Genomic DNA, 57,246 nt, shown 5'->3' on the forward strand with positions numbered 1-57,246 from the left:
TAAGAGCCACCAAAACCGGTGGCTTTTTCTATGGGAGTGAGAACTACGGTCCTTCTCCTTCATTTGTACAAATACTCCAATTTATGCTCGATCTATGTTATAATGAAGAGAATTTTTGTCTGAGGAGGATTTATGAAAAAAACACATTCTATGCTATTCGTCCCGGGCATCATTATGCTTGGGATTGTTTTACGAACACCATTTACTACGCTTCCGACAGTCTTGTCTGACATCGCTGCTGGTTTGGGGGTAGATGTGAGCTCTCTGGGACTATTGACTAGCTTACCACTTCTCACGTTTGCCATTTTCTCACCTTTTGCGATTCAATTTGCTAAAAAGTTGGGGATTGAGCGCCTCTTTTTCCTAGTTTTGATCGCGATTACGATCGGATCTGCCATTCGGATTATCAACCTCCCCTTCCTCTATCTGGGAACCATCTTGATTGGAGCTGGCATCGCCTTCCTCAATGTGCTGCTTCCAAGCCTGATTCAGGCGAACAGACCCCGCCAACTAGGCATTCTGACCACTTTGTACATCACTTCTATGGGGATGTCCACAGCGATCGCCTCTTCTGTGGCCGTTCCGATCACCAAAGCCACTTCTTGGCAAGGTTTGGTCAATATCTTGACAACCTTGTGTGCTCTTGCTTTGGTCATCTGGATTCCTAACCTTCGCTACAACCACCATCTAAAAAAGACGGCTACTACGGAATCTAGTAGCAAGTGGTATACCAATAAATATGTTTGGGCTATCATGATTTTTGGAGGCTTGCAGTCACTGCTTTTCTACACAAGTATGACTTGGCTTCCGACCATGGCTGTTCAAGCTGGCCTTTCAAAGGTTGAATCTGGACTACTGGCCTCCGTGTTTACCCTGATCAGTCTTCCATTCTCCTTGACGATCCCAAGTTTAACGACACGGTTATCCGATCGCAATCGACGCTTGATGCTGACGATTGTTGTCGGAGCAGGGATTCTGGGGGTAGCCATGCTCTTAATCCCGACTAGCAACTTCTTCTACTGGTTGGTATTAAATGCCCTGATTGGAAGTTCCGTTAGTTCGCTCTTCCCTTACCTCATGGTAGCTTTCTCTATGAAATCCAGCACACCTGAAAAAACAGCTCAACTTTCCGGTCTTGCCCAAACAGGAGGCTACGTCTTTGCAGCCTTTGGTCCCATCCTCTTCGGCTACAGCAAATCTCTCTTCCACTCTTGGACACCTGCCATTCTTATGTTACTGGTCTTAACCATTATCATGGCGATCGCCCTTTATCAAGTGGAAAAGGTCGATCATATTTTATAATCAATATCTGGCTGGAAGATTCGTCTTCCGGCTTTTTTTGTGCACACAAAAAAGAACTAGGCTCTAGGCCTAGTTCAATGTTTTATTATCCGTTAAATGAGATATGTACGTGGTCGTTGTGGTTTGCTGTATCTCCACCACGGTCCGGCATTTGGTTCCATGTATTAGCTGGTCCGTAAATGTTATTTACTGGCATGTAGAATTGTTGTTTCCAGATAATATATGAGATACCTGCACGGTCCATGTTATCAATCGCATACTGTGCAACTTGATCTCCAAGCTCTGAATTTGTTGGAACCATCACGTCCACTGCAAGTCCTTTACCATGGTCTTCTGGATCCCCTTCACGGTAACCACCGATGTTTGTGATACCGAATTTCGCTGCAATTTCTTGACGGAAAGCTTCCGCTTGCGGTTGAAGATTTGGATCAGTTGGAATAGCATTACCAGTTGTTGGAGTTGATGCTACTGGTTGCACTTCAGGTGCTGCAGCAGTTTCTACTGCTGCTGGTTGTGCTGGTGCTTCTTCTGCTACTGGAGCAGATTGAGGAGCAGCTGGAGCTTCAGGAGTTGCTGGAGCTTCAGGAGCAGCAGCTGGGGCTGCTTCTTGATTTTGTACTTCAACATTAACAGCTGGAGCACCGTAGTTTGGTGTTTCTGGAACAGCTGGTTGTGCTGGTGTTTCTGCTGCTGGTACTTCAACTACAGGAGCTTCCGCTGGGGCTTCTTGAGTTTCCGCTGCTGGAGCTACTGGAACAGCTTTGTTATCTTCGTTTACTGGTTTAGACAAATCGTTGACAGCGACTGTTTGGTCATCAACTGTCACTTGGTTTGTTGTCAAGTCAGCACTTGCAACAGTTGCATCTGTTGCACCTGCTTGAGGAGTTTGGATTTCAACTGAAGTTACTTCTTTTTGATCATTTACTGTTGTTTTCAAAACAGTACCTGGGTAGATCAAATCCATGTTGCTGATGTTGTTCAAGTTTGCCAACACATGAACATCGATTCCAAGCGCTTCTGCGATCGAACTCAATGTATCACCATATTTGATAGTATAAGTTTGTTGGTTTTCACCACTTTGTTGGATATCATGTTTAATTTCATCTACTGAGCGAGCTACCCAATCTTCAAGTGTTTCTGCAGTGGCTTTTGTAAATGGAATCACTGCAAGAGCTACTGTTGAAGCGATCAAGGCTTTCGTATTAACTTTTAATTTCATCTTTTATCCTCTTTTTTCTTTGTTTTTTTGCTCAAGATTTTCTTGAACAAATGAACTACTATACTATCTTATCACAATTTATAAATAATAAAAGGCCTTTTTGGCTATTTAACAAAACTGTATTTTTCTTGTAACATTTCGTCTTTCTTGTCACATTGTTACAAACTAGTAACATAAAATTAGGGTCCTGGAAGAAGAGTTCGAGGGCGCAAAAAAAGCCTCATCAAGGAGCGGTTCCTCGATGAGGTTCTTGTATTTTTTAAGTAATTGAACATAGCTTTTTACGGCTTTGTATCTTATAACTGAACACGCCCTAAATGCTGGGTGAAAAACGCAAACTGTAATAGTACTAACTTCAAAGGCACAGTAGCTGATTGGATTTTTCTCTCGCTTTAAGAGCTCGGAAAAATCCTAATCAGCCTTGTGGGGGCAGGACAACGAAGCATTCTATACAACAGTGCTTCTGTCCTGCTCCCTATTTTCACTTTGCATTTTACGGGCTTTGTATCTTATTTTACCTTCATGATTCTGACGAGGTTGGCGCGTTCGGCTTCTTCGAGTTTCATTTCGATATAATAGATAGTCTCTTTGAGGTCTGGGATGGTCGCATACTCGAGTCCGTTCACTCGACGGCGGGTTTTCTCGATTTCATCTGCCATGAGTTGGCAGCTTTTTTCGATTTCCGCTAACTTGAGCAAATCTGGGAGTAGATCCCCCATTTCTTGGATGGTGCTGTCCATTTGACTGTTGGAGGCGAGGTAGCTATAAACCACGTCCCCTTCATCATCTCCGTATGGATTATCGATACGGGCATGGAGCTTGGGCACGCGCACACTCATGACATTTTCTTCCTCGATATGGAGCATCACTTCTCGAGTCGGTACAGCGAAGATTTCTTCTACCATAAGGTCACTCTCTAAGGACTTGGCCATCACGAAATCTTGCATATTGCCCACCAGCGCTGCCTCCACCTTTTGGCGCAGACGATTATTCTCTCGCACAGCTTCAATAAAACGGCGCATAAGTTCATCCCGCTTATCCTTGAGCAACTTGTGCCCCCGGGTTGCTGTCTTGAGGCGCTCTTTGAGAATATTAAGCTCCATCCGAGTTGGTTTTACATTTAATCGTGCCATAGGCTAATCCTCTTTGTTTGGCAGATACTTGTCAATCATCTCATCCTTGATCCGTTTAAGCTCTGTTCTTGGAAGGATGGATAAGAGTTCCCAACCGAGATCCAAACTTTCCTCAATCGTCCGATTGGTAGTGAAACCTTGGTTGATGTATTCCTGCTCAAAGCGGTCCGTAAATTTAACATAAAGCTTGTCGGTATCTGACAAGGCAGATTCCCCAAGCACTACAGCCAGTTCTTTGGCTTGTTTTCCTTGGGCGTAAGCCGCAAAGAGCTGGTTCATGGTCGCCGCATGGTCTTCCCGAGTCTTGCCTTCACCAGAACCCTTGTCCTTCAAACGAGAAAGGGATGGAAGAACATTGATCGGTGGGCGGTAACCACTGTTGTAGAGATCACGGGACAGGATAATCTGACCTTCTGTGATGTAACCTGTCAAGTCAGGGATGGGGTGGGTGATGTCATCTTCTGGCATGGAGAGGATCGGAATTTGGGTCACAGATCCTTTCTTTCCAACCAAGCGTCCTGCACGTTCGTAGAGGGTTGAGAGGTTAGTATAGAGGTAACCTGGATAGCCCCGACGACCTGGAACTTCCCGGCGGGCAGCAGATACTTCCCGAAGGGCTTCACAGTAGTTGGTCATATCCGTCATGATGACCAAGACGTGCATATCTTTTTCATAAGCCAAATATTCGGCAGCAGTCAAGGCGATCCGAGGAGTGGCAATCCGTTCGATAGCTGGGTCATTGGCTAGGTTGATGAAGAGGACAGAGCGATCAATCGCCCCTGTTTCCCGCAGGTCGTTCATAAAGAACTCGGCTTCTTCAAAGGTAATTCCCATAGCCGCAAAGACCACGGCGAAGTTTTCTTCCGAATTAAGAACCGTCGCTTGACGAGCAATCTGGGCCGCCAACTCCTTGTGAGGAAGACCAGAACCTGAGAATACTGGGAGTTTTTGGCCCCGAACCAAGGTATTCAAATGGTCAATGGCTGAGATCCCTGTCTGGATAAATTCATCCGGATAGTCCCGCGAAACAGGATTGATGGCTTGTCCATCAATGTCCAAGTACTTCTCTGGTATAATCTCTGGACCACCGTCGATCGGTTTGCCCATCCCGTTAAAGATGCGGCCCACCATGTCTTCAGACACAGGGAGTTCTAGGGGACGTCCGGTAAAGCGAACCTTGGCTTTTTCCAAGTTGATCCCGCTAGACCCTTCAAAGAGCTGGACCATGGCCTTGTCTTCTTGGACTTCGAGGACTTGTCCCTGACGGGTTGTTCCGTCATGGAGCTTGATTTCTACGAGTTCATTGTAGTGAACCCCCTCGACCTGATCGACAATCATCAAGGGGCCAACAACTTCGCTGACAGTACGGTATTCTTTAATCACGCTCATTGTCTACTCCTCCTTTTGCGACGATTTGGTGTAGGGTTTCTACGATTTCTTCTTTCAAGGCTTGAAGGGTTGCCAACTGATCCTCATGGATGAACTTGCTCCGGGCAATGCGGTCTCGAAGGGCCACGGTTCCTTCCATGATTTCTGTGAAGTAGGCCCCTAATTCCAACGCTTTTTGACTTTCTTGGTCAAAGGTCAAAATGTTGGTCAACAAGGCCACCTGCTTGCTGAAAGAGGTATAGGTATCGACCTCATCAAAGGCATTTTGTTGCAGGTAGTCTTCGCGGATCATCTTGGCCGCATTCATGGTCAAGCGGTCCTTTTCAGACAAGGAATCCAGACCAACCAGGCGAACGATTTCTTGCAATTCACTTTCCTTTTGAAGCAAGTTCATGGCACGGGTCACTTTTTCAGACCAGCTGATTTGTTCATGTAGATCGATATAGCGACCAACTTCATCTTGGTAAAGAGAATAAGAACTCAACCAGTTGATGGCTGGGAAGTGGCGGCGTTGGGCCAATTGAGCATCTAAGCCCCAGAAGACCTTAACAATTCGCAAGGTATTTTGCGTTACCGGCTCTGAAATATCTCCACCTGGAGGAGAAACGGCACCGATGGCGGTAATCGAACCTTCACGCGCAGTGGTTCCAAGTGTCTTGACCCGACCTGCACGCTCGTAGTATTCAGCGATCCGGCTACCAAGGTAGGCTGGGTAGCCTTCATCCCCTGGCATTTCTTCTAGACGACCAGACATTTCACGGAGAGCTTCTGCCCAACGAGAAGTAGAATCCGCCATGATGGCAACGGAATAGCCCATATCACGGAAGTATTCGGCAATAGTAATCCCTGTGTAGATGGAAGCTTCACGCGCCGCTACTGGCATGTTCGAAGTGTTGGCGATCAGAACAGTCCGTTGCATGATGGATTGACCAGTCGTTGGATCGATCAATTCTGGAAATTCATTCAGAACGTCCGTCATTTCATTTCCTCGTTCCCCACAACCAACGTAAATTACGATGTCTACATTGGCAAACTTAGCCACCTGGTGTTGCACAACTGTTTTCCCAGCTCCGAAAGGACCAGGAACAGCTGCAGCTCCACCTTTAGTCACAGGGAAGAAGGTATCGATGACCCGTTGACCGGTGACCAAAGGCTCTACTGGAATCAGTTTTTGTGCAAAAGGACGGCCTCGACGAACCGGCCATTTTTGCATCAAAGTACCAGTAAAGAGGCTGCCATCTGCCTGCTCGATCTCATAGACCGGCTCTTCCACTGTGTAAGAACCTGCTGCGATCTTGGTCACACGTCCACTGACACCAAAGGGTACCATGATGCGGTGTTCCACCATATTGGTCTCTTGAACGGTACCGACGATGTCTCCAGCGACCACTTCTGTCCCTTCAGTCACACTTGGTTCGAAGGCCCATTTGGTGTCCCGATCTAGATTTGGAACTTGCACCCCACGAACCAAAAAGTCACTGGCAGTCACTTCTTGGAAGCGTTCCAAGGGGCGTTGGATCCCGTCAAACATCTGAGAGATCAAGCCTGGTCCCAATTCAACAGAAAGGGGAGCTCCGGTTGTGACCACTGGTTCTCCTGGACCGACTCCAGATGTTTCTTCATATACTTGGATAGAGGCTTCATCCCGCCGCATCTCAATAATTTCGCCAATCAAACCAAGATCGCCGACCCGGCAAATGTCTTGAATATTGGCCTCCTGCATCCCTGATGCAACCACCAAGGGACCGGAAACTTTGATAATTTTTCCTTGAGTCATGTATTCCTCCTGGGAATCCTTTGTTTCTTTGTTTTACTTTTGTGCCATCTCTCTTAGAGATTGCTTTTGTTGGCCATTGGCATCGAAATTGCTTGGATCCAACCAAGCTTCTAGCCGCTGTTTGATAGCTGGCCATTCTTGGTCAATGATGGACAACCAGTCTGTATCACGGGTCCGACCTTTATAAACAACAGCCTGACGGAAACAGCCTTCATAGGTAAACCCTAAGCGCTCAGCTGCTTTGCGAGATGCTTGGTTTAAGGCATCGCATTTCCACTCATAGCGGCGGTAGCCTAAATCTTCAAACACGTAGCGCGCTAACAAATACTGGGCTTCCGTAGCCATGCGTGTTTTTTGGAGCGCTGGTGAGTAGGTCACTGCTCCGACTTCGATCACCCGGTTGGCTTGATCGATCCGCATGAGAGAGAAAGTTCCCAAAGCCTTGCCTGAATCTTTGTCTACAATCGCATAGTAAAAGCGACCTTGGGCTGTCATGAGATCATCTAATAGATGGTCCCACTCCTCTTCATTGCGGGCAGGGCCTTTGAACAGAAAGGTCCACATCGCTGCTGGAGAGTCCGGCCCGTAGACCTGATAAAGATCTGCTCCATGTTTTTCTTTTGAGAGGCGCTCGATCACGGTATAGCGACCTTCGATCCGCTCAATAGCTGGCAGACGCCCCGGAGTAAAATCCGGCAGTGCATCGCCAATCGTTTGGCCAAATTCATTTGTTCTCATAAAATATCTTGTCCTACTGCTTTTTCGACATTATCACGAATCCGCTGTTGGCCCAGTCCTGTAGTCCCTCTATGGGTCGGGATAAGGATCAGAGCCGGTGTCAGCTGCTGGTCGTAAAACGCCACTGTATCTGGAATGGCCTGAGCAATATCCTCTGTCAAGTAGATAATCCCGAAGTTTTCCCGACTGAGTTTTCGCAAGGTATTGATCGCTTCTTGCGGCTCTGTGACCGGATAGGTTTGAAAGCCAATCAGGCGAAAAGGAAGGATGGCGTCCCGATTTCCCACAACGGCGATCTTATAGGTCTGTTTGTCCATAAATCGGTCTCATCCTTTCTTTGATGTCTGCTAGCGGAAAACCATTGTCCAAACCAGAGAGGACCAAACGAAGGTTGGTTACCTCTAACTCTTTTCCGTAAAGATAACGAACAAGGGGTAGGGGTCCATCGACTTCAAAACGGCCAGCGTCTAGAAGACTGAATTTCACCAAACTTTCTAAATACTCCAACTCTACGGTCTTTAATTGACCGGTGCGCATCTTTTCTTCATAAGTCTCTAAAGCGAGATCGTACTCTAGCGGATTGACTTGATAAAACCAGGTCAACCACTGACCCGATTCCAGCAGGTCGATCACCTGATGGGCACTGAGGCTCCCTTCATCTGAGAGTAATTGGTGCATAAAGCTATGCGGTTTTTGCTGATCCAAGGCCCGCTTAACTGTAATCGCATTGTAAAAGTCAATGGTCACGTCCACCAACTGCTTCAGAATCGGATGATCTAGGCTGTCCCCTAAGTATCTCAGGTGTTTAAAATAAGCTAAGTCCATCCCGATTTCGAGGACCCGCAAGTCCTGATAGTCTTGGAATTCTTGCCAGGTTGCAGCTACTTCTTCCGCCATAAAAGCCGGACAATGCTCCGCAGAAAAGGTCGCCACCAAATGCTCGAGCACATCGAGAGAATAAGGACCGATAGGGATCAATAAGTGCCCTAACTTGCGCTCTGTCGCCTTGTGTTTTAGATAAACCTTGAGATTATGATAGGTGTATTTCAAGGTAAACAGGCTAACCAGATCTGACTGAGGGCTTACCTCAAAAGCCCATTGGTATTCTGCCAACAAGGCTGTCATCAGGCGGGCTTCAAGGGCTGATAAATCCTTGATCTCGTGGCTGTCTAAAGCATAAGGCGTCCCTTGTAGCAAGCCTTCTCGACTCTCGCTTGAGGGACTTGCAAGCAACTGCTCGAACTGACTGGGACTGACAAAACTAGCCTCACGTACGCTGATTCCTGTATTGACTTGAGAATAGGTCCGTTCGCTCATTACAACCTCCTAGTTCTCTTCATCTGTGAAAATGCTGGCTGCCATCTGGTAGCTTTCTTGCTCCCAAATGGAATCCACCAAATCACGGTAGAGATAGTTGTCATCAATCTTCCCAACCGACAAGACAAATCCTGCTTGAGCTGGGATCGTTGCATCTGCAACTGTCACATTCTGATGCGTCTGCTTCAATCTCTCGAGAGCTGCTGAATCAAATTTGCTAGCACTCACCGCACCGAAGGTCAGGGTCACAACTTGTCCCTGATAGCGATCTAAGACCGCATCTACAAACTGCATTTCCTTTTCAAGGGGCCAAGCCACCATCGCTTCATAAGCATCTGCAAAGAGATCCTTTAAGACGCGTTGCTTGGTGACAAGGGTTGATTGGCGTTTTTTATTTTCGATTTGTTGGGTTTCACGTTGCAATTGACGTTGAATCCGCTTGAGCTGCTCGGAGCGTTGATTGAGTTTATCTTGAATCAAACGCTCTTCTTGCGCAGTCTCTTCTTTTAGGATGGTTTCCTTGGCCTCTTCTAAGAGTTTACGCCCTTTTTCATGGGCTTGGGCCAAGATCGAATCCTTTAATTGGGTTTGTTCATCCATATCGTTTTTCTCCTATTGCATGCGTCTTGTGTTTTTCGCCTCGCGAGGCGAATCCATCAAAGCTAGCTCTTAGCCGACGCGTAGGGTCAATAGGAAGGACACAACGAAGGCCAAGATGGCGTAGGTTTCAACCATGGCCGCAAGGATAACCCCTTTCATCATGTCTTCAGGGCGTTTGGCCAAGATTTGCATCCCTGCTGTCGCAACATTTCCTTGGTGTTTTGCTGAGAAATAACCAACGATCGCAACTGGAAGAGCTGTAAAGAAGTAAGCAACCCCTGTTTCAAGTGGCATATCTGGCTTAATTTGCAACCAGATCAAGATCCCGATAACGAAACCGTACAAACCTTGTGTACCTGGCAACAATTGTAAAATCAGAGCTTGGGCAAATTTTTCGGGTTGTTCTTTCAAGAGCGCTGCTGCTGCTTGACCCGTTTTACCAACCCCAAGGGCAGATCCCATCCCACTAAGTGCGACTGCGATCGCCACACCAAATGCTGCAAAGAAGGCGCCCCCATGGGCTGAAAAATATGATGCTAAAGATTCCATGAATATACTCCTATTTATTAAAGATAATACTTATTTTTTTGTTTTAATATAGCGTTCTGAAGGTTTAAGAGGACGAAATGGCTTGCCTCCTCCTTCGTAGAACTTACCGAAGAACTCCACAAAGATCAAACGGGCTCCATGCACATATCCTGACAAGAAGGACAGGAACATATTAATGGCATGTAGGACGATAAAGAGCACAAGCCCTACCGTAAACCGTCCAAGCGGTGGGAAGAGATTGACAATCAAGTTAAAGGCTGAACCGATACTAGCTCCAGACAAGCCCAGGGCCATCAAACGGGTGAAGCTGACCAAGTCTCCGACATAGCCACTGACATTGTAGAGGTTAAAGAGACCAGACGCTAAACCGGACAGCTTCTTGGCACTGACAATGGAAACAATCAAGATTCCAATGGCATTCAAAATAGCTAGCCACTTGCCAATCGGAACCAGAACACTCATCCCTGGCAAGATATTGCCCACTGCTAGCAGCATTAAGCCAAGCAGGATCAAAACCCAAGCAAAGCCTGAATTGTATGCTTCGGTGTAGTCTTTGAGGCGGACATTTTTCATTCCCCCTAGGAAGAGGCCCACTAAGACGGTGATAAAACCAAAGACCACTGAGAGGATCAGGATGGTCATGGCATTGCTGGTCGTACTGATCAGGGCAAAAGGCATCTCAAACCCAAAGAAAGAGCCATAGACCACACCCCAAAGGGCCACTGAAATTCCGAGGAGACTGAAGAAACGAAGGTTCTTCGCTGTCCCGGGCTTGAGCTTAAAGGCTTTAAGGGCAAACCCTGTTGCTACCGTTAGCAAGAGTCCATAACCGATATCTGCGACCATCATGCCAAAGAAAACAAAGTAGAAGAGAGAAACGATCGGTGTCGGATCTTTCTCGTAATACTTAGGCAGGGCGTACATCTCTGTGACTAATTCAAAGGGCTCTACCAAGGCATTATTTCGCAACTGGATCGGAACGTCATCCCAATCTTTTTCCGTCACATCGCGCGTCTCTAGTAAGACCCGAGAACCAAAACCTTCTTGCAAGAAGTCTCGCAATGAGGCCACTTGGGAGGTTTCAATCCAACCCTCTAGGGCTACCAAGCTTTGCGTGCTGGCAAGAAGCGACTTGGCTTCCTCACGAGCTCCCGAACTCAGCAAGTAATCCATCTGGTACTTAAGCTGGTCCAACTCCTTCTGGGAGTTTTGTAACTCGGCTAGGGTTGCTGCAACTACAGCTTCTTGCTCCTTAATTTCTCCTTCTAGGCGATCCAAGTAGGCGGCCGGGACCTGCTCTTCTTCATAGTCCAATTCTTTGAACCCATGGTCTTCCAGAAGCTCCTGAACAGCTACACGATCTCCCGAACGATACAAGATGACATAGCCGTGTTCAGTTTCAGACGTAAAGACTTCTTCTAACTTCAGCTCAGGATGAGCTTTTAAGGAAGAACGAACGGCGTCTGTATCGCTATTGGGAATGGTCCCGATCAAGCCATGCACATAGTGAAAAGTAGCGAGAGCAGCTGGCGTCACCTCTAACGGTCGCCATTTTTCTAAGCGCTCTATCTCTCCCTTTGCATCCGCAATCTTCTGACGAGCCTTATCTAACACGTGCAATTGGCGTTTCAACTTGGTCAATAGGAGATCCTCGTCTCGAATCATCCCATGGGCCTGCAAGTCATCAAAAGACAAGCTTAAGGGTTCTTCCTTTAGAGCTTGCAGGGCCTTCTTCTCAGGCATGTAAGGCTCCAGAGTCTGAATCATTTTTTCAACTTGTTCTTGACGTTTTTGCAGCTCTACCAAGGCTTGACGATTGTCCTCTGTCAAGGGTTGAGACAAGGTATTTGCCTCAAAGGCAGCCTGCCATTCTTCCTGTTCACTGAGGTCATAAATATGGATTTTTGCCTCAGACTGTAGCGCTAGTAGGAGACTGTCCAAGTCATCTTTGGGCAAGATGAGGGATAGTTTTTGCATCTGACTAACGGCCATAGCTTGCTACCACCTTTTCTACAATGGCTTCAACTAACCCAGCTCGCTTATCGGTCATCGCCTCTTGTACCCTGGCATCATTGCACGCAACCGTTTCTTCCAGATCTTTCGTTAAACGGACGAGTTTTTCCTGGGCGTTTTTTTCTGCCTCTGTGACCAATTGCTTGGTTTCCTCATCGTAATGCTGTGCCACTGTTGCAAGGCGATCGCGCGAATCCGTTCGGATTTGTTCGACTTGAGCTTCATAGCCTACGATCACGCCCTGAGCAGCTTGCTCGATCTCTTGCATCATCTCGAGTGTTGCATTCGACATCGTCACACCTCCTTATTCAACTATTGTTCTTCCAACAACAGTACAATTATCTTAAATTATACCACAATTCATATCGTTTGTTCAGGCCCAACCGGGAATTTTCAGAAAATTTTGGACAGCCAGCAAGCCCCTACTGCCAAGATTGGTAGCGTTCTCTTCTTTTCGCATATCCTGTTCCTAGTTTCAGTATTTCTTGATTTCTTTTACTTGAATAAAGCGGTTACCCATGTTATAATGTGTAATATATTATAGGAGTATCCTGTTATTTCATCTCGTGAGAAAGGAGGATTGCTGTGAAACAAGATCAAGATTTACGCGCCATTATCGCCAGCCATGAAGCTGAGTTAACGGATATGGAACGCGACATTGCCCAATATTTTTTATCATCCGAAGCACGACAGCACTCCCTGTCCTCTTCTCGTGTAACTGAGTTACTCCATGTCTCAAAGGCAGCTTTGACGCGTTTCTCTCAAAAATGTGGTTTTTCCGGCTATCGGGAATTTGTCTATCACTTTAACGAAGAAACCAAAAATCAAAAACAGGTGCAAGAGCATGACGAGCTGACGCTGAGCGTCTTGCAACGCTACCACCATATCAGTAACGTCACTGAAAGTCTGGTAAAAGATTCTCAATTAGATCGGGTAGCTGAACTAATCGATCAAGTAGACCGAGTCTATTTCTTCGGGATCGGTAGTTCCGGTTTAGTTGCTCGAGAAATGAAATTGCGCTTTATGCGACTGGGCGTCGTTTGTGAAGCCTTGACTGATCAAGATGGCTTTGCTTGGACGACCAGTATTCTCGATTCCTCTTGTTTAGTCATCGGTTTCTCATTGTCAGGAGGCACCAACTCCATTACAGACAGTCTCCTGGACGCCAAAGAAAAAGGGGCTAAAACGGTTCTTGTGACGGCTAACCCGGCCGCCATCCACCAAGGATTCACAGAAGTGTTACCGGCCGCACCTCTTCCTAGTAGTACCTATATCGATCGAATTTCCGCAATTTTACCACTCCTCATTGTGGTCGATTTGATCTATGCTCATTTCCTTAATAAAAGCCGAGAACAAAAGGAAATTGTCTTTAATAGCTACTGGGAAAACAAAAAGCTTTCTAGTCAACGTTCTCGAAAATCCTAATATGGTCTCCCTATTTAAAAAGCATGAAAGATCAGGCTTTCTTCATCTTTCATGCTTTTTTTGATGAATCAAAAACAAGTCGCCAACGCGACTTGTTTTATGTTTCATGTTTTTGTCTAAAGTGATAGTAAGCCCCCAACATACCTGCGGCGTTTTGATGGTGGGCAAATTCCAAACGGATCTTATCTGCTAGGCTAGGAACCAATTCGGCACACAGGGCTTGATAGATTTTTGGCTTGAGGATGGCTTCCTGAGCCATAATCCCCCCTCCAAGAACGATGACCTCTGGATTGACCACATAGGCGATATTGGCCAGTCCTTTTCCGAGATAGGCCACCATCCGATCAATTCCAGCCATACAGATCTTATCTCCTTCAGTTGCCTGCTTGAAGATCCGGCGACCATTCCACTGTTCCACAGGATCACCATGATGTTCTGCCACGTACTCGACCAAAGCCGTCGTTGAAGCTAGATCCTGAAAGGCACCGTCTGGCAAATGAAGATAGCCAACTTCACAGGCTGAATTGCTAAAACCATGAAAGACCTGACCATCAAGCAAGAGGCAACCACCGATCCCTGTCCCAATCGTCAGGCAAACAGCATTGTTCGATCCTTTTGCATGGCCTGTAGTGACCTCTGCGAGACCGGCACAGTTGACATCATTTTCGATCTCGCAAGGGATCTGAAAGGTCTCTTCGATTTCCTTTTTGAATTGGGTGCCTGCATAGTTGGGAATTTGTGGGCCTGCATAAAAGATTTCTCCCTTATCAGGATCTACCATTCCGGCCGAAGAAATCGCAACCCCTGCCAAGGGATGCTTCTTCAAATAACGGGCTACGATTTCCTTTGTTGTGTTAAGAATGTGAGGTCCTCCTTTTTGGGCCTCCGTTGGCATTTCATGGGTCTCTAGGAGTTGCCCTTTTGCATCGGCTAGACCATACTTGATACTGGTCCCTCCGATATCAATTACAACATATGGATTCATCTAGACCTCCTTTGATTAAAGGAATCTGGCTTTTGTGTCCTGAATGAGTTGAGCAGCACGTTGAATCACTTCTTGATCCGCTTCTACTACTGGCGTCAAAGGGGAGCGAACAGATCCCATGTCCAAACCTTCATTAATGCGCAAAACCGCTTTGATGACCGCATACATATTGCCATGAGCAGATGTCAAGACTCCAATAATGTCATTGATGGCAAACTGCAAGGCACGCGCAGTCTCCAAGTCTTTCTCAGCAATCAGCTGATTGAGCTTCAAGAAAAGTTCTGGCATCGCACCATAGGTGCCACCGATTCCAGCATGCGCTCCCATGAGACGGCCACCTAAGAATTGTTCATCTGGACCATTAAAGACGATATGGTCATCGCCTCCTAAAGAAGCAAAGGTTTGAATGTCCTGAACAGGCATCGAAGAATTCTTGACCCCAATCACCCGTGGGTTTTTCAACATTTCCTTGTAAAGGCTCGGTGTCAAAGCGACCCCTGCCAATTGCGGGATATTATAGATGACAAAGTCTGTATTGGGTGCGGCTGCACTGATTTCATTCCAGTAGTGGGCAACACTGTATTCTGGCAAGCGGAAATAGATCGGCGGAATGGCCGCAATGGCATCCACTCCTAGTTCTTCTGCATGTCGTGCCAATTCCACGCTATCCTTGGTGTTGTTGCAGGCTACGTGAGCAATGATGGTCAATTTTCCTTTAGCTACTGCCATGACTTCTTCCAAGATCAGCTTGCGATCGGCCACGCTCTGGTAGATACATTCGCCGGAAGATCCGTTGACATACAAGCCCTGCACACCTTTCGCGATAAAATATTCTACCAGCGCACGTACCCGCTCCGGGCTAATTTCTCCTTGGTCATCATAGCAGGCGTAAAAAGCGGGGATGACTCCTTCATATTTTTTTAAATCTGACATTTTTTCTCCTTTTGTCACTAATGAATTCATTTTATTCTTGGTACTGGGCGAAAATCTTTTCCATTAATCCAACTTGTGCAAAAGCCAAGCTTGAAAAGCCGAACAAGAAAAAGATCATAAGCCCCAATAGGAAAGCTAAAACCGAGCTTGCAAGAGCCATACATAGAAGCAAGAGAGCACTTCCCATGACAAAGAACCAAGGAAAATGCAAGCCTGTCACAATCATGGCTTTTTGCAAACACTCTTTCCAATCCAATTGGTAGCGGGCCGCAATAGGATAAGCAGCCAATAAGATCAACACAAGAAAGAGAAAGAGGCCTAAACAAATGGTTTTCAAAGCTTGGAAAGCTAGGGAAGTTTGCCCCCAAAATAAGAATAAATCAAAGAGACAAATACCTGCAACAATCAGTTCTAAACTTCCTAGTTGTAAGCCTATTTTCCAATTGTCCCGAAAAGCCTTCGCATAACTACGAATCACCGGAACACGACGCTGGTGCTTAATGGCAAATAAGGTCTGATACAAACTAATTTTCGCAATTCCAATCGTGAGAACTGGTAAACAACTTAGCACAAATAAAAGATTAACAGTTACCAAGTCGAGGACCTTCTCACTGATACGCATCACTACATTGTCCGTGTTAAAAACGGTTTTGATCAATCCTGCACCCTTAGATGACATAGGCACTCCTTTCTAACGTGATCAATCGATCGCAATTTTAAATAGATATTTTTTCACGATATCTTCTTGCCCTGCATAGCCATTGGGCTGGTGAGGCTCCCCTGGAAAGAAAATCGCAAAATTATGATAGCCTAGATGAAGCGGATAAGACTCCTGGCAATGGACAAAACCGATGTCCGATACTTCATCAAATGCGATAGCCTCACCTGTCACACGAGATCCATAACTCGAAAATTCATGCCCTTCTACCAATAAATGCAAATCGGCATATCTTTTGTGGTGTTCAAAGCGATCATTTTCTGTTTTGTTGAGGGTATTTTCTTGAACGACGAGAAAGACCTTATCCCCATCAATATCGTATCTCCCCAATTCAAAAGAATCCTTCCGATGCTCATAGAGAAAGTCAATGGCCTGATCTAGATTGGGGTGGATTCCTTTGTAAAAGGTGATGTTTTTTAAATCATCAAATATCATATTCTCATCCTTTCGATACTTCTCAGCCTAGAAAACCGATCTGTACACAACTATCGTTTGTCCAAGCAAACGACTTATCCTTTGACCGCTCCCATGGTAATCCCTTGTGTAAAGGATTTTTGGAAGACGAGGAAGACCGTAACGATTGGCACTGCAGCTAGGGCTGCCCCAGCCATGATCAAGCCATAGTTGGTGGCCATTTCGGCCTGCATGGTTGCTACCCCTAGTGAAATAGTCAAGTTTTGACGAGAGGTCAGCATTACCAATTGCATAAAGTAGTCGTTCCAGGTGTTGATAAAGGTAAAGATGGCAAGGGCTGCAAATCCCGGCTTGACAATTGGGAAGGCAACGCTCCAGAAAGTCCGCAACTCTCCACAACCATCGATCTTAGCAGATTCTAAGAGTTCTGTTGGGATGTTTTCACTAAATTGCTTCATCAAGAAGACCCCGAATGGCCATCCAACCAATGGTAGAATAACCGCTGCAAGAGTATCGTGGATTCCCATAAAGTTGATAATGCGTACCAATGGAACCAAGACAACTTGTTTCGGAAGGGCCATGGCTGCGATAAAGGTAGCAAAGAGAATTCGTTGCCCATAGAAGCGTTTCTTCGCCAAGACATAACCTGCCAAGGAAGAGGTCATACACACCAAAAGCATGGTTGCAAGGGAGATGAAGACACTATTCCATAACCATTGTAGGGCTGGGTTTTGTACCATCAACTGTTGGAAGTTTTCCATGGTTGGTGTCTTTGGCCACCATTGAGGTGGGATCATAATGGTATCTGGTTGAGACTTAAAGGCCCCTGTCAAAATCCAATAAAATGGGAAAATGAACAAGACTGTCAAAAGGAGCAAAATGATCGTTGAAATCACTGTAAAGGCAGTGATGGGTTTCTTTTGTGTGGGTTTCATCTGAGGCTCCTTTCTTTAGTATTCTACGTCGTTTCCGAGGATCTTGAATTGCGCAAAACTGATAATGGCAATCATCACCGCAAGGAAGACACCCATGGTGTTGGCATAACCGTATTCAGAGAGTTTAAAGGCTTTTTCATAGAGGTAGTACATAAGGGTACTCGTTGAGTAGTTAGGACCACCGGATGTCAACAATTGGATCAAGGCGAAACATTGGAAAGAGTTAATGGTCGTAATGATGGCAATGTACAAGGTTGTTGGCAACAAGCTTGGCCATTTGATTTTCCAGAAAACTTGAAATTCTGTCGCACCATCCACACGCGCTGCTTCTACGAGAGAATTATCAATATTTCCCATAGCTGCGATGTAGAGGATGATCGGTTGACCAACAGAGGTGGTCAACAAGATGATAATGATGGCCATCAAAGCCCAGTGCTTGTCCCCCAACCAAGAAATGTTTTGGTTGATGACATGTCCAGATTTCAATACAAAGTTCAAAATCCCTGATAGTGGATCATAGATCCATTTCCATACAACCGTTACCGCTACACTCCCTGTAACAACTGGAAGGAAGAAGACGAAACGATAGAAGGAACGCGCAATCGCATTTTGATGGTAGGTCTGAGAAGCCACAAACAAGGAGAACAATACGACGATCGGAACTGATCCGATAACGATGATGACGGTATTGATCAAGGACTTCACAAAGACCTTATCCGCAAACATGCGGGAATAATTTTCTAAACCGACAAACTTAAAGGATGTCATAGAATAGTTGAAGAAACTTGTCACAAAGCCCATGATCATGGGGGCTAGGACAAAGACCGTAAAGAAGATTAAAATGGGTGCTAGGAATGCGTAGGAAACGAGCGTCTCCCTCATTCGGATTTTGTTTACCTTCACAGTAAGGCACCTCCTGATGTTCTTTTTCTATTTTTTCCTTGATTCCTATGTGGAACGGATGGCACTGCCCCTTCCTACATATGATAATTAGGAGAGCGAAAACACGAAGGCCCCCTCTTTCAATCTACACATGGAGATAAGAAATCGAGGGGGCCTATGCTTTCTTATTTCTATGAAAGGATCATTTGAGTTTCATAGATGATCTATTTTTTCTTGATCGTTTCGTTTGCTTTTTCAGTAAAGGTCTTCAAAGCTGGTTCTGCTTTTTCATCCCCGTTTGAAACAGATTGCAACATTGGGAACCATAGGGTCCGCATTTCTGCAAAACCGTCGATTGTGTTGTAGTATGGTGAGTAGTATTTTGTCCAAGTGCTGATAGTTTCCATCCGTTTGTCATCGTACAACTTACCAAATGAACTACGAACTGGGAAAGCTCCTGTACGCACAACATCTTTTGGACCCCATTCTTTGTCGTCTGCGATGAACTGTACAAATTTCTTAGCAGCAGCAATTTTCTTTTCATCTTTATTATTGAAGACAGCAAATCCATTGACAAGGTATTCCAATTTTGGCTTACCTGAGTCAGATGGGAATGGCACTTCTACTACTTCGACCTTACTTGCATCCAACAATTTAGCTTGGATACCGTTTTGTGAAGGCGCCCACAAGATAGTGTAAGAAGTTTGACCATTCGCAAAGTTTTGGATGTCTGCTCCACCATCGAATTGAGAACCATTCATCATCAAGCCGTCATCGATCCATTTAGAAGCTTTTTCCAAACCTTTGACAAATTTTGGATCATCTGTTGTATACTTGGTTACTTTTTCATCAGTAACAGAACCGCCATAAAGGTTGGCAATGAAGGCACGAGTTCCTTGGTCTCCACCTTGACCATTACTGAAGAGTGATCCTGGTGTATAACCTTTGTCTTTCAAAGCTTTCAATACTTTTTCAAAGTCGTCTGTTGTCCAGCCTTCTTTGACAAGATCCAACACGCCTGCATCTTTGAGCATCTTCTTATTCATCGCCATGTAGAATGGTGCTGAACTAATTGGATACATGTAAGCTGTGTCGCCTGCCTTGCTGGCTTGGATGATATTTTCATTATTGACATCTTTGACAAAATCTTCTGTAAAGAGATCGTTCAAATCAGCCAATTTTCCATTTTTACCATACTGAATGATCCGTCCAGGTGCATCAAAGAGCACATCTGGAGCAGTTCCTGCTTCAATAGCCGTTGTGATTTTTTCAGGGCCAGACTTGAAGTCGATGGTTTCTAGTTTAACTTTGATATCTGGATTGGCTTTTTCGAAGGCTTCGATAATAGTTTTTTCATAGGTTCCTACGCCATCATCAGCTTTCTCTTGAGTAAAGACTGGGAAGGCCCACCAGGTAATTTCTGTTTTACCTGAATTTCCACTAGAAGATTCTGTTTTTGAACCTCCGCCAGATCCACAAGCTGCGAGTGCTAGAAGAGCTGCACCAGCTACCAACGAGCACAATACTTTTTTCATTTTCATGTGATTTCTCCTCACAATTTACGGTAAGATTACTCTTACAAGGGGTTATCCTCAATGAGGACGCCTATTCTTGTTCATGTTTCAGATTCGACTACTCTCTATTCGGTCTCCTCCTCCTTCAATCTACTGTTTTGTTTTCTCATTTTAAGGCTGCGACGAAGCGCTCTGTAATCTCTTTTGGTCGAGTAATGGCACCACCTACAACGATGCCGCGAACCCCGAGATCATGGATTTTCTTGGCCTGATCAGGGTAGTGGATCTTGCCTTCTGCGATGACATCTACTCCTGCTTGGCAGAGACGATGGATCAGTTCAAAATCTGGGCCATCAACCTTTGGACTGTAGTCCGTATAGCCCGAAAGGGTCGTTCCGACAAAGTCCACTCCCGCTTCGACAGCTGTCAATCCTTCTTCCAGAGTAGAGGTATCAGCCATCAAGAGTTGGTCTGGATATTTCTCTTTGACTTGATGGATAAAGTCACTAATCGAAAGACCATCATGACGGGGACGTTTGGTACAATCAAGAGCAATGACCGCGATATCCAAAGCTGCCAACTCATCGACTTCTTTCATGGTAGCCGTGATAAAGGGTTCTTCCGGTGGATAGTCACGCTTGATAATCCCAATGATCGGTAACTTGGTCACTTCCTTTATTTCCTTGATATCCCGGACACTATTGGCTCGGATCCCGACAGCTCCACCCTGCTCAGCCGCTTTGACCAAGAGAGGAATGACTCCTCCTGCTTCTGTATAGAGCGGTTCATGAGGGAGGGCTTGACAAGAAACAATGATGCCGTCTTTGATTTGTTCAATCAGTTCATCTTTTGTAATCTTTGACATAACTCCTTCTCCTTTGATAATAAGGCAACTCGAGTACTTGTAAATTGATTATAATCTATTTTTAAAGCGCTTACAATATTAATCGTGCAATTGGATTATAGTTTCACATTTTAGGGCAAAATAAAAAGATCTCTGAAACTAGTTTCAGAGATCTAGGACATGGTGATTCCTTAGGCCATCTTTTGAGTCGCTTTTTCCTTTACGACAAATACAAAGCCGATAGAGCCGACGACGGCTCCAAGCAAGATCCAATAGACCATATCCGATGAAGCCATTGGGCCTGCCAAGAGACCTGCTAATAAAAAGAGATTGATATACAGTCGGGTATCGCGATAGAAGGTCCAATTGAAATGGTAGCTACCTTCTGGATACTGACGCGTCGATACAGGCGGTTGAAAGACCTGCAGCAAGATCAAAATCCCAACAAAAGCAAGATAAGCTAGGCTAACTACCGAAAGCGGAGCCCGCATCGTCAACGCCACAGCCGCTAAAAGCAAGACCAAGATCCAGAAATGGAAGTCCATCCAGAATTCACGATGATAACAAAACCGTTTCATAAGATCACACCTTTCTCTTTATGTAATCGTTTTCTGTACTTCTATTATAAGACAACAAATTTATTTTGCAAGGAATCATTGGCTTTTGGGGGTTGAAAATAGGACCAGAATATCTCTGGTCCGTCTAAAAAAACTATGAACAAATATTAGTTGCCACTTCATTCACTGATATCATTTTCGATAATCACCTTGAGAGCATGGTTTTCACCCGCATGTTTAAAGACATCATAGGCTTTTTCAACTTCTGAGAGTTTGAAGTGGTGGGTGATGAGCTTGATCCAGCAGTTGCAGATTGCCTGCAGATACATAAGTTGCAGCTTTCACAAGCGACTCCTTTTTTGTTGGTTTGATAAAACCATTTTATTTTCGTTTCTTTGTGAATATTATAACATACTAAGTAAGCGCTTGCAAGAATTTATAGGCACATTTTTAAAAGTTTTTGAGCAAACAAAAACATTCCTCTTATCTCTACCAGAGGAATGTTTCAATCTCCTTGTTCTAATTGTTGACGCTGCTTATAGTACTCTTGCTGCTCGCGCTCACGCTCTTCTTCTAATCGCTCTTCATAGCGCTTGAGTTCTGCCTCAAATTCTTCTTGCAAGGCAAATAAACGCTCCAAGCCACTTTGGGCCTCCGCACTTGGCGCTTGAAAATGAAGGGCACTCAACCAGTCTACTAAATTTTCTGTATGTTGGCGGACATCCATACGCATATCCGCATAATCCCACTCCAACTCACTAAGTTTCTGGTTGAAGCGGTAATGTCGATCTTCTAGTTGTTCTAATTCACTATTTCCTGAATGGTACATCACATACCTCCTTTAATCGGACTCAATAAAATCGGCTTCTTCACTGATTTCAGTGCTGTTTCTACCGCGTCCGCTGCTCCTCCTGTAAATCCGTCTTTCAAATCACTAACTAGGGTCGTTGTAGCAAAAGAGCGCATCTTTTCGGATTGGCCGCCCAAGGTTACCTGCAAACTCATCCCTTCCAACATCATCAAGGCTTTTTGCGTTGCAATCAAACTTCTGATCGCAATCCGCTCTTGCTCCTTTTTAATCTCTCGATGGAGCTCCTCAATTCGTTCTCTGTCCTCTCCCAGGATCTCTAACATCTTTTTCTCCTACTTATGAAAAATCAAAGGCCGTTGCTTGTCCCTTGTCCAAGTCCACCAATTGAGCTGATGCAGCCTCCAGCTGACTTGCCAAGTCTGACAAGCGAGTGGAATAGGCCTTTGCTTGGGCGAGGTTCTCCGCCTCTACCGTTTGGTCCCAACAAGTATCCATGGAGAACTCTCCTAATAGTTGCTCCACTTCTGCATCTGTTAAAAATTGGGCCATGCTGTGGGCCATTTGTGACACCTCAGCGACCTTATGGGAAACCGTCTCCTTAGCCTCTTCCAACTTATCCTTGACTTCTGCCTCAAAGGTAGTTGCCTGCGCTGAAGCATTCTGTGCTACCGCCAGCACCAATTCCTCCCGCAATTGAATGGTCTGGGTCCCAGACGCGCTCGCTAGTTGCTGATGGAGGCTAGAAATGCTTGGTCTTTCCTGCCCATACATGGAGACCACCGAAGCAGATGATGGCTGATTTTCTGAAGTGGAAGCTTCCCGATCTCGTTGGGGCATTTCAATAATTTTCTGTGCCTGATCTTGTCTTCCTTGCACGTCACCTTCTAACTCCATTTGAGATGGCCTCCTTTCTTGGATTTGTTTTTTCATTTCCTATAACTGAAAAAGGATCATAACCCTTCAGCTACAGGCAGATTCACACACTATAGGGTAACATAAAATAGCTCGGAATGCTATAAAAATAACACAATTTCTGAAAAAAAGTCTAATTTTTTATGAAAAAACGAGTTTTGGACCCAAATAGCAAAAATCCCCCACTCTTACGAGCGAGGGATAGCTGATAAACATCAGTTGTTCCTTGGCGTCTTATTTACGACGTCCTGGACGTTCCTTGTAACCATAGTAAGCATCTTCGATGATTTCTTGCATATGGTCTACCATTGGAAGACGTGGGTTCGCTGGTGAACATTGATCTTCGTAAGCAAGGAAGGCCAATTCACGAGAATGTTTCTTCCATTCTTTTTCATCGATGCCTTGTGCTTTGAAGTTCATTTCGATACCACAGCGTTCACCAAGTTCGTATACAGCTTTTGCGTAAGCTTCAACGGCTTCTTCTGGAGTAGAGCATGGAAGTCCTAGCATACGAGCGATATCTTGGTATTTTTCATCTGCACGGTAGTAGTTGTACTTAGGCCATGTAGCTGTCTTAGCTGGGCGTGTACCGTTGTAGCGGATAACGTATGGAAGCAAGATGGCATTGGTCCGTCCGTGGATGGTGTGGAATTGCGCACCGATCTTGTGGGCCATTGAGTGAGAAATACCGAGGAAGGCATTGGCGAAGGCCATACCTGCGATCGTTGACGCATTGTGCATCTTTTCACGTGAATGGAAGTCCGCATTCTTGACTGAGCTTTCCAAGTTTTCAAAGACAAGTTTAATGGCTTGAAGGGCAAGACCATCTGTGAAGTCGCTAGCCATTTGTGATACGTAAGCTTCTGTCGCGTGCGTCAAGACGTCCATACCAGTGTCTGCTGCAACAGATCCAGGAACTGTCAATACCAAGGCAGGGTCTACGATTGCCACTGTTGGAGTCAATGAGTAGTCTGCGATTGGGTATTTACGGTTGTTTGCTTTATCAGAGATAACGGCAAATGGAGTTACTTCAGATCCTGTACCAGATGTTGTTGGGATAGCGATGAATTTGGTCTTCTTACCAAGCAATGGGAACTTGAAGGCACGTTTACGGATATCCATGAATTTTTGTACCAAGTCACGGAAGTCCACTTCTGGTTGTTCGTAGAAGAGCCACATAACTTTGGCCGCATCCATTGGTGATCCACCACCAAGAGCAATGATGGTATCTGGTTTGAAGGCACGCATGATCTCTGTACCACGTTCAACAGTTGTGATATCTGGATCTGGTTCTACGTCTGCAAAGATTTGGTAAACCACCTTGTTGCGACGAAGGTCAAGCTGTTCGATGATACGATCAAGGAAACCAAGCTCTACCATAGCGTGGTCTGTAACGATCATGACACGTTCAACGTCACGACATTTTTGTAGGTATTCAATTGAATCACGTTCAAAGTATGTTTTTGAAGGAAGTTTCATCCATTGCATGTTATTTCTCCGGCGTCCGACTTTTTTGATATTCAAGAGGTTGATGGCACTAACGTTGTCCCCAACAGAGTTGCGTCCGTAAGAACCACATCCAAGTGTTAATGATGGCAAGAAGGCATTGTAAACATCCCCGATACCACCGAAAGTCGAAGGAGAGTTGCAGATCACACGAATGGCTTTGACTGCTTTACCAAATTCTTTGGTCAATTCTTCATCAGCAGTATGGATAGCTGCTGAGTGACCAAGACCGTTGAATTCAACCATTTGGCGAGCTTTGTTAATTCCGTCTTCACGGCTTTCAGATTTCAAAACAGCGATGACTGGTGACAATTTTTCACGAGTCAACGGTTCTTTTTCGCCAACTTCTTTACATTCTGCTGCAAGGATATTGGTTCCTTCTGGTACAGTGAAGCCAGCTTGTTCAGCGATCCATGCTGCTGGTTTCCCAACGATGTCCGCATTCAATTTCGCACCTGCACAGTTCTTGCTGTTGGCTTTTACGCCGAAGCAGAACTCTTCAAGAAGGGCTTTTTCTTTTTTGTTAACAAAGTAAGTGTGGTAAGATTTGAATTCTTCAACAAACTCATCGTAGATTTCTTTATCGATGATAACCGCTTGTTCAGACGCACAGACCATACCATTGTCAAATGATTTAGACATGACGATATCGTGTGCTGCTTGGCGGATATTGGCTGATTTTTCAACGTAAGCAGGAACGTTTCCGGCACCTACCCCAAGAGCTGGTTTTCCACAAGAATAAGCGGCTTTTACCATGGCGTTACCACCGGTCGCAAGGATGGTCGCAACTCCTTCATGGTTCATAAGGGCACTAGTTGCTTCCATAGAAGGTTGGGTAATCCATTGCACACAGTTCTCAGGTGCTCCAGCTGCAATTGCCGCATCGCGTACGATTTGTGCCGCATGAGCAGATGATTCTTGAGCAGATGGGTGGAAGGCAAAGACGATAGGGTTCCGTGTTTTCAATGAAATCAAGGCTTTAAAGATTGCTGTTGAAGTTGGGTTGGTTGTAGGTGTGATCCCGCAGACAACTCCGACTGGCTCAGCAATAAGGGTCAAACCAGTGACGTCATCTTCTGAAATGACACCAACTGTTTTCGTGTGACGCATGTTATTTACTACGTGTTCACAAGCGAACAAGTTCTTAGTCGCCTTGTCTTCAAAGACTCCACGACCAGTTTCTTCATAGGCATGAAGAGCGAGCTCACCGTGAGCGTCAAGAGCCGCTACAGATGCTTTCGCCACAATGTAGTCCACTTGCTCCTGATTCAATTTGCGCATCTCTTCAAGCGCCACCAGCGCTTTTTGCACCAACTCGTCTACGTGTTTTTCAGCAGCGAGTTTCTTTTCTTCAGGTGAGAGAGTTTTTTTATCAGCCATTTGATGCTTTCCTCCAATATTTGAAACCCTTATCCTTTTCTAGAACTTTTTCATGTTTTCGGAAATTTTCAAGAATAGTGTAAGAAATTTCGATTTGTTAATTATTTCACAATATAATTGTACTCTATTTTGAGATTTTTGTAAACACTTCCAAGCAACTTTCACAAAGAATTTTTCGAAGTTTGTGAAAACTTTATCAATCGTATTGCTGTGAAAGCAATTCTTTAGCAAAATTGTGAAGAAATAATTAAAAAATTTTTTTCTTCACAAAGTGATATTTTCAATTGATTTTTGTAAGCGTTTTCTTAATCTTACTAAAAAAAGCAGCTTTTTACAAGTAAAAAGTTGCTTTTTGTTTTATTTTGTTAGGATTTGTTTTGTTTCAGTTTCAGAGAAGCATTGTTACTTCTTGACCGGACCCTTTTCGGCCTTATCAAGGGCTTCTTTGACTGTTTGAGCATAGAGTTCCCCACCATTGGTTTCCATATTGAAGTGAACAGAGTCTGTTCCCACCCAAATGTTTGGATTTTCAATTGCTACTTGGTACCAGTCCGCAATGGTGATAAAGTCGTATTTCTTAGCTAGTTCCAACTCATAAAGACGCGTTTGAACCGATTCACTGGACTGATCGTTGGCATAGCGCCCATCATATGGTGTCACAAGGATCAAGCGACGGCCTTTTGGAAGTTTCTCAACATACTGATCCAGCAATTCTTTGTAGTTGCTTACAGTATTGGTTCCTAGGGCAATGACCACATTTTTTAGGAGAACTTTATTGGAGATATCGGTCTCAAAGACCTTCATTCCATTTTCCAACTGACGGCTCACCACTGCATCGATCTGGATGCCCGGGATCGCTTTGGTTAGGTAGTCCTGCGCTCGCAAGTTAACCGAATCACCGATCATGGTCACACCATTTGAGACGTTATAGTCTGTTGCAGTCGCATTGTCCACTTGCGTCCGTGTGACCTGCATTTTGCTGTCTGCTTGATTGAGCCCACTCACTACCAAACTCTCATCAAAAGCTCCGACGGTTGGTGCAAAGGCAGAGATTCCAATCATCAAGAGAGCCAGAGGAATCATGAGGTAAAAGATCGGTTTGGTCAAAAAACTGAGATCCATCTTCATACCAAAGACACGAGGCTCTTTGCCTGCAATGGTTGGCTCCAAAATATAGAAAGACAGAGCCGTTAAAATCAAGGAAACGATCGTCGTCACAAGGGCTGCCATCATATTTCCCAAATGTTGAGAGAAGATGATAAAGAAAGGCCAGTGGAAAAGGTAGACACCATAACTGGTATCTGCCAAGAAATTGAGGATGGCTGGTTCTTTTTTATCTGGAGTCTTTTCATGGAGAATGCGGGCCGACAGAATCATGGCACAAGCTGCGATTGTCGCTGCTAAAAAGCCAAATAGATAGGTCCACAAGCTATCAAATGGTAAGAAAAGACTGAGCACGAACAAGAAGGCAAAGCTTCCACCCAAGACCGACAAGGTCTTTTTCATGCTCCAAGACTGCACCAGCTTTGTAAAGTTCGGACTGACATTGGCAATCCCTGTCACCGTTGCTAGGCATGATCCCGCAAAGAAGGGGAAGATGTGAGTGAAGCTAGAAAAATAGATGGTGGAGAAATTAGCTGTCAGAAAGGCACGGATGAACATGGACAAGAAGGTGAAGAGAAAGAGCCCGCTGGATGCTAGGAAGAGCATGCCTCGGTACTTTCCAACCGTCTTAGCCCGCTTAGCCAAGAACCATGCCAAAAGTGCCCAGAGCACATAGTAATGCACTTCTAGAGCCAAACTCCAGGTATGAAGGAAGAGATGCGGAATGAAGTTACTTTCGTAACTACCACCCGTTGCCATCTCAAAGAAATTAGTCACAAAACCGAAGACCGCCGCAATCTGAGTCCCAATACCAGCCACGTAGTCCCGTTGGACCATAAAGGTAAAGGGCATCACGACCAAGACCATAAAGACAAGGGGTGGTACGATCCGGTAAAAGCGCCGTTTCAAGAATGCCAGGTAGTCGATTCCTTGCTTGCGCGCAAATTCATCGATCAAGAGCGCTGTAATCAAAAATCCTGAGAAGGTGAAGAAAATATCTACCCCAATGAAGCCTCCAGGAAAGGCTTTTTGGAAGAAATGGTAAAGCAATACCAATAAGAGTCCTGTAACACGAACTAGTGAAAACCATTTAATGCGCATTTTGATAAATCCCCTGCTTGAATGTTCCTTTGTATACGACGTTGGCTTCTGTGGTTAAGGTGCCTTTGCCCTCCGGCTGGCCGTTAACAAACTGCCCTTCATAGGTCCAACCATCCTTGGACTTAAACTTACCATAGCCGCTAAAAGAGCCGTTGACGAGGTTACCTGTATAGGTATCCCCATTTTTAAAGGTGACGGTTCCCTTGCCATTCATCTTGCCACGGACCAAACTTCCGTCGTAACGGATCGCCCCCTTATCCAAGGTCAAGACGCCCTGACCTGGAATGGCTGAAAGGAAAACCAGCAAAGCAGATAGAATAATCACGACTAATGCTGCTATTTCTAAATTTTTTCGTGTCAGATAGACCTTATAAGTCTCATAAAATTCTTTCATATTCTGTATTCTCTCACATATCAAACTCTTAAGAAGTTGCTAACTGATCTAACCAAGCCTTACAGCCACTCAGGACTCTGGAATAGGTCTCTTCAAAATCACCGGTATACCACGGATCTGGCACACTTTCAGCAGCAAAAAGATGAATCTTGTGCTCTGTCCCTGCAGGAGCCATTTGCTTTAGATCTGCTACATTATTTTCGTCCATCCCCAGGATCCAATCAAAGTTGTAAAAATCCTCTTCCTTGATCTGTAAGGACGTCTTGGCTGGATCATACGGGACCTGGTATTGTTGAAAGATTTTCTGGGTTCCCCGATGGATAGGATTGCCATGTTCCCAGCTAGAGGTGGCCCGACTTTCAATCTCATACTGATCCGTCAAGTCCTTCATGACAAACTCCGCCATGGGGCTCCGACAAATATTTCCTAAGCAGACAAAGACGATTTTTTTCATGATTCCACCTAACTCCTTGTTCGGACTGCCCAACCTAGCTGAGCTCTTGGCTTTCCACTATGGAAAACCAGCATACTATTACTATTATAACAAAAATGTGACAGAAAGATGACAAAGTGGCTCCATCATTTTAAAGAAAAATCAGATTCCTTTTTCAAATCTGATCTGTTTCTCTATTTTGGAAAACGAACCTCTAATAGAGGCCATTTACTCTGCCAATTTTTCTTTTTCATCCGCTCTGTATAAACCGCTAAACGCTCTGGACTGGCTAAAAAATGCGGAGTTGGCTGAACAATGAAGTCTTCGATATCCTTTGTCCCATAAGGGAGAAAGAGCTCTAGCTGATCCTCTTTCCTTAAGCGAACCGCAAGAGCCGTACACTGCTCGGGGTATTTAGAAACCGCGTCACAAGCACTGCGATAAGGAGCCGTCCCCGGACTATGCTGGTGCATATAGACTTGATTTTTGACTTCCCAAGCGTACTGAGGATAGGTCTTCTTTAATTCTTGCTCGATCTGGAAAGTCTCCTCATAGCTGATCGTAGGGTCATAAAAGACCAGATCCATATCGGTCGTCGCGTCAAACCCTGGTCTGCCAGAGAGCTGGTTCCAGATGAAATTTCGCACCGCACCCGCCGCTAACCAGGCATCTGCCAAGTTGAGATCTCGAATGATAGCCAAGACAGTCATCATCTCCGGATCCGCTTGGATTTGCTTTACTATCGCTTCTTCCGTCAGCATCTTCTTCTAATCTCCATTGTAGGGATAACCCAGGTGTTCGTAAGCCTTGCGAGTCGCCACGCGCCCTGTCCGGGTCCGCATGATAAAGCCTTTCTGAATCAAGTAAGGCTCATACATATCTTCTACAGTCTCGCGCTCTTCGGCAATATTGACCGATAGAGTCCCAAGCCCGACCGGGCCACCGCCGTACATCTCAATCATGGTGCGCAGGATCTTTTGATCGACATAGTCCAGTCCTTCATGGTCCACATCTAGCATAGAGAGGGCCTTGTCGGTAATGGTATCGTCAATCAAGCCATCGCCCATGATCTGGGCAAAATCGCGCACCCGTTTGAGCAAGCGGTTGGCAATCCGAGGAGTCCCACGACTACGAAGAGAAAGCTCTTCGGCAGCTTCGTGGGTAATCTCCATCTCAAAGATCTCGGCGGTCCGCTCGACAATCTCTGTCAGATCATCCTGCTCATAGTATTCCATGTGTCCGGTAATCCCAAAGCGAGCGCGCAAGGGATTGGACAGCATACCAGCTCGCGTCGTTGCCCCAATCAAAGTGAAAGGAGGAAGGTCCAGATGGACACTCCGGCTGCTCTCACCAGCGCCAATCATGATGTCGATGTAAAAATCTTCCATGGCGCTGTAAAGCACTTCTTCGACTGACATAGGCAGACGGTGGATCTCATCGATAAAGAGGACATCGCCCGGCTCTAGATCATTGAGGATGGCTACCAAGTCACCAGCCTTTTCAATGACAGGACCAGAAGTCTGCTTGAGATTGACACCCAGTTCATTGGCAATGACAAAGGCCATGGTGGTTTTCCCCAGTCCCGGAGGGCCAAAAAGAAGGACATGATCCAGCGCTTCATCCCGAAGCTTAGCCGCCTCAATAAAGATTTTCAGCTGGTCCTTGACCTTATCTTGACCAATATATTCATGTAAATATTGCGGGCGCAGCGTCCGTTCAACGGCCTCTTCATCGCCCATGATTTCATTGTCTAAAATTCTACTCATACAGTCTATTATAGCAAAAAATGATACCTTCGGTACTATAAATAGAATGTGTTTTTTAAAGATCCTGGTTCTCACTAGCGTTCGAACTGCGTCAACGTACCTAAGCTCACTAACGTTTGCTAAGGTACGTAGAAAAAAAGCCACCGGTTTTGGTGGCTCTTATAGGGAGATTATTATGAAAAAGTTTTAGGAGTTTTATCATTCAAAGTTAGGAGGTCTTTGATGATGATATTAGTATACGATAGGAAGCTTAAAATTTCCTTATAGTTTTTCTAAAAAATTTTTTTCGAGAAAAAGAGGAGGTCCCAAGCAAGGATTTCACATCCTTGTTTGGGTCACCCCTTTCCTCCTTATTTCTTAGCGATGGCATGGTAGCTAGTCTTGCTGGTGAAGACTTGACCTGCCCTCAAGATGACCTTTTCAGCTTGGCCACTGTGAATGGCGTCTGGCACTGTTTGAAATTCTAGAGCCAAGCCATTGTGCTGAACCATTGGTTGCCCTTGCAGATGAACCGTTTCGTCTACGAAATTCGCTGAATATACCACCAAGGCTGGGGCTTCTGACTTGAAGGTCAAGAAACGTCCAGATGGCTGATGGTAAAGAAAGCCAGCATTTTCATGCCCTTCTGGAAGAGCAAATGGATGGTCTAATCCTTCTACCAGACGGATTTGCGGATCAGAGTCCTTAAAAAGATCCTCCAAGAGCATAGCTTGGTAAAGATGCTGAACAACCGGACTTTCTCTATCCACGGTCTGAAGAGGAACACCGTCTGGATGGATAGGGTAAAGCCCTTGATGGTTGATCTGAAAGACATGGTCATTGATCGGCTGGGTGAAGTTTCCAGATAGGTTGAAATAGCTGTGGTTGGTCGGGTTGACCAAGGTGTCTTGATCTGTCTCTACCCGATAAGCAATCTCAAGTTCACCATCTTCCGTCAAACCATAGGTTACCCAGACCTTGAGATTTCCAGGGAAACCACCGGTTCCATCTGCACGCTCTGTGTACAGGGTGATTTCCTGATCCGTTACCGACTCCACGCTAAACAAAGCGCTGTCCCAACCCGTCGGTCCACTGTGGTTGCAGTTAGCACCGTTATTGGCTTCCAAGTAATAGCTTTGACCATTAAGCTCAAAGCTGGCCCCTGCAATCCGGCCTGCTACCGGACCAATACTAGCTCCATATTTAGGGCTATTGCCCACATAGTCCTCAAAGCGATCAAAACCTAGAATAATATTCGTAAACCGATCTTCTTTATCTGGCGTCACATATTCTAAGATCGTCGCCCCATAGGTCATGACAGATAATTGGTAGCCCTTATCATTTTCGAGGCGATAAGCCCGAACCTCTTGATTCTGCCATTCCCCAAACACGCTTTCTTGATACTGTTTCACAAACCTTCTCCTCTCACTGTTTTTCTCCATTGTATCAGTTTCACAAGAAGAAACACTCCACTTTTTATAGAAAATTAGTGGCTATTCTTTATGAAATGGATGAATGATCACCCCTTGAACAACCCGATTGACAGTACCAGTTGGTGATGGCGTGTCTGGGCGATTTTGCACCTTGAGCGAAGTCAAGAGAGAAATCAACTGACCGTAGATAATGTATGGGAAGGCACGGTAGATATCTAGGGAGTCTGCTGATGCTTTCACCAACACTTCCCGTACATGCTCGATCCCTGCAACTTGATCGGTCAAGAGGACAACTTGACGGGCAATCCGATCCCCTGCAACTTCTCGAACCAAGTCCAGATCATACTGACGGGTATAAGGATCAATGGCTCCAAAGACCAAGACGAGGGTCTGATCATTGATGAGGGATTTTGGACCGTGACGGAATCCGACAGGACTCTCATACATGGTTGCGATTTTGCCTGCCGTTAATTCCAAAATCTTGAGCTGGGCTTCATGGGCTAGGCCAAAGAAAGGTCCTGCTCCCAGATAGATCACGCGCTCAAAGTCTAGATCGACCACTTCCTTGACCGCACGGTCCTTCTCCAAGATTTGCTCAGATAGATCAACCAGCTCTGCTACTCGTTTTTCCTTGATCTCTTCCTCACTTGGATCAAAAACCAAGAGAGCTGTCAAAAGCATAGAGGTAAAGCTAGAGGTCATCGCAAAGCCGGCATCATTGGTTTCTTTAGGTTGGAGAAGCAAGAGATTGCGCTCATCTCCGTGGGCTTGCTGGGCCAGTTTTCCTTCTTCGGCACAGGTAATGGTGATCTGATAGAGCTCATCAACCAAGTCTTGAGCCAACTGCACGGTGGCGACACTTTCTGGCGAATTGCCACTCCGGGCAAAAGATACTAAAACAGTCGGAACCTCTTTTTTCAAATAGGTTTGAGGATGAGCTACGATATCCGTCGTCGCAATGGATTGAAAATTCCAGTGGCGTTCATCGTGTACTTCCTGCAAATATGGAACCAAGGTATCTCCCACATAGGCTGAGGTCCCAGCCCCTGTCAAGATGACCTTGATATAGTCATGCTCTTGCCCAATTTTTTCTAAGAAAGCTTTTATTTCCGCTTTTCTTTCTTGATACAAGCGAGCTGTTTCTTTCCAAACCGTCGGTTGTTGGTAGATTTCACGTGTTGTGATCTCTGCTCCTAGCTCCTGCAAGTCTTCTTTTGTATAGTCTAACATAGAACCTGTTGTTCCTTTCTACAATCTAACGTTGATAAATGGGAAAGGAGCCTGAGATGATGCTCCCAGACTCCCATACCAACCTACTCATCTTCATCATCATCAAGGTTTGACAAGAGGTCATTGACCTTGACAATACTTTCTTTTGCACGTTCAGGGTAGTCCCCTTCATTACCAGTCAGGCTACTATTGATGAACTCGATGACCATCGGAAGATTCATCCCTGCGTATAAGTCAATCGCACGTCCTTCAAGGATCAAGCGGCTCACGGTGTTGCAAGGAGTTCCTCCCAAGAGATCGGCAAATACAATATAGTCTTCTAGACCTTGGACTGTTGCTTCAAATTTAGCAGTAAAGTCTTCTGGTCCTTCTTCTGGTAAGAGTGCAACCGTATGGATGGATTCTTGTGGTCCCATAATCATCTCTGTGCTAGCTTTAAGCTCTTCACAGAAGCGACCATGACTGACCAATACTAACTCTTTTGCCATACCTTACTCCATTATGCCATTCCAAAGAAGAAGTGGCCAAATGCTGAGAATGCGATTGCTGCAAGGATGATGAGCAAGATAGCTTTTGTAGAGTTCATACCCTTACGTCCAAGCAACCAGTAGATTACACCTGTGATGATTGCTGGTACCAAACGTGGGAAGATAAGGTTGAGCATATCTTGAATTTCAATCGCTTTGTCCCCAATGTGTGGAGTCCAAGAAACTTCAACACCAATCATGCTGGCAATCAAGGCACCAACCATGAAGATACCCAGAACGGCAGCTGCGTCGATCAAAGCTGTCAAGGTACTTTGCATGTTGTTGATGAGGTTAACCCCTTCTTTATAGGCAAATTCCAACTGTTTCCAACGGAAAATGTCATAAGCAACTGCCACAGCGATCCACAAGAAGATACCGGCTGGGTTTCCTGCAATAGCCAAAGTTGCTGCGATTGAACCCATAATAGCTGGTACCAATGATCCAAAGATTGAGTCCCCAAGAGGGGCAAATGGTCCCATAAGACCTGTCTTGATCCCGTTCACCGCATCTTTTGATTTGACACCATCTTTTTCTTCCAAAGCAAGGTCAAAACCAGTGATAATAGTGTGGAAGAATGGAGAAGTATTGAAGAATTGCGTATGCAATTTCATCATTTCTTTCAATTCAGGTGTGCCGTCTCCATACATTTTCCGCAATTGTGGAAGAAGCATGTAAAGGTAACCAGAAGCCTGCATCCGTTCGTAGTTCCAACCCAATTGGAAGGTGAAGAGGCTACGTTTGTTAATTTGTTTAAAATCTTCTTTTGTTAGTTTGTAATTAGAATTCGTCATCTTCAATTTCCCCGCTTTCTACATTGCTTGCTGGAGCAGCTACAACTGTACGTTGGCTGTTTTTGAAGTGTTGTACTGCAAGGAAGATACCGATGATGGCAACCCCAATCATAGATACACTCTTGAAGTTGTTAACAAAAGTAATAGCTTGTTCTTTTGGAAGTTTAGCGAACACTTCAGAACCAACAATGCTAGACACTGCAGCACCAAGGCTTTGAACATTGCTATAAAGCACTGTCAACATTGCTGTTAAGCCAAATCCAAGTGCTAAATAGTGAAGGTTACGACGAACAGGAAGGTAACGAAGCAAGATCGCAAATCCAAGACCTGGAAGCATTTGACCTGCAAGTTTCAGACCGTTTGCCAACCATTGTACATTAGCAAGACCTGTAACAACAGTTTCTACGAATTCTCCACCGAATCGAAGGGCGAAGAAGACTGGAAGGGCACGAGAGAGAGCCCAAGGAATCGCTCCAAGAAGGTAGTTGCGTTCGATGCCTTTGTAGTCAAAGCGGTTGATTGCAGCATCTACACGGTGAGCGAAGTAAGTTGTAGTCATACGACCAAGAATATCAAAGTAGGTCAACAAAGTTGCTACCGGCACAGCGATTGTAGCAATAGCAATCTCTGGATCAATCCCTTTCGCTACTGAGAAGGCAGTCGCAAGAACGGCACCAGAAGTGGCGTCAATACGAGAAGCACCACCGAAAGTACCAACACCGAGCACTGTCAATTGAAGAGAAGCTCCGATAAATAGACCTGTCTTTAAATCCCCCATGACAAGTCCTGTAATGAAACCAGCAAAGACTGGTGATCCTGCTGATGAAACAATCGTCAACTCATCACAGATTTGATAAGCTGAGTACAAAGTAAGTAGTAAAATTTGCCACCATTGTATCATGACAATTTCCTCCTAAAAATTTTCTTTTACTTTAATAACTTCATAAAGTCTTCTGCAGTGTCGTTTGGCACCATCTGAGACGTAATCTTCACACCTTTTTCGTGGATCTTGTTAAAGTCTTCCACGTCCGCGTCCACCACATTGATCGAGCGGGTAATCGCGCGTGTCTCATCCGATTGAGACATATTGCCGACATTCAGCGTTTCAAGCTGAACGCCTGCTTCGATCAAACGAAGGAAACGATCAGGTTTGCGAGCTACGATAAAGAGTCGTTGGCTATCATATTTTCCAGCCAAGATATTTTCCGCAGCCTTTGCGACTGGCAAGATACTGAGCTTAACACCTGGCGGTGTCGCTAGTTTCAAGCCACTTTTTTCGATATCATTTTGAGCGACTTCATCATCGATCACCATGATACGTGAAACATTTAGTTTGGTAGTCCAAAGATTGGCTACCTGCCCGTGGATCAAACGTCCATCGATACGGCATCCTACAATAGTCATAAGTTTTCCCCCTTTACTTCTTTGAATGTAGGTTGTTGAACAAGTTCAAGTGTCTCTTGGTAACGCCCTTCTGTCTCAAAGACGATCAGGCTATTGGCTCCTTCTTTGAGGAAACCATGAGGCACGTAAAGTGAAGTGGTCGGTCCGACTTCCCAGAAGCGGCCAAGGTTGTGACCATTGACAAAGACGACCCCTTTCCCAAATCCTGTCATATCCAGATAAGTGTCAAGGGTGTGGTCCAGCTGAAAATCATATCGGTAAAAGGCTGGAGCACCTGCCTGCCATTCCTTTGAAAAATCGAGCTGACTGAGATCTTGTAAATCCAGTGGGTACTGCTTCCAATGAAGGTGGAAGTGCAAATCCACACAGACACCTGTGCGAATGCCCTTGTGCTGGCTATCAGCTAAGAGCTTGTGCCCATAGTTGACACGTCCCATATTTTCAAGCAAGATTTTTAAATTCGTAACCGCTTTCTTTTTTCCTTTGATAAAAAGATCTTCACCGATCTCTGTTTGGTATTGTGTTGCTACATGTTGATCATCCAGGTAAATCTGTACCCGATCCCGACCATCAATGATGCGCAGTTTTTCTTCTTCCGCATCCAACTCAAGGTCTGTCTCATATAGGAGATAACCTGTGGTTTGCCCCAACTCTTCCATCTTTTCAGGATAAAGGCTGGTCTCGACCTGAGCCAGATTGTCCAGATTTCCAAAAAGACTAGTCTTGGCTGCCAGTTGCAAGGTTTGTTCTGGCAAACACTCTTTGATGAGCGGTTCCTGCTGTGGGTATTCCGGATAATAGGTCGCCATCATTTTTTGAATAGCATAATACTTCTCCGTCGGATTTCCCTGCTCATTGAGCAAAGCCCCATAGTCATAGGACGTCACCTGTGGCAAGTCGAGCGTTCCCCGAGCTGAGCAACCATTCATGAAGCCGAAATTGGTTCCGCCATGAAACATATAGAGGTTGATGGAACCAAGCTCCAAGACCTCATGGACAGCTTCTGCCAACTCCTCTGGGTCCCTTTGAATCACAGGTTCCTTCCAGCGGGTAAACCAGCCATCCCAGAATTCCATACACATCAAGGGCCATTTCTTGCCGTATTCGTCAAAGAATTCTTGCATCTGACCGAAGTTATAGGCTGCTTTGGAACCGAAGTTTCCCGTCACGAAGAGATCTTCTTCGATCAAGGTTCCTGTTCTTAGCGTTGCTCGCCATGGTCCATCTGATGTAAAGAGAGGACAGGTCACGCCTTTTTCCTTCATCAAATCCCGAATGGCACGAAGATAATCCTTGTCTTCTCCATAAGAGCCATACTCATTTTCCACCTGCATCATGAGGATTGGACCACCCTGATCCACTTGGTAGGGTGTTAACAACCCAAGCAAGCAATCATAATAACGATCCACTGCTTCGATAAAGGCTGGGTCTGATGAGCGGATTCGCAGGTCTTCTTCCAAGAGCCAGGCTGGTAATCCACCAAATTCCCACTCTGCACAGATAAAGGGCGACGGCCTTACAATCATGTAAAGTCCTAGGGACTGGGCTGTTTGAATGAAACGCTCTAGATCCAATCGACCACTAAAGTCAAACTGCCCTTTGCGGGGTTCATGCGCATTCCAAGGGACATAGGTCTCAACCGTGTTAAAACCCAAAGCCTTTAGATTATACAAGGAATGATACCAGTCTGCTGGGTCAATTCGGAAATAATGGATCGCTCCGGATAAAATCTTGAAGGGTTGATCTTTTAAATAGAAAGCATCGCGAATCTCAAAAACTCCCATAAACGCCCCCCCTTTCTTATATGTAACCCTTTTCATTTATTAATATAATAAATTATTTAAAAAATGTCAACACTTTTATAAAAAATATGTTAAAATAGGGTTAAATAAGAGAAATCTAAAGAGAGGTAGCACTATGGCAATTCCAAAGTACCAACACATCAAAGATGAATTGAAGCAGCAAATTATCTCCGGAAAATTTGAAAATGGAGATAAATTTTATACTGAAGCTGAACTCATTAAAATTTATGATGTCAGCTCTATCACCGTTGTCCGTGCTTTGAACGACCTCGCTGCTGATGGCTACATTGTCCGCCAGCAAGGAAAAGGAACCTTTGTTTCTCGTGCTCGAAAACACAAACTGGTTGAATTTTCAGATGTTGAAACCTTCCCAATCCAAAAGGCCAAAGTCAAAGTTCTCTCTATTAAACGTGGAAATACCTTAAGCATCCTAGACAAACTAGGCCTCAACCCAACGCAATTCTACTATAAGATCGAACGGACTCGCCAGACAGGGGATGATACCTATATCTTCCACCAAACCTATATTCCTGAACAATACATCAATCCAAACTATCCAAATTTGGAATACTATAGCTCTATCTATGATCGCTTCAAAGAAGACTACCACATTCATATGAATGATGAACACTTCGAAGAAGTCAACGAAATCGTCTTTCCTACACCAAGCAAGATTGCTAAAGTATTGAAGATCGACGAAAATTTCCCAACGGTTAAACAAGTGAAGACGACCAAGCTAGAAGCGACTGGCCAAATCCTTGAATACACGGAAACCTATAAACGCGGGGACTACTACAAGATCAAGTTCATCTCCTGTGACCGCGATCACTAAGAACCAAAAAGACTGAGACATCTCGGTCTTTTTTATAGGTCCAGTATAGCATGTTAAAAACGATTTCTAAAGACCTCTTTAAAAATATATATAATTAGTGATAGTTTAGCTATAAAAAGTTTAAAAAGAGAGTGGGACAGAAATCGGTAATTCGTTAGAATTCGATTTCGTCGTCCCACCTCCGCACAGTTGAGTAGGGCTGTAAAAGCTGATGAAATCAGCGTAGTAGAGCCCACTCAACCACTGCGTCTTGCTCAACAATCCAAGAACAATTAAGAGGCTAGGACTTTTGTCCCGGCCTCTTTCGTCTATTTTTCAAATTCCCGTTTTTAGTTGCGCCTAGTCTCCCAAACCGATGCGTTCGAAGATCTCATCCACCCGTTTGGTGTAGTAAGTTGGATTGAAGATTTCGTCGATTTCTTCTTGAGTCAGGCGTGATGTCACCTCTGGATCTGCTTCAAGAAGTGGTTTGAAATCTACTTGATTATCCCATGATTGAGCTGTTTTTGGTTGCACCAAGTCATAAGCTTGCTCACGCGTCATGCCTTTTTCAATCAAAGTCAACATGGCACGTTGGCTAAAGATTAGACCGAATGTAGAGTTCATGTTGCGGATCATGTTTTCTGGGAAGACTGTCAAGTTCTTAACAATGTTTCCAAAACGGTTAAGCATGTAGTCAATCAAGATAGTTGTGTCTGGTGCGATGATCCGCTCAGCTGATGAGTGAGAGATATCACGCTCGTGCCAAAGGGCTACGTTCTCATAAGCTGTTACCATGTGACCACGGATAACACGCGCCAGACCTGTCATGTTTTCAGAACCGATCGGGTTGCGCTTGTGAGGCATGGCTGAAGAGCCTTTTTGACCTTTAGCAAAGAACTCTTCCACTTCACGTTGTTCAGATTTTTGCAAACCGCGGATTTCAGTTGCCATACGTTCGATAGATGTTGCGATGCTAGCAAGAACTGCAAAGTACTCAGCGTGAAGATCACGAGGAAGTACCTGTGTAGAGATTTCTTGAGCACGGATACCCAATTTATCGCAGACGTATTTTTCAACGAATGGTGGGATGTTGGCAAAGTTACCAACCGCACCAGAAATCTTACCAGCTTCCACGCCAGCAGCCGCATGCTCGAAACGCTCGATGTTACGCTTCATTTCGCTATACCAAGTTGCCAATTTAAGACCAAAAGTTGTCGGCTCCGCGTGCACACCGTGGGTACGACCCATCATGATGGTGAACTTGTGCTCCTTGGCCTTGTCAGCGATGATGTTGAGGAAGTTTTCAAGGTCACGACGGATGATATCGTTGGCTTGTTTGTAGAGGTAACCGTAGGCCGTATCTACCACGTCAGTAGATGTCAAACCATAGTGAACCCACTTGCGCTCTTCACCAAGCGTTTCAGAAACCGCACGTGTGAAGGCCACCACATCGTGACGAGTTTGTTGCTCGATTTCCAAAATACGGTCGATGTCAAAGTCCGCTTTTTCACGAATCAAAGCTACATCTTCCTTAGGGATTTCTCCCAACTCAGCCCATGCTTCATCAGCCAAGATTTCCACCTCAAGCCAAGCACGGTATTTATTTTCTTCAGTCCAAATGTTCGCCATCTCAGGGCGGCTATATCTATCAATCATGTTTAATTTTCCTTTCTGTTGGTTAAAATATTTCAATTTATCCCAAGATCATTTCTAATACTGTCAATTAAAGTCCATCGTGAAATATCTAATTTATTAATTTTTTTAACGTCGTCGTTTAAACGTCTCCCGGCAATAAATGCGTTATGTAGCAATATTTCGAAATTCACGAGATTGTTTTTTACATCAACTCCTGCATATAACTCAAAAGTCATTTTTTCATTCCTTTTAAATTCCTCATACTGACTTTGAGCATATTTATACTTATCTCGAATTAAAGTGATTTCCGACTTGAAATACTCTCTGTTATTAATCTCTATCTCATATTTATTCTTCAATTCAAAATCTAAATTATCAGAATCATTTAACAATTTTTCGTAATAATTAATTTGTTTTTCTAAAATTGAATTGACTATATCAAAATTTTCTAAATTATAATTAGGAGGTCCATCCATACTGTTCAACACATCTAATGGTGTTTGACTTGGAAATAGATTCACAACTCGAATCAATTTTTTATATACTGAATCCAATTTTTCTCTTTTAGCCTTCAAATTTTCTGCTTGTTTCTCTTCAATTACCCTACAAGTTTCATTCTTTACATTGAAGAATTGTGTGAGAAACACACCTAACAAAGCACTTATAACTGATATACTAGATGATATTATAGTAATAATTACCGTCTCAGACATAACGCCCTCTCTAAAATAATTTTAATAGATTCTTACTACACATTTTATAAAGTAATACTATCTTTTAATTAACAAATAACATCTTTAAATGACTTTTGCAATACGATAAATTAAAGGATTCAATATCCTATACTTTTAAACTTTAAATTTATATATCTTTTTTTATTTTACAATCATTTAACAATCTACCATCAATTTACTCAAATTCTTCTTTGCCAATCCACACAGATGGATAATGATCTAGTGTATTCAATTCCGTATCTAGCGGGACATCATAGATAGCTAAATAGTTTTCAGGATATTGAGCAGTCAGCTCTTCATACTTAGCTTTCACTTTTTTGTGATCGCTACTAGCATACAAGACTTCAACGACTGCTCCCGTCTTTTCTTTTTCAACAAATGCGTTGACAATAAGTTGAATCATAAAAACCTCCTAAATCACAATTCAACATCCAACTTTAAAATATCCCCCTTCTCTCCATAATGGAGAAGTCGCAGATATTCTCCCCAAACTCTGGACTTACCAATGTCTGTATTCATCCAGCTATCCCGACCAATCTCAACATCCTTGTAAAAGGCATTGAAGGTATATGGGATGTAGCGAAGATGCTTTGGTAAGTGCTGAGCCAAGGTTCGCCATTGCCTACCAGTCGCGTGACTTTTGCAAATGAACATAACTGTCTCAACAGTATTAAAATCAAAAACTTCTTTGGCAAATAGTACGTTTTCCAAAGTATTGCTAGAGGAGTTTTCAGATTTAATCGCTTCTTCAGGAATGCCTGCAGCCAGCAGATGTTGGATAATAACCTCTGCCTCTGTATGTCCATTCCAATCTGGATGAGGCGTTCCTGTCAAACTTCGGCCACCGGTCACAATAATTCGTCTTACATAACCTTTTTGATATGCCTCAATAGCTTTTTCCCAGTGACCCGGGTGAGTCCCACTGAAAACAAATAAAACATCACACGGCTGAGGTTCGATTATTTTCCCAAAAACACTCTTAGTCAAAAAGGAGATTTCTTTATTAGAGAACTCTTTCGGAACTTCTGGACTTTTCGGAATAATCGGTTTCATCTATAACATTTCCTCCACAGATTTTTTAAAAATCAATCCCTTTCCCAAATTCCTCAACCTCGTCTGGCACATCACTAAACAACGTCACATGCCCCATTTTGCGGTTGTGCTTTGCTTCTAGTTTACCATATAAGTGGAGGTGAGCGCTTGGATTTTCTGTCATATATTTTTCAGCAGCTTCGACGTGTTGGCCGAGAACATTGAGCATGACAGCTGGCGCATGAAGGTTGATCGCTGGGAGTGGTGCTCCGAGAACACCCAAGATATGCGTGTCAAACTGTGAAAAATCGCAAGCTTCAATCGAGTAGTGACCTGAATTGTGTGGGCGTGGCGCGATTTCGTTGACGATGATATCATCAGCAGTTGCAAACATTTCCACACAGAGGGTACCAGAGAGGTTCAGTTGTTCAGCGATTCGTACTGCCATGGTCTTGGCTTTTTCAGCTAGACTGTCAGAAATGCGAGCAGGAACGATAGTTTTAGAGAGGATGTTGTTACGGTGGATATTTTCCTGAACGGGGAAGACTGTCACATCCTTGCCATTTCCAGATACGATGACTGAAATCTCAAGGTCAAAATTGACGAATTCTTCCAAGACACAGTCTGCTGAGTCCGCTAAAGTGTATGCTTCTTCCAAGTCTGCTTCTGAGCGAATGACCTTCTGACCATGGCCATCGTAACCACCGGTCGCAGTCTTAAGGACATAGTTTTTCGACAGGTCGATATCTGACAAGTCTTTGCTAGAAGTTACGACCTTGTAGGATGCAACTGTCACTTGTGCCTTGTTTGAGAGAAAGTCCTTCTCAAAAATGCGATTTTGAGAAATGCGAAGCAGGTCTGTTCCTTGAGGAAGCTGACCATCCTTGATAACAGCGTCAAGGCCGTCAGCGTCGACATTTTCAAATTCATAAGTGAGAACATCACAGCGTTCTGCCAACTGACGAAGAGCATCTACGTCGTCGTAAGGGGCCACGATGATTTCCGCCACACGGGAGGCTGGGCAATCCGCTGCTGGGTCCAGTGCGATAACCTTGTGCCCCATGTAGATAGCTGAGATTGCCATCATCTGACCGAGCTGGCCACCACCGATGATCCCAATGGTTTTAGTTGAGCTCATTTGTAGACTCCTCTGCGATTTTTCCTTGTTCTTCTACGAAATCCGCTAACGCTGTCGCAATAGCCTGGTCCTCTACTGAAAGAAGACGAAGGGCAAAGAGGGCCGCGTTAGTCGCACCTGCTTCACCGATCGCCATAGTTGCGACAGGCACTCCACCTGGCATCTGAACGATGGAATAAAGTGAATCCACACCGCTAAGGGCACGAGACTTGACGGGTACCCCGATGACTGGAAGGGTCGTTTTAGCAGCAACCATCCCTGGCAAATGGGCTGCGCCACCCGCACCTGCGATGATGACCTTGATGCCACGGCTACGTGCTTCTTCGGCATGTTTGAACATGAGGTCAGGCGTCCGATGGGCGGAAACAACTTTCTTTTCGTAAGCGACGCCGAAGTTATCGAGGACTTCAGCAGCTTTTTGCATGGTTGCCCAGTCGGATTTTGAGCCCATAATAATGGAAATTACTGGTTTCATTTTTTCTCCTTTTTCGATAATCGTCTATTGTAGTGCGGACGTAAGCGACCGCCTGTAGCGTTCCATTACTAAAACTGGAGCCTGAGTCTCCAGTTTTCCGCTCCTAGTAGCTCTGCTACTAGGAGTTCCACTACTGCGACGATTATCCTATACTAGCTCGCTAACGCTCGCAAATCAAGCGACCATTATCTTAGTTTGGCTCGCTTTCGCTCGCCATGACAAAGTTAGTATCTGTTAATCTTTTATCGCCTTGCTACCGATATCCGTACGATAGAAGAGGCCTTCTGTGTTTTGTTTGTTGAGTTGGTTGTAGATGATGTTTTGGCCGTCTTTGACGGTGTCTGCTGTGGTAACCAGCATGTAGACACGTCCGCCGTTTGAGAGGAGGTCTTGGCTATTTTCAGCGAATTTAGCACCGGCATAGTAAGTGATGATGTCGCCTTCTGTCTTGGCTGGAAGCTTGACACCCTTCTCATAAGCGAGGGGATAACCGTTTGAGGCTACAACCACGCCCAATGTCACACCCTTGTCCGTCCAAGTGATGGCTGGCTCTTCACCTTCCAAAATATCAGTGATGTTTTGTGCAAAGTCAGATGTCAAACGAGGCAAGATAATTTGCGTTTCAGGATCTCCAAAACGAGAGTTGAATTCGATGACTTTCGGTCCATCAGCTGTCAAGATAAGACCCGCGTAAAGGACACCAAGGTAGGGACGCCCTTCTTTAATCATGCCTTCGAGAACTGGCTTGACAATCGTGTCAACCGCTGTGTCAACCACGCTCTGTGGCAAGTGAGGAACCGGCGCATAGGCACCCATCCCACCAGTGTTAGGACCCTTGTCACCATCGTAGGCACGTTTGTGGTCCTGAGCTGTTGGCATAATGTAGAACTTGTCCCCATTAACAAAGGCAAAGAGAGAGAACTCTTCCCCGTCAAGGAATTCCTCGATGACCACACGCGCACCTGAATCACCAAATTTATTGTCCAAAAGCATCTCGTGAGCGGCTTCAACTGCTTGCTCAACTGTCTCCGCAACGACGACACCTTTCCCAAGGGCCAAACCGTCTGCTTTGACGACAATTGGAGCCCCCTTTTCTTCGATGTAGGCCTTGGCTTCCTCGAAATCAGAAAAGGTGCCATAGGCTGCTGTCGGAACATCGTATTTGACCATGATTTCCTTAGCAAAATCCTTAGACCACTCAAGCTCAGCCACAGCCTTGGTCGGACCAAAAGCCTTAAGACCCGATGCATTGAAATCATCCACGATACCAGCCGCAAGGGCATCATCTGGACCGATAAAGGTCCAAGCAATATCGTTGACTTTTGCGAAGTCAATCAGCTTAGAATGTTCGGAAATTCCGATATTGATCAAATCCAGACCGTCTAATCGCATCCCATCATTACCAGGAGCCACAAAAACCTGCTCAACGTTTGTAGACTCCAACAATTTCTTGGCAATCGCATGCTCACGACCGCCAGAACCAACAACCAAAAGTTTCATCTCGAACCTCTTTTGCGAATTATTTTATTAAATTATATCATAATCGTTCGTTTTATTCTAATGATTTCAGCAAAAGTCTCCTATTTTCAGTAGAATCCAAACATTTTTTGCTATTTCCTCCTATTTCTCATTTTTTTCCGAATAGTATAGGTGAGACCTACTAATTGACGAAAAGGAGTATTATGCAAACAATCAAAAAATTTGTTGTACTGACTTGTGCGACATGGGGGATGCAAGCCTCTATTGCCCATGCAGATCAAGCGACCAATGCTATCTATGCCGAAAAAGGGCAGCTGGTGATTCATCTTGGAAACGTCCCGGATAAGTATCAAAATATCCAAGTTCCCGTCTGGTCTGACCAAAATGGCCAAGATGACCTGATTTGGTATCCTGTGCAACGCAGTGACAAGGGATTTGACCTACAAGTGCCATTGACCAACCATTCTGATCAAGCCGGACTTTATCATGTCCATGTCTATGGAGTGGAGGCAAATGAACAGCTAACCGGTCTTTACCCTCTCACGACCAGCGTCCAGCAAAAAGACCTGGCTTCCTCCCAGCCAAAGATTACGATCACACCCATCTCCCAACAAGAATTTGAGGTAGACCTAAAGTTGTTCGAAGACGTTGACGAGATTGTCTTCCCCATCTGGTCTGAAGAAAATGGGCAAGATGATCTGGTCTGGTATCCAGCAAAGAAGGTCGCACCTGGACATTTCCAACTGCGCTTTCAAGCTCAAAAACACAAGGGAAGCGGGCTATTTCACCTACATATCTATCAGAAAAGCAAGGGACAACTAAAAGGGCTATTCCCCACTACATTTCAAGTAGAAAAGGCAAAGCCAAAGCACACTCCACTCGCGACACATCCGGGAAACACCTACCCCATTGGTGAGTGCACCTGGGGAGCCAAAGAATTAGCCCCTTGGGCCCACAACTGGTGGGGAAATGGCGGCATGTGGGCAGCTAGCGCACGCGCTGCTGGATTCCGGACAGGAGACACTCCAGAGGTCGGTGCCATCGCCTGTTGGGATGATGGGGGATATGGCCATGTCGCCTTGGTTACAGACGTCGAACATGACCAAAAAATTCAGATCCAAGAGGCGAACTACAACGGCCATCGCTATATCGACAACTTCCGCGGTTGGTTCGATCCAACCAACCCCATCTGGGGAACTGTCACCTACATCTACCCAGATTAAGGCCTTCATAACCAGCAGAAAAGACACTCATCGTTGAATGAGTGCCTTTTTTGATTAATGTCTAAAATGTCTCACACCTGTAAAGATCATGGTCAAGCCATATTTGTCAGCCGCTTCGATCGACTCTTGGTCACGGACAGAGCCACCTGGTTGGATGATCGCTTTAATACCTGCTTTGGCAATTTCTTCTACGTTATCTGCAAATGGGAAGAAGGCATCGGAAGCAAGGACGGCGCCGTCAAGACGGTCTTTAGCTTGATCAATAGCGATACGGACAGATGCCACACGATTGGTTTGACCTGGGCCAACACCAAGTGTCATGTGGTCGTTCGTCACGATAATCCCATTTGATTTCACATACTTGATAGCTTTCCAAGCAAACTCAAGAGCTGTCGCTTCTGTATCAGTTGGTTGGCGTTTGGTAACCACTTGCCAGTCAGCGGGACTTTCTTTGACGACGTCTTGGTTTTGAACGAGGAGACCACCAACAACACCAGTGTATTCTGCTTCCACTTCACTAGCATCTTGAGCGTCAAATGGCAATTCGAGGATACGCAAGTTTTTCTTCTTGGTTGTCAAGATTTCAAGCGCTTCATCTGTATAGCTTGGCGCGATGATGATTTCGAGGAAAACGCCATGCATCTTCTTAGCTGTCGCAGCATCTACCTCACGGTTGAGAACCACGATTCCACCGAAGATCGATACTGGATCAGACTCATAAGCATAGTCCCAAGCAGTTTCGATGTCGTCAGCTTGACCGATCCCACATGGGTTCATGTGTTTGAGGGCCACAACAGTTGGACGGTCTTTGAAATCACGGATGATCCGGATAGCGGCATCAGCGTCACGGATATTGTTGAAGGATAATTCTTTCCCGTTCAGCTGTTTAGCGGAAGCGATGGAGTAATCCGTTGGCAAAGCTTTTTGGTAGAAGTCTGCATCTTGTTGAGGATTTTCCCCGTAACGCATTGGTTGCTTAAGATCATAAGTCAAAGTGAGTTTTTCAGGTTTTTCTTCACCCACTTGAGCAGTGAAATATTCTGCGATCAAAGCATCATAGGCTGCTGTATGACGGAAGACTTTCGCTGCCAAACGTTGGCGAGTTTCGTAACTTGTTTCGCCGTTTGCTGCCAATTCGTCAAGCACCACAGCATAGTCAGCAGGGTCTACCACAACCGTTACGCTAGCGTGGTTTTTCGCTGCTGAACGAAGCATGGATGGTCCACCGATATCGATGTTTTCAACCGCGTCAGCGTAAGTTACGTCTGGTTTGAGAATCGTTTCCTTGAATGGGTAAAGGTTGACCACAACAAGGTCGATCAACTCGATATTATTGTCCTTAGCAGCCTCTAGGTGACTATCGAGGTCACGACGAGCGAGCAGACCACCGTGGATATTTGGATGAAGAGTCTTCACACGACCGTCCATCATTTCTGGGAAACCAGTCACATCGTCGATGGCAATGGTATCTACCCCAGCATTGTCAAGGGCAATTTTAGTCCCACCTGTTGAGATGATGTCCCAACCGAGTTTTTTGAGTTCTTGGGCAAATTCAACAATACCCGCTTTGTCTGAAACACTAATTAGTGCGCGTTTAGTCATTCTATTCCTCTTTCTTTAGATCCAACCGCATAGCGACTTCGTTATTTTCTTCTATAAATCCTGTTTCCTGAAAACCCAAACTAGTCAGCAGGTACTTCATTTTTTCATTTCCAACTACATAATCTGCGATAATATGATTGCAAGCTCTATCCATCTGAGCCTCTTTGATCAGAGCTTCCAAGGCTTTTCGTCCATAACCTTTTCCTTGGTACTGCTGGCCAATCATTATCCGCCAGATAAAGTATTCTGCCTCATCCTTATCTATTTCCAACAGTAGAAAACCAACTACTAGCTCATTCCAATAGATTGCCATTGGAAACACATCCCCATTCTCTCGGTAGAGCCATGCGTCAGCTAAAGAACGCACATTGGGAGCTACAAAACGTGCTCGTTCATCAGCTTCAGATATTTTCAAATCCAGCACTGCCTGAAAACTGCTCTCATCTACTAACTTCAGATTAATCATTTTTCTCCTACCAAGATTACACAATCAAAACTTGATTTCCTTCTTACCTTCTCTCCACTCCCAAACGTTCCAAGACTTCTGGATAGAGTTTGTACTCTGTTTCATGGATGCGAGTTTCGAAAGTATCAAGGGTATCCCCTTCAAGGCGCGGTACACGGACTTGCTTGATAACCTTACCGGTATCAACACCAGAATCCACCCAATGGATAGTCACACCAGACTGATCAACACCTGCATTCCAAGCATCTTCAATACCATGAGCACCAGGGAATTCAGGGAGATAAGCCGGGTGAATATTGATGATACGGCCTTCATAAGCTGCTAGCAAAGTTGGACCGACGATTTTCATATAACCCGCCAAGCAAACCAAGTCAATTTGGTGTTCATCCAAGAGGTGAACAATCGCTTCTTCATAAGCTACTTTATTGTCAAATTCCTTGAGTTCAAAGGCATGACTAGCCACACCAAGATTCTTGGCCCGTTCTAAGACATAGGCATCCCGGTGGTCTGAAAAAACAAATTCTACTGGAAATTGTTCTGCAATCACCTGGAAGTTTGAGCCGTTGCCAGAGGCAAATACAGCAATCCTTTTAGCCATTATTTAATCACCACACTTGCGCCATCTTTCTTCACAATCCGACCGATTTCATAAACAGGTTCGTCAAGAAGTTCTTTGACACGTTCCACATTTTCTGGTTTCACTGCAAGCATGAGACCAATCCCCATGTTGAAGATTTCAAACATTTCTTCATGTTTAATTTGGCCATATTTTTCAAGAGCTTTGAAAATTGGAAGAACTGGGACTTTGCTTTCGTCAATTTCAGCAGCCAAGTCATCTGAGAACATACGTGGTACATTTTCGATGAAACCACCACCTGTGATGTGGGCAATTCCGTTGACCAATTCTTCTTTGATGAGTGGCAATGCTGCTTTGACGTAGATACGAGTTGGCTCCAAAAGAACGTCTTTAAGTTTCTTCCCTTCCAATTCTGGGAGAACTTCTTCACCTGTGTAATCCGCAAAGACACGACGAACAAGTGAGTAACCATTTGAGTGGATACCGCTTGAAGCAAGTCCAAGAATCACATCCCCTTCAGCTACTTTTGAACCGTCAATGATTTGAGATTTTTCTGCAACACCGACAGCAAACCCAGCCAAATCATAGTCATCTTCACCATACATACCAGGCATTTCAGCCGTTTCTCCACCGATAAGGGCTGCACCAGCCTGCACACAACCTTCTGCAACACTAGCAACGACTTGCTCTAATTTAGCAGGTTCATTTTTACCAGTTGCGATATAGTCAAGGAAGTAAAGGGGCTCCGCACCTGCAGCGATGATATCGTTAACACACATAGCCACACAGTCTTGACCGATCGTATCGTGTTTGTCGTACTTGATGGCAAGCATGAGTTTAGTACCGACACCATCTGTACCTGAGATCAAAACAGGCTCTTTGACACCTGTTTTTGAAAGATCAAACATGCCTCCGAAACCACCAAGAGCTCCCATGACACCCGCACGTTCCGTACGAGCAACGTGTTTTTTGATCCGTTCAACAACTTCATAACCCGCTTCAACGTCTACGCCAGATTGAGCGTATGCATTCTTATTTGTCATTTTTTAATCCTTTTCTTTTGCACTACTCCTAATAGAAAGAAGTATGTTCCTTCAAACTTTCCACATAGCGTTCTTCGTAGTCATACAAAGGTGTTGGATATTTTCCATCAAAGTAAGCCACACAAAGACCGCCATTTGGAGCATCTGTATCAATTCCAATAGAATCAATCAAGCCATCGATTGACAAATACGTCAAGCTATCTGCACCAATGATATCGCGTGTTTCCTCTACTGTATGATTGGCAGCAATCAATTCCTTACGTGTTTGAATATCGATCCCGTAGAAACATGGATAAGCAAGGGCTGGGCTACCGATTGCCACATGGACTTCTGTAGCCCCTGCTTCTTTCAATAACTTCACAATCCGACGTGATGTTGTCCCACGTACGATAGAATCATCAATCATGACAACCCGTTTGCCTTTCACGACACCGGATACGGCAGAGAGCTTCATCCGAACCCCTTGCTCACGTAATTCTTGTGTCGGTTGAATAAAGGTCCGTTGGGTGTATTGGTTTTTAATCAAGCCCATTTCATTTGGTAGGCCGGATTCTTCCGCAAATCCCATAGCTGCACTAAGTGAGGAGTTAGGTACACCGACCACAATATCTGCTTCATGTTTAAATTCACGTGCCAATTGAGCCCCCATACGTTTACGAGCTGTATGGACATTGACCCCTTGAATATTGGAGTCCGGGCGGGCAAAGTAGATATACTCCATCGAACAAACAGCCAATTGGGTGTCCGTTGTATAGTTATCGTAAGTGATGCCGTTATCATCGATGATCACGACTTCACCTGGATTCACATCGCGGATCCACTCAGCACCAACCACTTCAAAGGCACAGGTTTCAGAGGAAACTACGATAGCGCCATTGGCCATTTTCCCAATCGAAAGAGGACGGAAACCATTTGGATCCAAGGCCGCAATCAGCTTATCTTCCAGCATGAGAAGGTAAGCAAATCCACCTTTCACCGTATTCAGGGCTTCTTTCACCTTACCCATGAAAGAAGGGTTGTGGCTCCGACGAATCAAGTGGGCCAAGATTTCTGAATCAGAAGTTGAGCTAAAGATCGCTCCGTTATTTTCCAACTCCCGTTTAAGGGACTTGGCATTGGTCAAATTCCCGTTATGGGCCAGTCCAAACTGGGTATCATGAAAGCGAAAGAGGAAGGGTTGGATGTTATCCACCGAAGCTTCCCCAGCTGTCGCATAGCGAACATGGCCAATCGCTCCCGTTCCTGTTAACTTATCCAAGTTAGCAGGATTTCGAAATACTTCTGAGAGAAGCCCCGTGTCACGATACCGTTTTAATTGACCCGCATCATTCGAAAGGATCCCTGCCCCTTCTTGACCACGGTGTTGAAGACTGTGTAATCCGAAATAAGTCAGTTTTGCAGCATCTGGGTGTCCCCAGATCCCAAAAATACCACATTCTTCATTAAGAGATTTAACTTCGTATGTCATTTTGTATACCTTTTATTTTCCAGTAAAGTATTTAACCGCTGATGCAAAGAGATGTTGGTCTTTATTTCCTGGAATATTTTGGAAGAGACCGTCTTCGAAACGTTCTGAGTGTCCCATCTTCCCGATGATTTGACCGTTCTTGCTGGTAATCCCTTCAATCGCATGGACAGAACCATTTGGATTGTATTTTGAATCCATGCTTGGTTTACCTTCGAAGTCAACATATTGGGTAAAGATTTGACCATTGTCACGAAGCTCTGCAAATTCTTCAGCTGTCACGACAAATTTACCTTCACCGTGTGATACTGGGATGGCATGAATGTCACCAACTTTCACGCCGGCAAGCCATGGTGAGTTCGTGTTGGCAATCCGTGTTTCCACCATCTTAGCCACGTGTTGGTTGGCATCATTGTAGAAGAGAGTTGGACTCGTGCTACTTGCATCTTCAAAGTTACCGTATGGAAGAAGACCTGATTTGACAAGGGCTTGGAATCCGTTACAGATACCGATGATCAAACCACCTCGTTCGATGAAGCTATCAATGGCTGCACGTACTTTTTCATTGAGCAAGATGTTAACGATAAATTTAGCTGATCCATCTGGTTCATCCGCTGCTGAGAAGCCACCTGCAAAGAAGATAATGTTAGCTTTTTCGATATTGTCAACCATAGTGTCAACAGACTTGACAATAGCTTCTTCATTCAGTGTGACAAATGGTACCAAGTTGACTTTTGCACCTTCTTTTTCAAAGGCCTTAGCTGAATCGTACTCAGAGTTAGTACCTGGGAATACTGGGATGTAAACCACTGGTGGATCAACTGTTTCTTTAGCTTTGATCACAGCATCTGATGCTACAGCAGGTACTTCTTCCAACTCAGTTGCCTGTGCAAATTCCGTTGGGTAAACCTCTTCCAATTTACCTTGGAAGGCACTGTCAAGTTTGTGTCCATCAAGCGTTACACCGTTGACAGTGAGTGTAAAGTCAGTCACTGTTTGTCCAATCTTGGCAACACCTGCAATTTCTTCAGGCGATGTGAAGACGAATCCACCTAATTGAGCTGTCAAGCTAGTGTCAAGATCAGCTAATTCGACGTTAGCTCCAATATGGTTCCCAAATGTTGCAAGGGCAAGAGCTTCAACCACACCACCATATTTAACAGCTGATGCAGCTGTCACTTTGTGGTCAGCTTGGATAACTTCAAATTGAGCAAAGTTCGACTTGATGAGATCAAAGTCAATTTCTTGCGCCAAAGCTTGACCAGGAATATAGTAAATATTTTCACCAGTAGCTTTGAATTCTGGAGAAAGAACCTTACGGCTATCCGCAGTTGTGACACCAAAAGCAACCAAGGTTGGTGGTACGGTTAATTCTTCAAAGGTACCAGACATCGAGTCTTTCCCACCGATAGATGGCAAACCAAGTTGAATCTGAGCTTCAATTGATCCAAGGAGAGCTGATACTGGTTGACCAAAACGCTCTGCTTGTTTATCCATACGCTCGAAGTATTCTTGGTAAGAGAAACGAGCCTTAGACCAGTTGGCACCAGCAGCAACCAAACGAGCAGTTGCTTCGATGACCGCATAAGCAGCACCATGATATGGAGACCATTCTGCGATGTAAGGGTTGAATCCTTGTGCCATTACTGATGCAGTATGAGTTACGCCATGTTGGACCGGCAATTTCTGTACAGAAGCTTCCGTTGGTGTAATTTGATAGCGCCCGCCAAGTGGGTGATTAACTGTTGAACGACCAACTGAGCTATCAAAGATGGTTTGTAGCCCTTTTTGACTGGCATGGTTCAGGTCAGCCAAGACTTCAAGAGTATCCGCTTCAAGGGTTTCAGCAGATGTTTGACGTTCTTCTGGAAGCTTGACATCCTTGTCAACCACCTTAGCATCTACAACCACACGTACACCGTTCGTATCAAGGAAACGACGTTCCAAATCAACGATGGTTTCACCATTCCAGTGCATGACAAGATTTGGTTTTTCAGTTACTGTTGCAACGACAACAGCATCAATATTTTCTTTGTTACATTCAGCAACGAAGGCATCTACATCTTCTGGACGAACCACTACAGCCATCCGTTCTTGAGATTCTGAGATAGCAATTTCTGTACCGTTCAAACCTTGGTATTTCAATGGCACTTTGTCTAGATCAATTTCAAGACCATCTGCCAATTCACCGATAGCCACACAGACACCACCAGCACCAAAGTCATTTGATTTCTTGATCAAACGGGTCACTTCCCCATTACGGAAAAGACGTTGAATCTTCCGTTCTTCGATGGCATTCCCTTTTTGAACCTCAGCACCAGCTGTCTCAACAGATTCAACCGTTTGAACTTTAGAAGAACCTGTCGCACCACCGACACCGTCACGTCCAGTCTTACCACCAAGCAAGATAATCACATCACCTGCTTCAGGTTTTTCACGGACAACATTTTCCTTAGGAGCCGCACCGACAACTGCACCTAGCTCCATACGCTTAGCAACGAAACCTGGGTGGAAGTATTCACGAACATAAGTTGTTGCAAGACCAATTTGGTTACCATATGAAGAATAACCGTGAGCCGCTGTTTTAGAAATCACTTGTTGTGGCAATTTACCAGCGCGAGTTTCTGAAATTGGAGCCGTGATATCACCAGCACCTGAGATACGCATGGCTTGGTAAACGTAGGAACGACCTGACAATGGGTCACGAATGGCACCACCGATACAAGTAGCCGCTCCACCAAATGGTTCAATCTCCGTTGGGTGGTTGTGCGTTTCATTTTTGAACATAAGAAGCCATGGTTCTTTGACACCATTGACATCTACTTCAATTTCAACTGAGCAGGCATTGATTTCATCAGACACTTCCATGTCCTCCAAACGACCATTAGCACGCTCATAACGGCCAAAAATAGTCGCCATATCCATCAAGGTTTGAGGTTTTTCTGTACGTCCCAACTCATCACGCATGGCAATATACTTGTCATAAGTCGCTTGCAATTGTTTTTGGAATTTAGAAGCTGAGAAGTCGATGTTTTTCAACTCAGTTTCGAAAGTTGTGTGACGGCAGTGGTCAGACCAGTAAGTATCCAAAACCTTCAACTCAGTCTCAGTTGGTACACGTCCAATGGATTTGAAGTAATCTTGAATGAAGAGAAGGTCATCCACTTCCATGGCCAATCCTTGCTCAGCCTTATACTGTGCAAAATCTTCTGCCGTATAAGTTTCAAAGAAATCCAAGCTTGGAATGGTCTTGTCAGACTCAGAGAAATCCTGTTTCGCAATACCAACAGTGATATCTTTGAAACGAGAATCCACTGGGTTCAAAAGGTAGTTTTTGACAGCTTCCAACTCATTCGCATCGATATCCTTGTTAACCAAATACAATTGCGCTGTATTCACTGTTACGTCATTTGAACTACCAAGCAAAAGCAAAGCTTCTTGTGAAGATGCCGCACGTTGGTCAAATTGACCAGGCAAGCTTTCAATCGCAAAGAAAGCATACTTCTCAAGATCAGCCTGAACCGCAGCCTCGTCCAAAACAGTATCAGTCACTTGCTCAGAGAAGATGTGTTTTTCCGCACGCGCAAACAAGTCCTCTGCCAAACCAAAAACATCGTAAACCTGAACAATCCGAAGATCCTTCAAGGTTTTCAACTGAAGATTATGCTGCAATTCTTTTACTAAAGAGTCCGATTTTACACGAAAATCAGCTTTTTTCTCAACGAAAATACGTTTATCCATTTTATTTCCTTTATTTCTATTCAAACATGTTATCGAAGACGAAGGTTTTCTATTTCAAAAAGATCACTTCAAACCTTGCAATTTTTCCAATACAACTTCATAAACATCTATCAAGCTACCAAGATCACGACGGAGTGAAAATGTCTAATAGACCTTTTCAGCCTGAGTCCTTTTACTTGAAAGACGAAGGTTTTCCGTTTCAAAAAGATTACTTTAAGCCCTGTAATTTCTCCAACACAACCTGATATACATCCGTTAAACTGCCCAAATCCCTACGGAAAACATCCTTGTCCATATGGTGCCCTTCAGCATCCCAAAGGCGACAATTATCTGGAGAAAATTCATCTGCCAAGATGATCTTGCCATCCTTATCAAAACCAAATTCCAATTTGAAGTCAATCAAGCGAAGACCAATTTGTGCAAACCAATCTTTTAACAATTCATTAATGCGACGTGTTTCTTCCTTAATATAAGCAATTTGTTCATCATTGGCAATATCCAAAAACTTCACATGCTCATCATTGATGAATGGGTCATCCAACTCATCGTTCTTGTAGTAAAATTCAACGATTGGAGTTTTCAAGTCCAAACCTTCTTCAACACCAAACCGTTTTGAGAAAGAACCCGCAGTCACATTGCGAAGAACCACCTCCAAAGGAATAATTTTTACTTTCTTGTTGAGTTGTTCTGTGTCAGAAATACGTTTTATAAAGTGAGTCGCAACACCCGCAGCATTCAATTTTTCAAAAATAAGAGACGAAATCTGATTATTTAGCACACCTTTTCCTTTAATAGTCTCCTTACGAGCCCCATTTAGCATGGTTGCCTGGTCCTTATAGACCGACTTAATCACATGTTCGTCCTCAGTAGTATAGATATCCTTAGCTTTTCCAGTATAAATCAGTTGATTGGTCATGACTTTGTTCGCCTTTCGTATTTTATCACCTTCATTCTATCACATACAAAGTGTATTTTCAATAAAATTCCGTACAATATAAGCAGAATCCGAATAAAAAGGACAGAAAAAAAGATCATCCAGAATAATCTCTGAACGATCCCTTTTTCATTAGTGACCAGCAGTTCGTTTTTCGATATAGTCGACAACATCCCCTACTGTGTTAAATTCATCAATAGCCTTGTCCGGAATCTCAATTTGGTATTCATCCTCAAGATTGATAATAAATTCCATCAATTCAACAGAATCCGCCTGTAAATCCTTACGTAAGTCAGATTCCAAAGACACTTGAAAGTCTGGGCCCTTGCGATCTTTGAGAAATTCCTCAATAGTAGCTAAAATTTCGTTTTGTTTACTCATACATTACCCTTCCTTCGATAATTCCTTCACTGATTTTCCAACAACATCTGTCTCTAACATAGTCCGAATCTGACGAATCGTGCTATAGACAGCTTTGGAATCACTCGAACCATGCGTTTTAACAACAGGTGCTTGAAGGCCAAACAAGACCGCTCCTCCAACATCTGAGAAATCCAAGGTTCGCTTCAATGATTTCAAACGATCCTTGAGCAGAAAAGCTCCTAATTTCGCCTTCCAGTTTCCAGTGGCAATCGCTTGTTTCAATTGCTTCAAGATCCCAAAAGCCGTTCCTTCCATCGTTTTCAAGACAGCGTTTCCCGTGAAACCATCCGCCACAACGACATCAGCAACGCCATCCATCAAGTCACGCGCTTCCACGTTTCCAACAAAATGAATCGACTCATCCTCAGATAACAATTGGTAGGTTTCCTTGCGCAAAGGATCTCCCTTACTAGCTTCTGTCCCATTGTTCAATAGACCCACGCGCGGTTTTTGAATCCCACGAACATTTTCAGCATAATAAGACCCCATCACAGCATACTGATGCAAGTGCTCTGGTGTATTTTCCGCATTGGCCCCTAAGTCTAGCATATCATAGCCACGACCATCAACCGTCGGAAGTGTCGACATCAAGCCAGGGCGTTCCACCCCTTTGATGCGGCCAACGATAAAGAATCCAGCCGCCAATAG

The 57,246-nt window shown here is 44.6% G+C and carries 56 protein-coding genes and 1 pseudogene (1 of these 57 running past the window's edge); 4 read left to right on the forward strand and 53 right to left on the reverse strand.

Annotated elements, in window-relative coordinates:
- The first annotated feature begins 132 nt into the window (after positions 1-132).
- Entirely contained in the window at positions 133-1,302 is a 1,170-nt protein-coding gene (locus tag HMPREF2926_RS04440; RefSeq protein WP_070586610.1) for a CynX/NimT family MFS transporter, read from the forward strand.
- Positions 1,303-1,387: 85 nt separating this feature from the next.
- On the opposite strand, the gene HMPREF2926_RS04445 is transcribed toward HMPREF2926_RS04440, so the two are convergent.
- The 11 genes from HMPREF2926_RS04445 to HMPREF2926_RS04495 all read right to left on the reverse strand — a co-directional run bounded on the left by HMPREF2926_RS04445 (position 1,388) and on the right by HMPREF2926_RS04495 (position 12,329).
- Positions 1,388-2,521 carry a M23 family metallopeptidase gene (locus HMPREF2926_RS04445; protein ID WP_070586611.1) on the reverse strand — a complete coding sequence of 378 codons (1,134 nt, stop codon included), beginning with the start codon at positions 2,519-2,521 and terminating at the stop codon, positions 1,388-1,390.
- Positions 2,522-3,030: 509 nt separating this feature from the next.
- A complete protein-coding gene (locus HMPREF2926_RS04450) occupies positions 3,031-3,654 on the reverse strand; it encodes a V-type ATP synthase subunit D (protein WP_003002380.1) in 624 nt (207 codons plus the stop codon).
- Between the two features lie 3 nt (positions 3,655-3,657).
- Positions 3,658-5,043: a V-type ATP synthase subunit B gene (locus HMPREF2926_RS04455; protein WP_003002370.1), complete on the reverse strand. Its 1,386-nt coding sequence runs from the start codon at positions 5,041-5,043 to the stop codon at positions 3,658-3,660.
- The gene (locus HMPREF2926_RS04460) at positions 5,030-6,820 is read right to left on the reverse strand and encodes a V-type ATP synthase subunit A (protein WP_070586612.1); all 1,791 of its coding nucleotides are present in this window, start codon (positions 6,818-6,820) and stop codon (positions 5,030-5,032) included. The genes HMPREF2926_RS04455 and HMPREF2926_RS04460 overlap by 14 nt, the downstream gene beginning before the upstream one ends.
- Before the next feature lie 33 nt (positions 6,821-6,853).
- Positions 6,854-7,558: a GNAT family N-acetyltransferase gene (locus HMPREF2926_RS04465; protein ID WP_070586613.1), complete on the reverse strand. Its 705-nt coding sequence runs from the start codon at positions 7,556-7,558 to the stop codon at positions 6,854-6,856.
- On the reverse strand, positions 7,555-7,875 hold the full coding sequence (locus HMPREF2926_RS04470; RefSeq protein ID WP_003009443.1) for a V-type ATP synthase subunit F: 321 nt from the start codon (positions 7,873-7,875) through the stop codon (positions 7,555-7,557). Before HMPREF2926_RS04470 ends, HMPREF2926_RS04465 begins: the two co-directional genes overlap by 4 nt.
- Complete coding sequence (locus HMPREF2926_RS04475; RefSeq protein ID WP_070586614.1) at positions 7,856-8,875, reverse strand: V-type ATPase subunit; 1,020 nt, start codon at positions 8,873-8,875, stop codon at positions 7,856-7,858. Before HMPREF2926_RS04475 ends, HMPREF2926_RS04470 begins: the two co-directional genes overlap by 20 nt.
- Positions 8,876-8,884: 9 nt before the next feature.
- Entirely contained in the window at positions 8,885-9,475 is a 591-nt protein-coding gene (locus HMPREF2926_RS04480; RefSeq protein WP_049498129.1) for a V-type ATP synthase subunit E family protein, read from the reverse strand.
- 69 nt (positions 9,476-9,544) lie between these two features.
- Complete coding sequence (locus HMPREF2926_RS04485; RefSeq protein WP_003009435.1) at positions 9,545-10,024, reverse strand: V-type ATP synthase subunit K; 480 nt, start codon at positions 10,022-10,024, stop codon at positions 9,545-9,547.
- A 30-nt stretch (positions 10,025-10,054) separates the two neighbouring features.
- Positions 10,055-12,016 carry a V-type ATP synthase subunit I gene (locus HMPREF2926_RS04490; protein WP_070586615.1) on the reverse strand — a complete coding sequence of 654 codons (1,962 nt, stop codon included), beginning with the start codon at positions 12,014-12,016 and terminating at the stop codon, positions 10,055-10,057.
- Positions 12,006-12,329 (reverse strand): hypothetical protein, encoded by a 324-nt coding sequence (locus tag HMPREF2926_RS04495; protein ID WP_070586616.1) that lies wholly within the window; start codon positions 12,327-12,329, stop codon positions 12,006-12,008. The genes HMPREF2926_RS04490 and HMPREF2926_RS04495 overlap by 11 nt, the downstream gene beginning before the upstream one ends.
- Positions 12,330-12,622: 293 nt before the next feature.
- Between HMPREF2926_RS04495 and HMPREF2926_RS04500 the strand changes: the two genes are divergently transcribed.
- Positions 12,623-13,462: a MurR/RpiR family transcriptional regulator gene (locus HMPREF2926_RS04500; RefSeq protein WP_070586617.1), complete on the forward strand. Its 840-nt coding sequence runs from the start codon at positions 12,623-12,625 to the stop codon at positions 13,460-13,462.
- A 97-nt stretch (positions 13,463-13,559) separates the two neighbouring features.
- Here the strand turns inward: HMPREF2926_RS04500 and HMPREF2926_RS04505 are convergent, their stop codons facing one another.
- The 26 genes and pseudogenes from HMPREF2926_RS04505 to HMPREF2926_RS04630 form a co-directional block, all read right to left on the reverse strand.
- The gene (locus HMPREF2926_RS04505) at positions 13,560-14,447 is read right to left on the reverse strand and encodes an ROK family protein (protein WP_070586618.1); all 888 of its coding nucleotides are present in this window, start codon (positions 14,445-14,447) and stop codon (positions 13,560-13,562) included.
- Between the two features lie 15 nt (positions 14,448-14,462).
- Positions 14,463-15,380, reverse strand: a complete 918-nt coding sequence (locus HMPREF2926_RS04510; protein WP_070586619.1) for a dihydrodipicolinate synthase family protein — start codon at positions 15,378-15,380, stop codon at positions 14,463-14,465.
- Between the two features lie 31 nt (positions 15,381-15,411).
- Entirely contained in the window at positions 15,412-16,059 is a 648-nt protein-coding gene (locus tag HMPREF2926_RS04515) for a DUF624 domain-containing protein (RefSeq protein ID WP_003009419.1), read from the reverse strand.
- Between the two features lie 21 nt (positions 16,060-16,080).
- Positions 16,081-16,533 (reverse strand): NanQ anomerase/TabA/YiaL family protein, encoded by a 453-nt coding sequence (locus tag HMPREF2926_RS04520; RefSeq protein WP_070586620.1) that lies wholly within the window; start codon positions 16,531-16,533, stop codon positions 16,081-16,083.
- 74 nt (positions 16,534-16,607) lie between these two features.
- On the reverse strand, positions 16,608-17,447 hold the full coding sequence (locus HMPREF2926_RS04525) for a carbohydrate ABC transporter permease (RefSeq protein ID WP_048717106.1): 840 nt from the start codon (positions 17,445-17,447) through the stop codon (positions 16,608-16,610).
- A 15-nt stretch (positions 17,448-17,462) separates the two neighbouring features.
- A complete protein-coding gene (locus HMPREF2926_RS04530; RefSeq protein WP_003009412.1) occupies positions 17,463-18,350 on the reverse strand; it encodes a carbohydrate ABC transporter permease in 888 nt (295 codons plus the stop codon).
- Between the two features lie 203 nt (positions 18,351-18,553).
- Positions 18,554-19,870: an ABC transporter substrate-binding protein gene (locus tag HMPREF2926_RS04535; protein WP_070586621.1), complete on the reverse strand. Its 1,317-nt coding sequence runs from the start codon at positions 19,868-19,870 to the stop codon at positions 18,554-18,556.
- Between the two features lie 139 nt (positions 19,871-20,009).
- Complete coding sequence (locus HMPREF2926_RS04540) at positions 20,010-20,708, reverse strand: N-acetylmannosamine-6-phosphate 2-epimerase (RefSeq protein ID WP_070586622.1); 699 nt, start codon at positions 20,706-20,708, stop codon at positions 20,010-20,012.
- A gap of 170 nt (positions 20,709-20,878) precedes the next feature.
- On the reverse strand, positions 20,879-21,265 hold the full coding sequence (locus HMPREF2926_RS04545) for an ABC transporter permease (protein WP_070586623.1): 387 nt from the start codon (positions 21,263-21,265) through the stop codon (positions 20,879-20,881).
- A 158-nt stretch (positions 21,266-21,423) separates the two neighbouring features.
- A pseudogene (locus tag HMPREF2926_RS04550) lies at positions 21,424-21,540 on the reverse strand (alcohol dehydrogenase); the annotation flags it as partial.
- Positions 21,541-21,749: 209 nt separating this feature from the next.
- Positions 21,750-22,073, reverse strand: a complete 324-nt coding sequence (locus HMPREF2926_RS04555; RefSeq protein WP_003009394.1) for a hypothetical protein — start codon at positions 22,071-22,073, stop codon at positions 21,750-21,752.
- Positions 22,073-22,378 carry a hypothetical protein gene (locus tag HMPREF2926_RS04560; protein WP_003002376.1) on the reverse strand — a complete coding sequence of 102 codons (306 nt, stop codon included), beginning with the start codon at positions 22,376-22,378 and terminating at the stop codon, positions 22,073-22,075. Before HMPREF2926_RS04560 ends, HMPREF2926_RS04555 begins: the two co-directional genes overlap by 1 nt.
- A gap of 13 nt (positions 22,379-22,391) precedes the next feature.
- Positions 22,392-22,949, reverse strand: coding sequence for a hypothetical protein (locus tag HMPREF2926_RS04565; protein ID WP_070586625.1), 558 nt, complete (start codon positions 22,947-22,949; stop codon positions 22,392-22,394).
- Between the two features lie 252 nt (positions 22,950-23,201).
- The gene (gene adhE / locus HMPREF2926_RS04570; protein ID WP_070586626.1) at positions 23,202-25,853 is read right to left on the reverse strand and encodes a bifunctional acetaldehyde-CoA/alcohol dehydrogenase; all 2,652 of its coding nucleotides are present in this window, start codon (positions 25,851-25,853) and stop codon (positions 23,202-23,204) included.
- Positions 25,854-26,255: 402 nt separating this feature from the next.
- On the reverse strand, positions 26,256-28,058 hold the full coding sequence (locus tag HMPREF2926_RS04575; RefSeq protein ID WP_023920066.1) for an acyltransferase family protein: 1,803 nt from the start codon (positions 28,056-28,058) through the stop codon (positions 26,256-26,258).
- The gene (locus tag HMPREF2926_RS04580) at positions 28,048-28,452 is read right to left on the reverse strand and encodes an MORN repeat-containing protein (protein WP_070586627.1); all 405 of its coding nucleotides are present in this window, start codon (positions 28,450-28,452) and stop codon (positions 28,048-28,050) included. Before HMPREF2926_RS04580 ends, HMPREF2926_RS04575 begins: the two co-directional genes overlap by 11 nt.
- 28 nt (positions 28,453-28,480) lie before the next feature.
- Complete coding sequence (locus HMPREF2926_RS04585) at positions 28,481-28,906, reverse strand: low molecular weight protein-tyrosine-phosphatase (RefSeq protein ID WP_070586628.1); 426 nt, start codon at positions 28,904-28,906, stop codon at positions 28,481-28,483.
- 173 nt (positions 28,907-29,079) lie between these two features.
- Positions 29,080-29,646 (reverse strand): nucleotidyltransferase family protein, encoded by a 567-nt coding sequence (locus HMPREF2926_RS04590; RefSeq protein WP_070586629.1) that lies wholly within the window; start codon positions 29,644-29,646, stop codon positions 29,080-29,082.
- Between the two features lie 6 nt (positions 29,647-29,652).
- On the reverse strand, positions 29,653-30,651 hold the full coding sequence (gene ruvB, locus HMPREF2926_RS04595) for a Holliday junction branch migration DNA helicase RuvB (protein WP_021154208.1): 999 nt from the start codon (positions 30,649-30,651) through the stop codon (positions 29,653-29,655).
- Positions 30,652-31,001: 350 nt separating this feature from the next.
- Positions 31,002-32,042, reverse strand: coding sequence for an aldose epimerase family protein (locus tag HMPREF2926_RS04600; RefSeq protein ID WP_070586630.1), 1,041 nt, complete (start codon positions 32,040-32,042; stop codon positions 31,002-31,004).
- A gap of 81 nt (positions 32,043-32,123) precedes the next feature.
- Entirely contained in the window at positions 32,124-33,293 is a 1,170-nt protein-coding gene (locus HMPREF2926_RS04605; RefSeq protein WP_070586631.1) for an SIS domain-containing protein, read from the reverse strand.
- An 83-nt stretch (positions 33,294-33,376) separates the two neighbouring features.
- The gene (locus HMPREF2926_RS04610) at positions 33,377-33,781 is read right to left on the reverse strand and encodes a PTS sugar transporter subunit IIA (protein WP_003002366.1); all 405 of its coding nucleotides are present in this window, start codon (positions 33,779-33,781) and stop codon (positions 33,377-33,379) included.
- Between the two features lie 11 nt (positions 33,782-33,792).
- Positions 33,793-34,611: a PTS system mannose/fructose/sorbose family transporter subunit IID gene (locus tag HMPREF2926_RS04615; protein ID WP_023920055.1), complete on the reverse strand. Its 819-nt coding sequence runs from the start codon at positions 34,609-34,611 to the stop codon at positions 33,793-33,795.
- Complete coding sequence (locus tag HMPREF2926_RS04620) at positions 34,598-35,512, reverse strand: PTS mannose/fructose/sorbose/N-acetylgalactosamine transporter subunit IIC (RefSeq protein WP_049475227.1); 915 nt, start codon at positions 35,510-35,512, stop codon at positions 34,598-34,600. The genes HMPREF2926_RS04615 and HMPREF2926_RS04620 overlap by 14 nt, the downstream gene beginning before the upstream one ends.
- A 26-nt stretch (positions 35,513-35,538) precedes the next feature.
- Positions 35,539-36,015 carry a PTS sugar transporter subunit IIB gene (locus HMPREF2926_RS04625; RefSeq protein WP_003009322.1) on the reverse strand — a complete coding sequence of 159 codons (477 nt, stop codon included), beginning with the start codon at positions 36,013-36,015 and terminating at the stop codon, positions 35,539-35,541.
- Complete coding sequence (locus tag HMPREF2926_RS04630; protein ID WP_049475226.1) at positions 36,012-37,799, reverse strand: glycoside hydrolase family 35 protein; 1,788 nt, start codon at positions 37,797-37,799, stop codon at positions 36,012-36,014. The genes HMPREF2926_RS04625 and HMPREF2926_RS04630 overlap by 4 nt, the downstream gene beginning before the upstream one ends.
- 133 nt (positions 37,800-37,932) lie before the next feature.
- Between HMPREF2926_RS04630 and HMPREF2926_RS04635 the strand changes: the two genes are divergently transcribed.
- Positions 37,933-38,649 (forward strand): GntR family transcriptional regulator, encoded by a 717-nt coding sequence (locus HMPREF2926_RS04635; protein WP_049475225.1) that lies wholly within the window; start codon positions 37,933-37,935, stop codon positions 38,647-38,649.
- A gap of 339 nt (positions 38,650-38,988) precedes the next feature.
- Here the strand turns inward: HMPREF2926_RS04635 and purB are convergent, their stop codons facing one another.
- From purB to purD, 7 genes are all read right to left on the reverse strand, one after another.
- Positions 38,989-40,287, reverse strand: coding sequence for an adenylosuccinate lyase (purB, locus tag HMPREF2926_RS04640; RefSeq protein WP_049475224.1), 1,299 nt, complete (start codon positions 40,285-40,287; stop codon positions 38,989-38,991).
- A 32-nt stretch (positions 40,288-40,319) separates the two neighbouring features.
- The gene (locus HMPREF2926_RS04645) at positions 40,320-40,979 is read right to left on the reverse strand and encodes a hypothetical protein (RefSeq protein WP_049475223.1); all 660 of its coding nucleotides are present in this window, start codon (positions 40,977-40,979) and stop codon (positions 40,320-40,322) included.
- Between the two features lie 196 nt (positions 40,980-41,175).
- Complete coding sequence (locus tag HMPREF2926_RS04650) at positions 41,176-41,403, reverse strand: hypothetical protein (RefSeq protein WP_049475222.1); 228 nt, start codon at positions 41,401-41,403, stop codon at positions 41,176-41,178.
- 14 nt (positions 41,404-41,417) lie between these two features.
- A complete protein-coding gene (locus HMPREF2926_RS04655; protein WP_049475221.1) occupies positions 41,418-42,053 on the reverse strand; it encodes a YdcF family protein in 636 nt (211 codons plus the stop codon).
- A 25-nt stretch (positions 42,054-42,078) separates the two neighbouring features.
- A complete protein-coding gene (purK, locus tag HMPREF2926_RS04660) occupies positions 42,079-43,170 on the reverse strand; it encodes a 5-(carboxyamino)imidazole ribonucleotide synthase (RefSeq protein WP_049475220.1) in 1,092 nt (363 codons plus the stop codon).
- Positions 43,157-43,645 carry a 5-(carboxyamino)imidazole ribonucleotide mutase gene (purE, locus tag HMPREF2926_RS04665; protein WP_049475219.1) on the reverse strand — a complete coding sequence of 163 codons (489 nt, stop codon included), beginning with the start codon at positions 43,643-43,645 and terminating at the stop codon, positions 43,157-43,159. Before purE ends, purK begins: the two co-directional genes overlap by 14 nt.
- Before the next feature lie 234 nt (positions 43,646-43,879).
- Positions 43,880-45,145, reverse strand: a complete 1,266-nt coding sequence (gene purD, locus HMPREF2926_RS04670) for a phosphoribosylamine--glycine ligase (RefSeq protein WP_070586632.1) — start codon at positions 45,143-45,145, stop codon at positions 43,880-43,882.
- 182 nt (positions 45,146-45,327) lie between these two features.
- Between purD and HMPREF2926_RS11390 the strand changes: the two genes are divergently transcribed.
- Positions 45,328-46,347: a GBS Bsp-like repeat-containing protein gene (locus HMPREF2926_RS11390; protein ID WP_070586633.1), complete on the forward strand. Its 1,020-nt coding sequence runs from the start codon at positions 45,328-45,330 to the stop codon at positions 46,345-46,347.
- A 54-nt stretch (positions 46,348-46,401) separates the two neighbouring features.
- Here HMPREF2926_RS11390 and purH read toward each other — a convergent pair whose 3' ends face one another.
- From purH to plsX, 9 genes are all read right to left on the reverse strand, one after another.
- Positions 46,402-47,949: a bifunctional phosphoribosylaminoimidazolecarboxamide formyltransferase/IMP cyclohydrolase gene (gene purH, locus HMPREF2926_RS04680; RefSeq protein WP_061590630.1), complete on the reverse strand. Its 1,548-nt coding sequence runs from the start codon at positions 47,947-47,949 to the stop codon at positions 46,402-46,404.
- Position 47,950: 1 nt separating this feature from the next.
- Positions 47,951-48,415: a GNAT family N-acetyltransferase gene (locus tag HMPREF2926_RS04685; protein WP_049486264.1), complete on the reverse strand. Its 465-nt coding sequence runs from the start codon at positions 48,413-48,415 to the stop codon at positions 47,951-47,953.
- 43 nt (positions 48,416-48,458) lie between these two features.
- Positions 48,459-49,013 carry a phosphoribosylglycinamide formyltransferase gene (gene purN / locus HMPREF2926_RS04690; RefSeq protein WP_061590631.1) on the reverse strand — a complete coding sequence of 185 codons (555 nt, stop codon included), beginning with the start codon at positions 49,011-49,013 and terminating at the stop codon, positions 48,459-48,461.
- Positions 49,013-50,035: a phosphoribosylformylglycinamidine cyclo-ligase gene (gene purM, locus HMPREF2926_RS04695; protein ID WP_061590632.1), complete on the reverse strand. Its 1,023-nt coding sequence runs from the start codon at positions 50,033-50,035 to the stop codon at positions 49,013-49,015. Before purM ends, purN begins: the two co-directional genes overlap by 1 nt.
- A 28-nt stretch (positions 50,036-50,063) precedes the next feature.
- Complete coding sequence (gene purF / locus HMPREF2926_RS04700) at positions 50,064-51,503, reverse strand: amidophosphoribosyltransferase (protein WP_003009289.1); 1,440 nt, start codon at positions 51,501-51,503, stop codon at positions 50,064-50,066.
- 12 nt (positions 51,504-51,515) lie between these two features.
- Positions 51,516-55,241, reverse strand: a complete 3,726-nt coding sequence (locus HMPREF2926_RS04705; RefSeq protein ID WP_070586634.1) for a phosphoribosylformylglycinamidine synthase — start codon at positions 55,239-55,241, stop codon at positions 51,516-51,518.
- 208 nt (positions 55,242-55,449) lie between these two features.
- Positions 55,450-56,157 carry a phosphoribosylaminoimidazolesuccinocarboxamide synthase gene (purC, locus tag HMPREF2926_RS04710; protein WP_003009285.1) on the reverse strand — a complete coding sequence of 236 codons (708 nt, stop codon included), beginning with the start codon at positions 56,155-56,157 and terminating at the stop codon, positions 55,450-55,452.
- Positions 56,158-56,307: 150 nt separating this feature from the next.
- Entirely contained in the window at positions 56,308-56,556 is a 249-nt protein-coding gene (locus HMPREF2926_RS04715) for an acyl carrier protein (RefSeq protein ID WP_024054589.1), read from the reverse strand.
- Between the two features lie 3 nt (positions 56,557-56,559).
- On the reverse strand, positions 56,560-57,246 hold the 3' portion of the coding sequence (gene plsX / locus HMPREF2926_RS04720; RefSeq protein ID WP_070586635.1) for a phosphate acyltransferase PlsX. 309 nt of this gene lie beyond the right edge of the window; the window shows 687 of its 996 coding nt (coding positions 310-996); its start codon lies off the right edge, out of view; its stop codon occupies positions 56,560-56,562.

The sequence above is a fragment of the Streptococcus sp. HMSC078D09 genome (assembly GCF_001813675.1).
In the GTDB taxonomy this organism is placed as follows: domain Bacteria; phylum Bacillota; class Bacilli; order Lactobacillales; family Streptococcaceae; genus Streptococcus.

What these genes read in the sequence shown, in the direction of transcription:
- HMPREF2926_RS04440 (WP_070586610.1), top strand. Translation starts at nt 133, where the DNA reads ATGAAAAAAACACATTCTATGCTATTCGTCCCGGGCATCATTATGCTT.
- HMPREF2926_RS04445 (WP_070586611.1), bottom strand. Translation starts at nt 2,521, where the DNA reads ATGAAATTAAAAGTTAATACGAAAGCCTTGATCGCTTCAACAGTAGCT.
- HMPREF2926_RS04450 (WP_003002380.1), bottom strand. Translation starts at nt 3,654, where the DNA reads ATGGCACGATTAAATGTAAAACCAACTCGGATGGAGCTTAATATTCTC.
- HMPREF2926_RS04455 (WP_003002370.1), bottom strand. Translation starts at nt 5,043, where the DNA reads ATGAGCGTGATTAAAGAATACCGTACTGTCAGCGAAGTTGTTGGCCCC.
- HMPREF2926_RS04460 (WP_070586612.1), bottom strand. Translation starts at nt 6,820, where the DNA reads ATGACTCAAGGAAAAATTATCAAAGTTTCCGGTCCCTTGGTGGTTGCA.
- HMPREF2926_RS04465 (WP_070586613.1), bottom strand. Translation starts at nt 7,558, where the DNA reads ATGAGAACAAATGAATTTGGCCAAACGATTGGCGATGCACTGCCGGAT.
- HMPREF2926_RS04470 (WP_003009443.1), bottom strand. Translation starts at nt 7,875, where the DNA reads ATGGACAAACAGACCTATAAGATCGCCGTTGTGGGAAATCGGGACGCC.
- HMPREF2926_RS04475 (WP_070586614.1), bottom strand. Translation starts at nt 8,875, where the DNA reads ATGAGCGAACGGACCTATTCTCAAGTCAATACAGGAATCAGCGTACGT.
- HMPREF2926_RS04480 (WP_049498129.1), bottom strand. Translation starts at nt 9,475, where the DNA reads ATGGATGAACAAACCCAATTAAAGGATTCGATCTTGGCCCAAGCCCAT.
- HMPREF2926_RS04485 (WP_003009435.1), bottom strand. Translation starts at nt 10,024, where the DNA reads ATGGAATCTTTAGCATCATATTTTTCAGCCCATGGGGGCGCCTTCTTT.
- HMPREF2926_RS04490 (WP_070586615.1), bottom strand. Translation starts at nt 12,016, where the DNA reads ATGGCCGTTAGTCAGATGCAAAAACTATCCCTCATCTTGCCCAAAGAT.
- HMPREF2926_RS04495 (WP_070586616.1), bottom strand. Translation starts at nt 12,329, where the DNA reads ATGTCGAATGCAACACTCGAGATGATGCAAGAGATCGAGCAAGCTGCT.
- HMPREF2926_RS04505 (WP_070586618.1), bottom strand. Translation starts at nt 14,447, where the DNA reads ATGAATCCATATGTTGTAATTGATATCGGAGGGACCAGTATCAAGTAT.
- HMPREF2926_RS04510 (WP_070586619.1), bottom strand. Translation starts at nt 15,380, where the DNA reads ATGTCAGATTTAAAAAAATATGAAGGAGTCATCCCCGCTTTTTACGCC.
- HMPREF2926_RS04515 (WP_003009419.1), bottom strand. Translation starts at nt 16,059, where the DNA reads ATGTCATCTAAGGGTGCAGGATTGATCAAAACCGTTTTTAACACGGAC.
- HMPREF2926_RS04520 (WP_070586620.1), bottom strand. Translation starts at nt 16,533, where the DNA reads ATGATATTTGATGATTTAAAAAACATCACCTTTTACAAAGGAATCCAC.
- HMPREF2926_RS04525 (WP_048717106.1), bottom strand. Translation starts at nt 17,447, where the DNA reads ATGAAACCCACACAAAAGAAACCCATCACTGCCTTTACAGTGATTTCA.
- HMPREF2926_RS04535 (WP_070586621.1), bottom strand. Translation starts at nt 19,870, where the DNA reads ATGAAAATGAAAAAAGTATTGTGCTCGTTGGTAGCTGGTGCAGCTCTT.
- HMPREF2926_RS04540 (WP_070586622.1), bottom strand. Translation starts at nt 20,708, where the DNA reads ATGTCAAAGATTACAAAAGATGAACTGATTGAACAAATCAAAGACGGC.
- HMPREF2926_RS04545 (WP_070586623.1), bottom strand. Translation starts at nt 21,265, where the DNA reads ATGAAACGGTTTTGTTATCATCGTGAATTCTGGATGGACTTCCATTTC.
- HMPREF2926_RS04555 (WP_003009394.1), bottom strand. Translation starts at nt 22,073, where the DNA reads ATGTACCATTCAGGAAATAGTGAATTAGAACAACTAGAAGATCGACAT.
- HMPREF2926_RS04560 (WP_003002376.1), bottom strand. Translation starts at nt 22,378, where the DNA reads ATGTTAGAGATCCTGGGAGAGGACAGAGAACGAATTGAGGAGCTCCAT.
- HMPREF2926_RS04565 (WP_070586625.1), bottom strand. Translation starts at nt 22,949, where the DNA reads ATGGAGTTAGAAGGTGACGTGCAAGGAAGACAAGATCAGGCACAGAAA.
- adhE (WP_070586626.1), bottom strand. Translation starts at nt 25,853, where the DNA reads ATGGCTGATAAAAAAACTCTCTCACCTGAAGAAAAGAAACTCGCTGCT.
- HMPREF2926_RS04575 (WP_023920066.1), bottom strand. Translation starts at nt 28,058, where the DNA reads ATGCGCATTAAATGGTTTTCACTAGTTCGTGTTACAGGACTCTTATTG.
- HMPREF2926_RS04580 (WP_070586627.1), bottom strand. Translation starts at nt 28,452, where the DNA reads ATGAAAGAATTTTATGAGACTTATAAGGTCTATCTGACACGAAAAAAT.
- HMPREF2926_RS04585 (WP_070586628.1), bottom strand. Translation starts at nt 28,906, where the DNA reads ATGAAAAAAATCGTCTTTGTCTGCTTAGGAAATATTTGTCGGAGCCCC.
- HMPREF2926_RS04590 (WP_070586629.1), bottom strand. Translation starts at nt 29,646, where the DNA reads ATGCTGACGGAAGAAGCGATAGTAAAGCAAATCCAAGCGGATCCGGAG.
- ruvB (WP_021154208.1), bottom strand. Translation starts at nt 30,651, where the DNA reads ATGAGTAGAATTTTAGACAATGAAATCATGGGCGATGAAGAGGCCGTT.
- HMPREF2926_RS04605 (WP_070586631.1), bottom strand. Translation starts at nt 33,293, where the DNA reads ATGTTAGACTATACAAAAGAAGACTTGCAGGAGCTAGGAGCAGAGATC.
- HMPREF2926_RS04610 (WP_003002366.1), bottom strand. Translation starts at nt 33,781, where the DNA reads ATGGCAAAAGAGTTAGTATTGGTCAGTCATGGTCGCTTCTGTGAAGAG.
- HMPREF2926_RS04615 (WP_023920055.1), bottom strand. Translation starts at nt 34,611, where the DNA reads ATGACGAATTCTAATTACAAACTAACAAAAGAAGATTTTAAACAAATT.
- HMPREF2926_RS04620 (WP_049475227.1), bottom strand. Translation starts at nt 35,512, where the DNA reads ATGATACAATGGTGGCAAATTTTACTACTTACTTTGTACTCAGCTTAT.
- HMPREF2926_RS04625 (WP_003009322.1), bottom strand. Translation starts at nt 36,015, where the DNA reads ATGACTATTGTAGGATGCCGTATCGATGGACGTTTGATCCACGGGCAG.
- HMPREF2926_RS04630 (WP_049475226.1), bottom strand. Translation starts at nt 37,799, where the DNA reads ATGGGAGTTTTTGAGATTCGCGATGCTTTCTATTTAAAAGATCAACCC.
- HMPREF2926_RS04635 (WP_049475225.1), top strand. Translation starts at nt 37,933, where the DNA reads ATGGCAATTCCAAAGTACCAACACATCAAAGATGAATTGAAGCAGCAA.
- purB (WP_049475224.1), bottom strand. Translation starts at nt 40,287, where the DNA reads ATGATTGATAGATATAGCCGCCCTGAGATGGCGAACATTTGGACTGAA.
- HMPREF2926_RS04645 (WP_049475223.1), bottom strand. Translation starts at nt 40,979, where the DNA reads ATGTCTGAGACGGTAATTATTACTATAATATCATCTAGTATATCAGTT.
- HMPREF2926_RS04650 (WP_049475222.1), bottom strand. Translation starts at nt 41,403, where the DNA reads ATGATTCAACTTATTGTCAACGCATTTGTTGAAAAAGAAAAGACGGGA.
- HMPREF2926_RS04655 (WP_049475221.1), bottom strand. Translation starts at nt 42,053, where the DNA reads ATGAAACCGATTATTCCGAAAAGTCCAGAAGTTCCGAAAGAGTTCTCT.
- purK (WP_049475220.1), bottom strand. Translation starts at nt 43,170, where the DNA reads ATGAGCTCAACTAAAACCATTGGGATCATCGGTGGTGGCCAGCTCGGT.
- purE (WP_049475219.1), bottom strand. Translation starts at nt 43,645, where the DNA reads ATGAAACCAGTAATTTCCATTATTATGGGCTCAAAATCCGACTGGGCA.
- purD (WP_070586632.1), bottom strand. Translation starts at nt 45,145, where the DNA reads ATGAAACTTTTGGTTGTTGGTTCTGGCGGTCGTGAGCATGCGATTGCC.
- HMPREF2926_RS11390 (WP_070586633.1), top strand. Translation starts at nt 45,328, where the DNA reads ATGCAAACAATCAAAAAATTTGTTGTACTGACTTGTGCGACATGGGGG.
- purH (WP_061590630.1), bottom strand. Translation starts at nt 47,949, where the DNA reads ATGACTAAACGCGCACTAATTAGTGTTTCAGACAAAGCGGGTATTGTT.
- HMPREF2926_RS04685 (WP_049486264.1), bottom strand. Translation starts at nt 48,415, where the DNA reads ATGATTAATCTGAAGTTAGTAGATGAGAGCAGTTTTCAGGCAGTGCTG.
- purN (WP_061590631.1), bottom strand. Translation starts at nt 49,013, where the DNA reads ATGGCTAAAAGGATTGCTGTATTTGCCTCTGGCAACGGCTCAAACTTC.
- purM (WP_061590632.1), bottom strand. Translation starts at nt 50,035, where the DNA reads ATGACAAATAAGAATGCATACGCTCAATCTGGCGTAGACGTTGAAGCG.
- purF (WP_003009289.1), bottom strand. Translation starts at nt 51,503, where the DNA reads ATGACATACGAAGTTAAATCTCTTAATGAAGAATGTGGTATTTTTGGG.
- HMPREF2926_RS04705 (WP_070586634.1), bottom strand. Translation starts at nt 55,241, where the DNA reads ATGGATAAACGTATTTTCGTTGAGAAAAAAGCTGATTTTCGTGTAAAA.
- purC (WP_003009285.1), bottom strand. Translation starts at nt 56,157, where the DNA reads ATGACCAATCAACTGATTTATACTGGAAAAGCTAAGGATATCTATACT.
- HMPREF2926_RS04715 (WP_024054589.1), bottom strand. Translation starts at nt 56,556, where the DNA reads ATGAGTAAACAAAACGAAATTTTAGCTACTATTGAGGAATTTCTCAAA.